Source organism: Achromobacter sp. ACRQX, from assembly GCF_022346505.1.
Classification (GTDB): Bacteria; Pseudomonadota; Gammaproteobacteria; order Burkholderiales; family Burkholderiaceae_B; genus Achromobacter; species Achromobacter animicus.
On the sequence record NZ_JAKRML010000043.1, the window covers coordinates 1 to 45,537 of the forward strand.

The window sequence follows — 45,537 nt, forward strand, 5'->3', positions numbered from 1 at the left end:
TCGGGCGGCAACGGCGGGCCTGGCAGCTACGTCGAGGGCGGCCCCGCGGGCGGCGCCGGGGGCACGAGCGGTCACGGCGTCTACGTCACGGGCGCCAACTCCGTAATCATCAATACGGGCACGATATCGCAGGGCCCGGAGAACCAGGACACCGCCATCAAATATGCCGCGACCGCCCGCGATTCCACGCTGGTGCTCAAGGCGCAGGGCGGCTGGGACAACCCGGACAGCCAGATCATCGGCCTGGTCGATGCCACGGAATCGGGCGGCACGACTACGCTCGTTCTTGATGGTGGCTGGGACGCCCGCCTGGACTACGACAACAACGTCTTTGATGTCAGCCTGATCGGAACCGGTGCGACCGGACCGGCCCAATATCTGGGCTTCAATGCCTTCGAGAAAGCGTCGGCCGGAACATGGAAGCTGATAGGCGGGACCGGCCAGGTCGGAACGCCGTGGACGCTGTCGGGCGGGTGGCTCGCGATAGACCACGACAACAATCTGGGTGATCGGTCAGGCACGCTTACCTTCAACGGCGGCGGGCTGCAGGTGGAGGCCGCGACGGTGATGGACCGTGACATGCATTTCGCCCGAGACGGCGTGATCCGGACAGGAAATCCAGAGCTGGCGACGCAAGGGCAGGCGGCGGACGTACACCTGTTCGGAAACATCACCGGATCGGGCGCGCTTATCAAGACCGGCGCGGGAACCTTGTCCATCGGTCGTGACAATGACGCCTTTTCCGGCGCGGTCGTCATCGAAGAGGGGGTGCTTCAGCTTGGCGCCGGCGGAACGCAATACGGTGGATCTCTGGGCGCAGGTGCGATCGAAAACAATGCCGTCCTGGCGATGTCTCAGTACCGGGGCGCGTTCTCCAATGCCATATCGGGTAGCGGCGAGCTGCATCAGTTGGAAGGCATGACGACGCTGACGGGCCCGCTGACGTACACCGGCATCACGCGGCTATTCGACGGCGCGCTTGAGATCCGGGGGGCGTCGCTGGGCCAGGCCGATCATGCGGTCGCCCGGGTCGTGGGTGCGGTTGGCGCCGATTTGCGTCTGGCAGGCGGCGCCACGCTCGACGGCTGGGTGGATGGACCCAGTCTCGCCATCGACGCGACCAGCAAATGGAACGTGCTGACCGATGCCTCCAACCCCGCGCAAGCAAACAACCTCAGCACCGTCGGTGAACTTCGGCTTGAAGGCAGCGTCGCATTTGCACCGCCCGCGGACTGGGCCCACGATGAGATCGGCCGAACGTTCACCGCCAACAATCTGGTGGGCAGTGGCGGCGAAGTGCAACTGCACTTGGGCCCCCCCGCCAACGGCGCAGCGGATTACCTCACCTTGAACGCGGGCGCCACGGGGCTGACCAATCTGACGATCAACACCGACGGCGGCTTCGGCGATGCCTTCAGCGGAAACGGCTATCTGCTGGTCAAGGCCGGCGCCAGCACGGACAACGCATTCCAGCAAACGCCTGGACAAGCTTCGCGGAGCGGCGCGTTCCACTACGTGCTGACGCATGGCGCGCTGGATGGCTCACCGGAACTTGCCAACAACTGGTATTTGATCAGCGAGACCCGCCCCGAGGTCTCGCTGTACTCGCAGCTGGGCGGCCAAGCCTTGAGGCAGTCCGAACTGGCGGTCGGCACTTTCAACGAACGCATGGGCGCCACCGAAACGCTGGCTCGGAAGGTTTACCCGTATGCGTGGGCCAGAACGCTGGGCGGATGGGAAAACCGCGATGGCGCTTCGCGCGGCATCCTGCAGTCTCAGGTGGGAAGCCGCACGACGCTGGGCGGCCTGCAGGTGGGCACGGACCTCTTCGTAACCAGCCAGGGCATCCGCCGCAACAGCCTGGGCGTGTTCGGCACCGCGATGGTATCCCGAGCCGACGTGGATCATTTCCAGGCATCCACGCGTTCGACCATCAATGCCGGCCGCAGCGATCAGACGATGTACGGTCTGGGCGCGTACTACACGATGATGGACGGCAAGGGCGGGTATGCCGACTTCGTCACGCAGATCAGCCGCTATGGCGTGAAAACCCAATCGAACGGCGCGGATGGCATGTCGATGCAGACGTCGGGTTGGGGCGTGGCGTTGTCGGCCGAAGCCGGCAAGGCGTTCGACATTGGCGATGCGTCCAGTGGACTTCGACTCGAACCTCAGGCGCAGGTGATGGTCCAGCACGTCAAGCTGCGCGACGGCGATGATGACGTTGGCCAAGTGGCGTTGCCGGCATCGCAGGCGCTGCATTCGCGCGTGAGTCTGAAGCTGTCCAAAGCGTGGGGCGAGCCGGACGGCGCGCAGAACCACGGATGGCTGATGCTGAGCTACCGGCACACGCTGGGGGAATCGTCCAGTTCCTACCAGACGCTGACGCAAGGCGACATTGCCTTTGACAACAAGCTGGACGGATCGCGCGTGGGGCTATCGGCGGGCTACGACCGTCGGGCCGGCAAGAACACGTTCGTCAATGTGCAGTTGAACGCCGAGCAGGGATTGGGCGGCGCTTCGGGCTTGCGCGCGGTGGGTGGCTCGGTGGGGATCAAGTATCTGTTCTAGCGTTCGCAGATCAGGCGTCTGCGAATGACGGATCCCACGGAGGTACTGGCTGCGTGCTGGCATTGCACGCCAAGCCATTGAATCGCCCGCCCCGCGAGCATGCGGGGCGGGCGATTTCCGTTGGCTAGTCGTCCAGTGAAGGCACGGTGCCGATCTGCATCAGGATGCGCGGCGATTCCATGTCGCCGGTTTCCTTGTCGATCATCACTTCATAGGCCGCGACGCCGGCAAATTTGGAGGCCATGGAATTCGCGATGCGGATGGCTCCGAATTCGCTGCTGGCCGGGCGGATTTCCCCGGGGGCGACGCCATTGGCGGCGGCGCGGTAGGGAACGACGATGTACTGAACGAGATGAGCAGCTTCTGACACAGGAATTCTCCCCTGGACGACAGTTTTTCGGGCGAGCGCAATGTATCACGTCGCACTGTGTTTTTGTACAGTATTTTTGCCACGGTCGCCAAGATATTTTTGCGAAGCGACTTCGCCGTTCAAGGAAAACCCCTAGCGTTTCGCCATTGCCCGCCCTCTGGCCCCGCGCTTAGTATTTTCGAAAATCCTCAGCGTTTTATAAAACCAGGGGCACGGAATGGAAGCGAACCGCTACGACGCCTACCGCGAAGACACCGCGGGCCGCGCCAATGTGGCCGACTCGCCGGAGCGGGTGGCCTATTACCAGGAGCTGGCGCGGCTGGAGACCGGCGCGCTGTGGACGGTGGCGAACAAGATCGAGCCGTGGGCGCCGCGGTCGGCGTCCGTGCCCGTGGTCTGGCGCTACCAGGACCTGCGCGGTCACGTGCTGCGGTCCGCCGAACTGGTGTCCCCCGAAGAGGCGGGCCGCCGCGTCATCTACCTGAACAATCCCGGCCGGCGCGACGTGGCGGCCGCGGTGGGCTGGCTGTATTCCGGGCTGCAGGTGATGCGGCCGGGTGAGCTGGCGTCCGCGCACGCGCACACGCATTCGGCGCTGCGCTTCATCATGGAAGGACAGGGCGCGTTCACGGTGGTGGACGGCCACAAGATGACGCTGGGGGCGAATGATTTCGTGCTGACGCCGAACGGCACCTGGCACGAGCACGGCGTGGCCGAGGACGGCACCACCTGCATCTGGCAGGACGGCTTGGACATCCCGCTGGTCAATGCGCTGGAAGCGGGCTTTTATGCCGTGCATCCAGACCTGAACCAGACCGTCACGCACCCGGTGGACGACACCAGCGGCGCGTGGGGCGGCGTGGCGCTGCGGCCGCAGGTTTCCGGATGGACCAAGCCGTATTCCCCGCTCTTCAAGTACGAATGGGAGCCTACGTACGAGGCGTTGCGCCGCTACGCGCGCACCACCGCGGGCAGTCCCTACGACGGCATCCTGCTCGAATACGTCAATCCGGCGACGGGCGGCCCCGTCATGCCGACAATTGGCGCCAGCATGCAGCTGCTGCGTCCCGGCGAGCACACAAAGGCGCACCGGCATACCGGCAGCTTCATTTACCAGGTGGCCAAGGGCAGCGGCTTTTCCGTCATCGACGGCAAGCGTTACGACTGGACCGAGCGCGACATCTTCTGCGTGCCGTCCTGGGCCATCCACGAACACGCCAACCTGTCGTCCAACGACGACGCATGCCTCTTCTGTTTCAACGACCTGCCCGTCATGCGCTCGCTGGCCCTGTATCGCGAGGAAGCGGTGCAGGACAACGGCGGCCATCAGCAGCTGATCTAGTTTCTGAACGCAAACCGCCGCGCCGTGGCGGCCGGTTCCATCAACCTTTGACCTTCTGGAGTTCCCGATGCGCCTGGTGACCTTTCGCGCTCATCCCACCGCCGCCGCCCGCCTGGGCGCGCTTGTCGACGGCTACGTGATCGACCTGTTCCTGCTGGGTCAGGAAGGCGGGGTCGACCTGCCCGACGACATGTTGGAGTTCATCGATCTGGGGCCGGTGGCAGTCGCGCAGGCGACGCGTCTCTTGGACACGTTCCGTGGCAACTGGCCGGTGGGCAGCGCGGTGCCGCAGGAGAACGTGAAGCTGCTGGCGCCCATCCCGCGTCCGCGCAAGAACATCTTCGGCATCGGCTTGAACTACGTGGAACATGTGGCCGAGTCCAGCCGCACGCTGGACACGTCGGCCGACCTGCCCAAGCAGCCCGTCATCTTCTCCAAGCCGCCCACGACGGTGATCGGGCCGGGCGACGCCATCGAGCACAACGCGAAGATCACGCAGCAGCTGGACTGGGAAGTCGAGCTGGCGGTGATCATCGGACGCCGCGCGTCGCGCGTGGCCGAGGCCGATGCGCTGTCGTACGTGTTCGGCTACAGCGTGATGCTGGACATGAGCGCGCGCGATTGCCGCCGTGCGGGGCAATGGATCTATTCCAAGGGGCAGGACACGTATGCGCCGTTCGGCCCGTGCATCGTGACCGCCGACGAAATTCCCGATCCGCAGGTGCTGGACCTGTGGCTGACGGTCAACGGCGAAAAGAAGCAGGGCTCGAACACGCGGCACATGCTGTTCAAGGTGCCGTTCCTGATCTCCGACATCAGCGCGGGCATCACGCTGGAGCCGGGCGACATCATTGCCACCGGCACGCCGGAGGGCGTGGGCGCCGGCCGCAAGCCGCAGGAGTTCCTGTGGCCGGGCGACGTGGTCGTCGCGTGCGTGGAAGGCATCGGCACGCTGCGCCACCCGGTGGTGGCCGTCTAGGAGCGCCGCGCTTGAAACCCAGAATCAAGGCCCCGCGTGAGGATGCGGCAGCAAACGGCGGCGCCGAGATCGAAGACATCACGCTGTCCGAACAGATCTACCGGCAACTGCGCCGCGACATCATGCGCGGCGCGTTTGCGCCGGGCCAGTCGCTGCGGCTGGAATTGCTGCGCCAGCGCTATGGCGGCAGCTTCTCCCCGATCCGCGAGGCGCTGAACCGGTTGCGCAGCGAACGCATGGTGCTCACCACGACGTCGCGCGGGTTTCGCATCGCGCCGCTGTCCGTGGACGAAATGCGCGATGCCTGCGAGACCCGCATCCTGATCGATTGCGACGCGCTGCGCCGGTCGCTGGCCAACGCCGACGACGCCTGGGAGGCGCGGCTGGTCGGGGCGTTTCACGCATTGGCGCTGGCCGCGCGGCGGGCGGACGCCGCGCCGGGACTGGACCCGGACCGCGAGGACGCACTGGAAGCGCGTCACCAGGATTTTCATCAGGCGCTGATCGGCGCCTGCCGCTCGCCCTGGCTGCTGGACCTGTCCGCGCAGTTGTACGCGCAGACCGAACGCTACCGCCGGCCGGCGCGCGCGCAAGCCATGGCGTACGGCTCTGAACGCGATGTTGACGACGAGCACCGCGCGCTGCTGGATGCGGCGGTGTCGCGCGATGCCGATCGCGCGGTGGCGCTGCTGGCGGCGCACTACCGCGAGACGGCGCAGGTCATCGCGCGCATCCTGTCCCTGCCCGAGGGACAAGCGGCGGCCTAGCAGCGAGATGCCGTAAGCTTGTCGTCCATGGCAGACCTGAAACTCCTCGAAGACCTGATTGCGCTGGCGCAGACCGGCAGCTTCGTGCGTGCGGCCGAGCTGCGGCACGTCACGCATCCCGCTTTCGGGCGGCGCATCCGTGCGCTGGAGACGTGGGCCGGCACTCCGCTGGTGGAACGCCAGCGCCTGCCGGTGACGCTGACGCCCGAAGGCGAGACGCTGCTCAAGACGGCGACGCAGGTCGTCGAGCAGATGGGGCTGGTGCGCCATCGCATCCGCAGTTCGGGCGCGGGCGGCGAGGCCGTGCTGCGCATCGCCACGGGCCGCAGCCTGGCGCGCACGCTGGTGGCGGACTGGATTGCGCGGCTGCGGCACCGCACGCCGCGCGTGCTGACGGACGGCACGCAGGTGGAGCTGTCCACCGGCAAGGCGCAGGACCTGGTGGTGCGGCTGGAACAGGGCAAGGTCGACCTGTTGTGCTGCTACGAGCATCCGGCGCTGTCCGTGCCGCTCAGCCCTTCGCGCTACCGGTATATGACGCTGGCGACGGACAAGCTGGTGCCGGTCAGCCAGATGGATACCCGGGGCCGGCCGCGTTTTCTGCTGCAGGAGGGCGGGGCGCCCGTGCCGCTCATCACCTACACCGGCGGGCTGGCAATGGAGCGCATCGTGGGGGATCGGCTTGAGGCCACGCCGTATGCGCTGACGCCGTTTGTGCGCAGCGATTCGCTGGACGCGGCGCATGGCGCGGTCGCCAAGGGTGTGGGGGTGGCTTGGCTGCCGTGGTCCATGGTGGCGGCCGACTGCCGGCGCGGCGCGCTGGCTGAGCTGGGCGGGCGCAGCGACGAGATCGCATTCGAAGTCCGCCTGTACCGTCCGCGCGCGCGGCTGACCGGCTTGGCCGAAGCCGCCTGGGAAGCGACGGCGAATCGCAAGGCGTGAATTCAGGTCTGGCCTCGGGTCCGGATTCCAGCGCCTGAAGTTCAACGCCTGCTGCTTAGCACCTGGAGTTTCAGCGACCATATCTCGCCGCCAGAATCCCGATCAGCACAACGATGTGCCGCTTTGGCACGGACTGGCCCTGGGCCGCGCTCGAAAATAGCTCCCGAAATCAAATGAGACGGCTCCGCCGTCCACCCACAGCACCCCAGGGAGAAAGTCATGAAGTCCATCTTGAAGCCGCTGCGTGCGGCGCTAGTCTCGTTGTGTGCCGCCTCGGCGCTTGCCGCGGCCCCTGCCGCGAGCGCGGCCGATTATCCGTCCCGCAGCATTTCGCTGATCGTCGGTTACCCCGCAGGCGGCAGCCTGGATCTGACCGCGCGCCTCTTGGGCGAAGAACTGGGCAAGCGCCTGGGCCAGACCGTTGTGGTCGAGAACGTGGGTGGCGCCGGCGGCACGATCGGCGCGCAACGCGTGGCGCGCGCCGCGCCGGACGGCTACACCATCTTTTTGGGCTCCACCAACGAAATGGTGATCGCCCGCATGATCAACACCGCCGTCAAATACGACAGCGCCAAGGATTTCACGGCGCTGGGCATCGTGGCCTCGCAGCCGATGCTGCTGGCCGCCAGCAAGAACTCGGGCGTGAAGACCGCCGCCGACTATCTGGAAAAGCTGAAGGGCGCCGCGCCCGGCACGTTCAACTACGGCTCGTCGGGCGTGGGCACGACGCTGCACCTGGCCGGCGAGATGATCAACCAGGCCACCGGCACCCGCGCCGAGCACGTCCCTTACCGCGGCGTGTCGCCTTTGGTGACCGACCTGATGAGCGGTCAGCTGGACTACGGCATGCTGGTGCTGTCCTCCGGGCTGCCGCAGGTGCGCAGCGGCAACATCGTCGCGCTGGGCCTGACCGAGAACAAGCGTTCGCCCGCCGCGCCCGAGATCGCGCCGCTGGCCGCCACCAAGGGCTTTGAGTCCGTGGACATCAACCTGTGGTTCGCGTTGTACGGCCCGGCCGGCCTGCCCGAGCCGGTGGTGACCAAGCTGCGCACCGTGTTGGATGAAACGCTGAAGTCGGACCAGTTCCGCGCCAAGATGCAGGACGCCGGCGGCGAAGTGGCCAAGCCGGGCGTGGACCCGGTGGCGTTCCAGGCTGAAGAAACCAAGAAGTACGGCGCGCTGGTCAAGGCCGCCAAGATCGAAGCGCAATAAGGCTGCGCGCGACGCATCACACCATCGAAAGACCAGGCATCAAGCGGATATCACCATGGAATTCAAGCTCCCCGTTCCCGACATCGCCGCCGAGCGCGCGGGCAATACCGACACGCCGGGCGTGTGGCACTTCGATTCGGGCGTGCCGGGACGGGCGCTCATGGTGAGCGCGCTGGTGCATGGCAACGAGTTGTGCGGCGCCTGGGCGCTGAAGGACCTGCTGGCCTCGGGTCTGCGCCCGCGCCGCGGCAGCCTGACGCTGGCCTTCTGCAACCTGGACGCGTTCGACCGCTTCGATCACGCAAACCACGATGCGTCGCGTTTCGTGCAGGAAGACATGAACCGCGTCTGGAGCGCCGAGCGCCTGGACAATCCCACGTCGCCGGACCGCCAGCGCGGCGCGGCGCTGCGCCCGTGGGTGCGGCGTGCCGACTGGCTGCTGGACCTGCATTCGATGCACGAGCCGGGGGCGCCGCTGCTGCTGACGGGCGTGCTGCCGCGAAATATCGCGCTGGCGCGCCGCCTGAAGGCGCCGCAGCACGTCATCGTGGACGCCGGCCACAAGGACGGCGTGCGCATGCGCGACTTTGAACACTTTGGCGACCCGGCGCGCGACGACGCCTGCGCCCTGCTGATCGAATGCGGCTTTCATGGCGACCTGTCGTCGCGTGATGTGGCGCGCGACATGGTGGCGCGGATGCTGGTGGAATCGCGCGTGATTGACGCGCCGGACCTGCCCGAAGGCTGGCTGCTGCCGGATCCGGCGGCGCAACGCGTGCTGGAAGTGACGGATGCCGTGGTGGCGCCGTCGATGAATGTGCGGTTTGCCGGCCCCTGGTCGGGGCTGGAAACGTTTGAAAAGGCCGGATCGCTCATCGGCTGGGCCGACGAGCAGCCGGTGGTGACGCCCTACGACAACTGCACGCTGATCATGCCGTCGCTGCGGCAGTTGAAGCCCGGCGTGACGGTGGTCAGGCTGGCCCGCGACTACGCCGCGGGCTGAGGGGGGCGCTTACTTCTGCGGCGTGTAGCGCAGCTCGTCGAGCTGATAGCCCTGCGCCGTGGCGGCGGCCAGCGCCTTGTCCAGTTCTTCCTTGGGCAGCTTGGGTGAGCGCGACAGGATCCACAGGTACTTGCGGTCGGGCGTGCCGACGACGGACCAGCGGTATTCGGGATCCAGGCCGATCACCCAGTAATCGCCCTTGAATGGCTTGAAGAACGTGACTTCGAGCTTGGCGTTGTTGCTGCCTTCGACCACCGTGGCGGTGCCCGAGGCCGAATCGATATCCCCGTCCTTGGTGCGGCAGCGGTTGTTCACGCCGATGGTGCCGTCCGGATGCGCGGTGTATTCGGCCGTGGTGTCTCCCACGCAATTGCGCTGGAAGAACATGGGGAAGTTGGCGATTTCGTACCACATCCCCACGTAGCGTTTCAGGTCGACGGATTCCACGGTCTGCATGGGCGGCGGCGCGGCGTGGGCAATGCCCGCCACGCTGACCGCCAGGGCCAGCAGAAATTTTGCGGTGCGGCGCATGGATAAAACCTCCTGATGTGACTGGTAAGGCCCGCGCGCGCACCCCGCAGGGGCGCGGCGCGGACCGATCCCTAACGATACGCCTTATTTGCGCGGCGCCTTGAGCGCGGCGTGATAGCGGCTCACGTAGGTATCGAAGTCTTCAGTGTCCGACTGTTCCAGGCGGAGCTGTTCGGCGGCGGACGCTTCGGCGGCTTGCTGATACGCCGTGGCCACGTCGGCCGGCAGCGGCTGCGCGCGCAGCGCATCCGCATGCTTGCGGCTCAGCGCCAGCGAGTAATCGTGGAACGACAGGCCGCTGTCCTTCAGTTCGGCCAAGAGGCGCGCCGAGGGCGTGGTGTCGGGCTGGTCAAGCTTGGCGCGTTGCGCCGCCAGCGCATCCGCGTAGGCGGTGCCGCCCATGGCGCTGTCGTACAGCGCCGCGTACGGCGCGATCTGATCCAGCAGCTCGTGGCCCCATTGCGCCAGGCCGATGGTCTGGCCGTCGCGGTCCAGCGTGAGGCCCGGTTTGCGGCCTTCCTTGACCACGACCGAGAAGTTGTCGGCACTGCGCTGACAGTAACCGTTGGCGGGGAAGAACGGGCTGTCCGAGGCCGTGCAGAACAGCAGGAAGGCGTCGACGAAACGGGCGGTGGTGGCGTCGATGCCGACCGGCGAATACGGATCGATGTCCAGGCAGCGCACTTCAACGTACTGCACGCCGCGTTCAGCGAGCGCCGTGATGGGGCGTTCGCAGCGGCCCGTGGCGCGCTTGGGGCGGATGCTGGAGTAGTACTCGTTTTCGATCTGCAGCACGTTGGTGTTGAGCTGGATCCATTCGCCGTCGCGGTGGGTGCCGATCTTTTGATAGTCGGGCCAGGGCTGCGTCACGGCGCCGTACAGGCGGCCGAGGAACGTGTCCAGGTCGTTGTAGCAGAGCTTGAGCTGCGACTGCGCCTTGTTCTGGTAGCCCAGGTCGCTCATGCGCAGGCTGGTGGCGTAGGGCAGGTAAAGGGTGTGGTCGCCCAGCTTGTCCAGCGCGTGGTCCTGGCCTTGCAGGAAGCCGCTGGCCAGCGCGGGCGCCGAGCCGAACAGGTACATCAGCAGCCACGAATACCGCGTGAAGTTGCGGATCAGGCCGATGTACCCGCGCGAGCGGCGGTCCTGGTCGGAGCCGGGCTGCGTGTCGAGCACGGACCACAGGGCTTCGGGCAGGGAAAAGTTGTAGTGCACGCCGGCGATGCATTGCATCGTCTTGCCGTAGCGTTCGGCCAGACCGCGGCGGTAGACGTGCTTGAGCATGCCCGTGTTGGACGTGCCGTACCAGGCGATGGGGATTTCAGGTTCGGGCGGCAGCGTGGCCGGCATGGACTGATTCCAGATCAGTTCATGGTCCAGCACGGTGTAGACGTGGCGGTGCGTGTCGGCAAGCTCGGCCAACAGCGCGTCCACGTTGTCGTGCGTGCCCGTGATGAGCTCGAGCAGCGACTCGGAATAATCGGTGGTGACGTGTTCGTTGGTCAGCGCCGAGCCCAGCCCGGCGGGGTGCGGCGTGCGGGCCAGGATGCCCTGTTCGTCCACGCGCAGGCCTTCTTTCTCGATGCCCCGCAGGGTCTGGGTCAGCATCGAGCGGTTGGCCTCTAGGCGGGCGAGGCGGTTGGCGGCAGTATCGGTCACGGATTGTTCTCGTTGGGGGCTGTCGCGGGATTTTACGGGGTGCTGGCCTCCTGTGCTGAGGGAACCAGTACTGGGGACAGGGACAATGCCTGGGCGGTGCGCGCCAGCCATTCGTCCAGGTCAGCATAGACGGGATCGGCAATGGGGGCGGTTTCGTTGAAGATCTCGTGCCACGCGGTGTCGTACCAGCGCAGCGTGAGCAATTCAGCAGGCGCCCGCTGGGCGAACTGGCGGCTGCCTTCGGCCGCCACGATGGAGTCGTCGCCGGCCACCATCAGCAGCGTGCGGCAGGGCAGCAGGCTGGCTTCGCGCAGCGCCTGCTGGCCGGCTTCGTCCACAAAGCGCGCCAGCCGCCCGGTCATGCGGCGCCGCACCAGGGGATCGGCGCGGTAGGCCTTTACGACGGCCCGGTCGTGGGAAATGCGGGCGGGCGCCAGGCCGTGCGGGACGCGCAGGTCGGGGGCATGCAGAGACATCCATGTCAGGGTGCGGCGCACCCATTGCGGAACATTGACGGCAAAGGGCGGGGAGCTGAGCACCAGCCCGTCCAGGTCGGCCAGCCGGCGCTGGGCGATGCGCACGGCGACCAGGGCGCCCAGGCTGTGACCCAGCAGAATGGGCGGACGACCGCAGGCCTGTGTCCAGTCCTGCAGCCGGTCCACGGCATCGGTGACCAGGTCTTCCTGGTCACGCAGGGTGGCCGGGTGTCCGCCGGAGCGGCCGTGACCGCGGTGGTCGTGCGCGCCCACCGTCCAGCCCCGGGCGGTCAGCCAGCGCGCCAGCCGGTCATAGCGTCCGGCGTGCTCGCTCAGGCCGTGCAGCAGATAGATGCTGGGCCGGGCTGCCGGCTGCCCGTCATCGGATAGCCGGCCTCCGGATACCCCGTCGCCCGCTATCGGAGGAGGGACGTTTGGCGCGGCGGGCCAGCAATAATTGGCGAGCAACGTGCCATCGGGCGCGGGTGCCATGGAAATCGGCGACAATTTCTGGATTCCTCGAAATGACGGGACCCTGGAGTCCTCGGGTAATGACGATTTCATCGCTGTTTCGTTTCATGTTCAAGAAAGCGGGCGTTTTTTTGACGCTGACGTTGGCGTTGGCGGCTTGCTCGCCCAGTTACAACTGGCGCGAGATGGATGTGGCGGACGGCCACGTCCGCGCCGCGTTCCCCGCCCGGGTATCGACCGAAACCCGCGAGTTGAAGCTGGACACGCACGCGTTGAAGTTCACCATGGCCAGCGCAACCGTCGGCGAAGCGGTGTTTGCCGTGGGATCGGCGCCCCTGCCGCCGGAGATCGCGGCCAGCCCCGCGGCCCGGCAGGCGCTGGGCGTGGCGCTGATGCGGTCGCTCTACACCAACATGCAGGCACCGCCGCCCAACGAATGGCCGCCTTATGGCCAGGAAATCGAGGTGCGCGGCAAGGCGGTGGGCAAGCCCGGATGGCTGCAGGCCAAGGTGTGGGTGACGGACACGATGCTGATCGAGGCCGTGGCCGCCGGCACCGAGGAAAGCCTGCCCGCCGAGCGCGCGCGCGAATTCCTGCGGTCCGTCGTTATCAAGCCTTGAACTCGAGCAGGCCCAGCCGCAGCGCCGCCACCACGGCCGCGCGCCGGCCCCGTACGCCAAGGCGGCTGCAGGCGTTGCGCAGGTGGAAATTCACGGTGCTTTCGCTGACGCCCAATATGCGGGCGGTTTCCCAGCTGGTTTTGCCCGCGGCGGACCACCGCAGGCACGCGGCCTGTCTGTCCGATAACGGCAGGCAAGCTGCCTGCCGGTCTGCCAGATGCAGGCCGGCGGGTGGAATGGCGCTGCGGACGGCGCAACGCGATGAGTGGGCAGGAATGCGCATCGGTGTGGCGGACATGGCGGCGAGGACGGGATGGTCCATTTGTGAACAATGTCCCCATGCTGCGGCGACCGCCCCGGCCGGGGCAAGCAATGATGCCGTGACGCATCAATCTTTTTATCTCTGACGGAATAGTCCATGTTGGCCATCGCGCAGTTCTACCTATCAGCCATTGTGCTGATGCTGCCCCTGCTTTCCTGCGTGGGAATCGGGCTCTACTGGGGCAAGCGCGATCTTCCCTTCGGCGGCAACTTCATCACCACGCTGGTTACCTCCGTCACCACGCCCGCGCTGGTGTTCCACACCTTCGTCACCACCCACCTGGACAACCGCGCGCTGGCCGACGTGGCTGCAGCAACCCTTATCGCCCTGCTGCTGTGCGCGCTGATTTGCGCGGCGCTGCTCAAGGCCTGGAAGCTGCCTGTGCTGAGCCTTCTACCCACGGCGTTCCAGCCCAATGCCGGCAACCTGGGCCTGCCGATTTCGCAACTGGCGTTCGGCGACGCGGGCCTGTCGGTGGCGGTGGCTTTTTTTGCGGTGAGTTCCTTCGTGATGCACACCATCGCGGTGCGCATGCTGCCGGGCGTCAACACCAAGGGAAGCTGGAAGAGCCCGATCCTGCTGGCGTCCGTGGTGGCGGTGGCGCTGCGTCTGCTGGACGTGCCGGTGCCCGCGTGGATCATCGAGACGGCGCGCATGCTGGGCGCGGTGACGGTGCCGCTGATGCTGCTGAGCCTGGGCCATGCGCTGGCGCTGATTCCGTCGAACGGCATGCGCGACGGCGCCAAGGTCGGTGCGATCCGCCTGGTGGCGGGTCTGTTGACCGGGCTGGCCGTGGCGTGGGCGATGGACCTGGAGCCGGTGCTGGCCGGTGCGCTGACGCTGCAGATGGCCATGCCGTGCGCGGTGGTCAGCTACATGTACGCGCGGCGCTATACGCCGCTGGGAGACACCGCGGCGGGCGCCGTGCTGGTGTCCACCGTCGTGTTTCTGCTGCTGGCGCCGCTGATGCTGTGGTTCTCCCACGGGCAGTAGGGGCGCCGGGCGGCGGGGTCAAGTCCCGCAGTCAAACGCGGCAGTCAAACCCTGCAGTCAAATCGCGCGGTCAGGCCGCGTGGTTCAGCCTGCACCCGCCAGCGTGCGCAACTGCGTCATCAACGCATCCGGCAGATCCAGGCCGTGCTTGACCGCCTCGTCGCGCAGCTTACGGCGGCGGTCGCCCGGCAGGCGCACGCCCTCGTCTTCGAGCATGGCGTCTACCAGCGTTTCCACGCGTTCCAGGTAGACATCGTTACCCGTTAGCGCGTTGGGATCGATCGCCATGAAGGCCTGCCCCAGCCGCGCCGGGCCGCCTTCATCCACAAAGAACGACTCGTTCTCGTAGCCGAAGCGCGCGCCGGTCAGCGCGCATGCCATGAGTTCGACAATGAGCGCCAGCATGGCGCCCTTGACGCCGCCCGCGGGCAGCATGCTGCCGGCCAGTCCCGCCTTGGGATCGGTGGTGGGCTGGCCCTCGGCGTCCAGCGCCCAGCCCAGCGGAATGGGCTGGTTGTCGCGCGCGGCGATCATGAGCTTGCCGCGCGCCACCTGCGACAGCGACAGGTCGATGACCAGGCGCGCGCCGCCGCGGCGCGGGAAGATCGCCGCGATGGGGTTGGTGCCGAACAGCGGACGCTTGCCGCCCCAGGCGGGCATGGCGGCAGGCGAGTTGCTCAGCGCCAGCCCCACCATGCCGGCGTCCGCCAGGGCTTCCAGGTGGTAGGCCGCTTCGCCAAAGTGATGGCTGTTGGCAACGCCCACGAACGCAACGCCATGCTCGCGGGCGCGGGCCGTGGCCTGTTCGACCGCCATCGCGCAGGCGGGAAACGCCAGGCCCGAACCGGCATCGATCAGCGCTGCGCCGCCGCGTTCGTTCACAAGGCGCGGCACGGCCGAGCCGATGGCGCGACCGGTGCGCAGATGACCGGCGTAGAACGGCACGCGCGACAGGCCATGAGAGCTGAGCCCCTGGCTTTCCGCGAAGACCAGTGCGCGGGCGGTGCTGTCGGCCATGACCGGGTTGGCGCCGGCGGCGGCAAGACCGGCCGCGGCCAGGTGTTGAAGTTCGTCCAGATAGATGTGAGCCATATCCTTCCTGTCGTGTAAGGCGCGCCGCGCCTCGTCAGCGTGCGCGGGCGTCAAGCGCCATTGTCACACCGGCGGCCACCATGTCGGAAACGCGCGTGTTGGCCTCCTGCGTGAGCCCCGCGATGTGCGGTGTCAGGATCAGGTTCGGCGCGTCGGCCAGCGCACTGCCCGCGGGCAGCGGTTCCTGCTCGAAGACATCCAGCGCCGCGCCGCGCAGGCGTCCGGCCCGCAACGCCGCCGCCAGCGCGGCTTCGTCCACGATGCCGCCGCGCGAGGTGTTGATGAGGATGGCGCCGGCGCGCATGCGTTCGATGCGCGCGGCGTCCAGCAGATGCCGGGTCTGGGGCGTGAGCGGCAGGTGCAGCGTCACGACGTCCGCCCGGGCAAGCAGATCGTCCAGTGACAGCGATTCTGCACCTGCTTCCTGCCACGCGGGATGGTCGGGCGGCAGGGCGGCATCGCTGCCCACGATGCGCATGCCCAGCCCGCGCGCAAGCTGGGCGGCCAGGCGGCCGATGCCGCCGAATCCCACCACGCCCAACGTGCGGCCGTGCGCTTCCAGCCCCTGCGACAGCGCATTGCGGGGCCACACGCCGGCCGCCACATCCGCGGTGGACCCATAGGCGCCGCGCAATAGCGACAGCATCGTGCCGACGACGTATTCGGCCACGGCGCGGGCGTTGGCGCCCGTGGCGGGAATGACCTTGATGCCGCGCGTCTCGCATCCCGCCAGGTCGATGTTGTCGAGCCCGACGCCCAGCCGGCCCACCGCAACCAGGCGCGGCGCGGCGGCCAGCAGCTCCGCGTTCACCTGAGTGCGGTTGCGCACGATGAGGGCGTCGGCATCCGCGACGGCGGCGAGCAGCGCGCCGCGCTGCTCGACCAGTTCGGGAGCGTACTGCACGTCGAACCGCTGCTGCAGGGCCTGGACGGCAGGCGCGTCCATGAACTCCGATATCAAAACTCGCATCTGCCGGGCTCCTTTTCGTGGTGGCAGGTTGGCCGCGTCAGGCGACCTGGATGTTGGCGTCGCGGATGATCTTGGCCCAGCGGTCGACCTCGGACTTCAGGTACGCGCCGAACTCTTTGGGGCCGCGCGGCTGCGGCACGAAGCCCAGTTGCAACAATGACTGCTGCATGGCGGGTTGCGAGACCTGCTTGACGATGGCGTCGCCGATGCGCTGGACCAGTTCAGGTGGCGTGCCGGCCGGCGCGAGCACGCCCGTGAAGTTCTCGACGATCAGGTCCGGCAGGCCGGCTTCGGCCGTGGTGGGCAGGTCGGGCAGGTCCTTGCTGCGCTCGCGTGTGGTGATGGCCAGCGCGCGAAGCGAGCCGTTCTTCACGTGCGCCAGCGATTCCGGGTAGTTGGAGAACACCACGTCCAGATGCCCGCCGATCAGGTCCGTGAGCGACGGCGCGCCGCCCTTGTACGGCACGTGCATCAGCGGCACACCCGTCAGCTTCTGATACAGCGCCAGCGTCAGGTGCGGCGGGGTGCCGTTGCCGCTGGAACCGGCCGACAGCGGCTTGGCCTTGGCCGCGCGCGCCAGGTCGTCCATGGTCTTGATGTTGCTCTTGGCGTTGACGACCACCATGATCGGCGACGACGCCAGCCCGGCGAGCGGGGTCAGGTCGCGCGTCAGGTCATATCCGGCCTTGCCCGCGAACAGCGTGGCGTTGGCCGCGTGCGACAGCGTGATGGCCAGCCAGGTGTAGCCGTCGGGCGCCGCGTTCGACACATGCGCCGCGCCGATGTTGGCGCTGCCCCCGGGTTTGTTTTCAACCACGACGTTCCAGCGTTCGGCGTCCGCCAACGCCTTGCCCACCTGGCGCGCGGCCACGTCGGTCAGGCCGCCCGGCGGAAATGGCACCACGTAGTTGATGGGACGCTCGGGCCACGCGCCTTTTTGCGCCAGCGCGCGTTCCCACGGGGCCAGCGCACAGAGGCCGGCGGCGCCCAGGGCGCCCAGCAGGCGACGGCGCTGCGCATCGTGCAGGGGGTAATGCGGTTCGCTACTCATCTGTCTTCCTCCTTGGGGATAACGCCCGGGTAGGAATGCGTACGCCTTTGCTGCCGCGGACTGCGCCCGGGTCTGCAGGTTCTTGTCGTTGATGTTGCGAGGATGCCGCTAAGGCGGCCGGCGCGTTCTCCTGGTCGCGCCGGCGCCGGAAAGGCGCTATCAGGCGCTTTCGAAAATCCGCGTGAGCACGAACTCGCGGTGGCCCAGGGCCTCGGCCGCGGTCCACCGGCCGTTGGCGGTGGCCAGCATGCATTCCAGCAGCTTGTCGCCGGCCTGGTTCAGGTCGATCTCGCGCTGCAAGAGGGCGCTGGTGTCCACGTCGATGTGCTCGGACATCGTGCGCACCGTGCGCGGATTGGCGCAGATCTTGATGACCGGCAGGATCGGGTTGCCGATGACGTTGCCTTGGCCGGTGGGGAAAAAGTGCACGGCGTAGCCCGAGGCGGCGCACAGCGTGACCATTTCCGCCGCGGCCGAGGACGAGTCCATGAACCACAGCCCGGGGCCGTCGGGGATTTCGGCCTTGTCGATGACGCCATCCACCCGGCATTGCTTGCCGATCTTCTGGATGTTGCCCATCGCCTTTTCCTCGATGGTGGTCAGGCCGCCGGCGATGTTGCCCTTGGTGGGCTGGGATTCGGACAGGTCGCTGGTCTTCCAGCGGTCGATCATGGCCTGGTAGCGGTCGAACATGAACATGAAGCGCTCGCGCACGGCGTCGTTGGCGCAGCGTTCGGCGACGATGTGTTCGCCGCCGGTCAGCTCCGACGTTTCGCCGAACACCAGGGTGGAGCCCAGCGCATACAGCTTGTCGAACGCGTTGCCCACCGTGGGATTGGCGCCGCAACCGGACGTGGTGTCGGATTCGCCGCACTTCGTGGAGACCCACAGGTCGGCGATGGGGCATTCGCTGCGCGTGAGTGCGGTGGCGTAATGCACGTATTCCTTGGCGCAGCGCGATGCGCGCATGATCGTGTCGTGGTCGCCGTGCAGTTCGATGGAAAAGCCCATGACGGGCTTGCCGGTGGCGGCGATGCCGTCGACGACGCGTTTGGTCCAGCCTTCCTCGATGCCGATCACGACCACGGCGGCGACGTTGGGGTTACAGCCGGTGCCGATCAGCGTGCGAAAGTGCAGTTCAAGATCCTCGCCGAATTGCAGGCGGCCATAAGGATGAGGCAGGGCCAGGGTGCCCTTGATATTGTTGGCGACGGCTTCGGCCGCGGCGTTGGAGATATCGTCCACGGGCAGGACGATGACGTGGTTGCGCACGCCGACGCGGCCATTGTCGCGGCGATAGCCTTGGAAGGTGGTCTGGGCAGTGATGATGGACATGGTGGGTTCCTGTGCGATGGACGGGCGCTTACCAGCGCTTGGTCTTGATGTTGTGCACGTGGGCGTGCTGGCCTGCCTTGATGGGCGCCACCACGCGGCCGATGTCGACGCCGTACTTGAAGACGGTGTCGCCCACGGCCATGTCCTTCATCGCCACCTTGTGTCCGATGGGAATGTCCTGCGACGCGCGCACATGGATGATCTTGTCCTCATCCATGATCCAGGCGTTCAGTTCCGTTCCGGCGGTCAGGCCTTCCACCACGGCGACCGCCACCGTGTCCTTCGCATCGTGCAATACGGCGTGAATCATTGTCTTCCTCTCTGAGTCAGGGGCGCCGCCCGGGTGCTGCACGCGGCGCGGATCACAACGGCCAGGAAATCTTAGGCCCGGCTTTTTTCAAAGTCAACTAAATCATATAGATGACTTACATGACTTGAGCGAATGACGGACGCGCCGCTACACTGGAGGTCCCTGATTTTTGCGATGCACCCATGAACACCAGCCTGTCACCGACTGTGCCCCTGGGCAGTCCCTTGTACGAACAGGTCAAGCAGGCCGTGCTTGCCGCGCTGGCGCAAGGCGAGTGGAAGCAGGGCGACGCGATTCCTCCGGAAAAGCATCTGGCTGAACGGTTCGGCGTATCGATCGGCACCTTGCGCAAGGCCATCGACGAACTGGCCGCCGAGAACATCCTGGTGCGCCATCAGGGGCGCGGCACCTACGTCGCGGTGCACACGCGCAACCATCACTTCTTCAAGTTTTTCCGCATCGTCGGGCAGGACGGCAGCAAGTCCTATCCGACCACCGAGCTGTTGCGCTTCCGGCGCGTGAAGGCCTCGGCGGTCGCACGCGAAAAGCTGGAACTGCCCGCGGGCGCCCATGTGTTCGAGTTCCTGAATGTGCTGTCGCTCAACGGCGACGTGGTCATGGCCGACGAGGTGTGCCTGCCCGAATCCCGCTTTCCGGGGCTGACTGAAGCGCATCTGCGCGAGCGCACCAGCACGCTGTACGCGCTGTACCAGGACCTGTTCGGCGTCAACGTCATCGCCACCGATGAGCGGCTGCGGACCTGCCTGGCCGAACGCACGCAGGCGCGCTGCCTGGGCGTGGCCGAGGGCAGTGCGCTGCTGGAGATCCGCCGCATCGCGTTCTCCTACAACCGCCAGCCGGTGGAATGGCGCGTGTCCCGCGTGAACACCGAACGCTACGAGTATCTGGGACAGGAGCCCTGGGAAGCCGGCACGTAGCAGTGCTAGAATTCCTGCCGCACTACCCAATTTTCGGCGCCGATTTGCCTGATCCGCTTGCGGGCGCCTTCCAATAAATCCAGCTAAAGAGGTCCGTATGACCACTCCTGCCCAACATTTGGCCGGTGATTCGGCCAGCGGGTTCGTCCCCGCAACCGTCACGACTTCCGATACCGTTGATCCCGGTTCGGTCGGCCTTGTCTCTCCCACGTTCATTCGTTTCGACGAACCGCTGCCCCTGCTGAGCGGCCAATCGCTCGCGTCCTACGAACTGGCCGTCGAAACCTACGGCACGCTCAATGCGCAGCGCACGAACGCCGTGCTGATCTGCCACGCGCTCAATGCCTCGCACCACGTGGCTGGGCAAGCCGCGGACAACCCCAACGACTTGGGCTGGTGGGACAACATGGTGGGCCCCGGCAAGCCGGTGGACACCAATCTCTTCTTCGTGATCGGCGTGAACAACCTGGGCTCGTGCTTCGGCTCGACCGGGCCGGCCAGCATCAACCCCGAGACCGGCAAGCCCTGGGGCGCCGCGTTCCCGGTGCTGACGGTGGAAGACTGGGTGCGGGCGCAGGCGCGGGTGGCGGACCACTTCGGCATCGAGCGCTTTGCGGCGGTGATGGGCGGATCGCTGGGCGGCATGCAAGCGCTCAGCTGGTCGATCACCTTGCCCGAACGCGTGGCCAACTGCATCGTCATCGCCAGCACGCCGCGCCTGTCCGCGCAGAACATCGGCTTTAACGAAGTGGCCCGCCGCGCCATCATCACCGACCCGGATTTCCACGGCGGCGACTACTACGCGCAGGACACCGTGCCGCGCCGCGGCCTGTCGGTCGCGCGCATGATCGGCCACATCACGTACCTGTCCGACGACGACATGGCCGAAAAATTCGGCCGCGCCCAACGCGCACCCGCCGAGAACGGTGCGTACCGCTACGGCTACGACGTCGAGTTCGAGGTCGAGTCGTACCTGCGTTACCAGGGCGAGAAGTTCACGCGCTATTTCGACGCCAACACCTACCTGCTGATCACGCGCGCGCTGGACTACTTTGATCCGGCCCGCACCACGGGCGGCGATCTGGCGCGCGCCCTGGCGCCTGCCAAGTCGAACTTCCTGCTGGTGTCGTTTTCGACCGACTGGCGATTCCCGCCGGAGCGGTCGCGCGAGATCGTGCGGGCGCTGCTGAAAAACGCCAGCCCCGTCACGTACGCCGAGATCGACGCGCCGCACGGCCACGACGCCTTCCTGCTGGAAGACGCGCGCTATCACGCGGTGGTGCGCGGCTACTACGAACGCATCGCGCGCGAGCTGGGCCTGCAAGCCGCCGCCCCGATTGAAGGATGCTCCGAATGACTTCCGTGACTCCCCGCTATGCTCACAGCGCGCTGCGGCCTGACCTGGCGCGCATTGCCGGCTGGATCGAGCCGGGCAGCCGCGTCCTGGACTTGGGTTGCGGCGACGGCGCGCTGCTGGCGCACCTGCGCGACCATCGCCAGGTCAAGGGAGCCGGCGTCGAACTCGACGACACCTGCGTGATCGCCTGCGTGCGCCGCGGCGTCGAGGTCATCCAGCAGAACCTGGAAGACGGCCTGGCGCTCTTTGACGACAAGCAGTTCGACACCGTCGTGCTGTCGCAGACGCTGCAGTCCATGCACCGCACGGAGCACATCCTGCGCGAAATGGCCCGCGTGGCGCGCTACGGCGTGGTGTCGTTTCCCAACTTCGGCTACTGGCCGCACGGCTGGGCCATTTTGCGCGGCCGCATGCCCGTGACGGGGCAGATGCCGTACCAGTGGTACAACACGCCGAACATCCATCTGTGCACGTTGCGCGACTTCGAACAGCTTGCGGGGGAAGTGGGCCTGCGCATCCTGGAACGCGCCACGTTCAACGAAGGCAAGGAAGTAAAGGCGTTCCCCAGCTGGCGCAGCACGCTGGCCGTGTACCGCTTTGCTTCGCCCTGACAATCATCCCCCTGACATTCCGACACGCATCCTCCTGACGGCGCGGGGCAACAGGCCCTAAAATGCCGCAAGCCCGCGGCCGGCGCCCGTGACGCCGCTGGCCAAGTTTCAGGAGACCGTCATCACCGCTGTATCCAACGTCTACACCAGCCCGCGCGTTGCCCCCTTGCTGGTGCTGGGCTTTGCCAGCGGGCTGCCGCTGGCCCTGACCAGCGGCACCTTGCAGGCCTGGGCCACCGTCGAAGGCGTGCCGCTGCAGGAAATCGGTTTCCTTACCCTGGTAGGCACGGCCTACACCATCAAATTCCTCTGGGCGCCGTTCGTCGACCGGTTTGCGCCGCCCGTGCTGGGCCGGCGCCGTGGCTGGATGCTCGTGACGCAGCTGCTGCTGGCGGTGGCCATCATGGCGATGGGCACGCTTTCGCCGGCGTCCACGCTGATGGCGCTGGCCGTGCTGGCCGTGCTGGTTGCCTTTCTGTCCGCCACGCAGGACATCGCCTTCGACGCCTATTGCACGGACGTGCTGCGCAAGGACGAGCGCGGCGCGGGCGCGGCCATCCGGGTCATGGGATACCGGCTTGCCATGATCGCGTCCGGCGGTCTTGCGCTGATCATGGCGGATCAGTGGATAGGGTGGGGCAACACCTATATGGTGATGGGCGGGCTGATGCTGCTATGCGCACTGGCCACGCTGTGGGCGCCCGAGCCCGAGCACATCGCGCGCCCGCCGCGCACCCTGCGCGAGGCGGTGAATGAGCCGCTCCGCGAGTTCTTCGTGCGCCGTGGCGCGATGGAAGTGCTGCTGCTGATCGTGCTGTACAAACTGGGCGACGCGTTCGCCGGGGCCCTGTCCACCACGTTTCTGATCCGCGGCGCGGGGTTCACGCCAACAGAGGTCGGCACCGTGAACAAGGTGCTGGGGCTGGCGGCCACCATCATCGGCGCGCTGGCGGGCGGGTCGCTGATGGCGCGCTGGGGGCTGTACCGGTCGCTGATGGCGTTCGGCCTCTTGCAGGCAGTGTCGAACCTGGCGTACTGGCTGATTGCGGTCAGCCCGAAAAACCTGTGGCTGATGGCAACCGGCGTGGGCATCGAGAACCTGTGCGGCGGCCTGGGCACGGCGTCTTTCGTGGGTCTGCTGATGGCGCTGTGCCACCAGCGGTTCTCCGCCACGCAATTTGCGCTGCTGTCGGCGCTGTCGGCCGTGGGCCGCACCTATCTGGCCGGCCCGTTGACGCCGCCGCTGGTCGAATACCTGGGATGGCCCGGGTTCTTCCTGTTGACGGTGGCCATTGCCCTGCCGGGACTCGTGCTGCTGCGCAAGCTGCGCGGCACGATCGAGACCATGGAAAAGCAGGGCGAGTCGTAGCCGACCGATCGCAAAAAAAGGCGGCGCACAAGCGCCGCCTTTTTGCTGGCCGAAAACCTACTCTTCGCCGCTTAGCCGGACGATCAGCACGTCGCTGGGCAGGGATTCCAGCAGCCGCTCGGCCACGCTGCCGATGGCGGTGCGCAGGATGCCGGTGCGGCCGTGGGTGCCGGTGACGACCAGATCGGATCGGTGGTTGAACGAGTAGTCGGACAGCACGGTTTCGGGCTGGCCGGCTTCGAGCACGACCTTGGTCGGGCGGCCCTTGGGCAGTTCGGGCGTTTCGGCGATGAAACGCTCGGCGCACTGTTCGGCGGTTCGATACAGGTTGTCGACGACGCCGTCGTCCGGCTTGCTCACGCTCTGGAACGGCACTTCATACGCGTTGAACAAGGTGATGTCCGCATTGGGCACCAATTGCAGCGCGGCGCGCAGCGCCTGGCGCGAGCCATCCGAGAAGTCGGTGGCGACCAGTACGTCGCGGTAGGGCCGGCGGGGGCGGTTCTTGACTACCAGCACGGGCTGACGCGCCTGGCGGGCCAGCTTTTCGACCGTGGTGCCGAGCAGCAGGCGGCCCAGCGTTTCCTGGCGGGCGATGCCGGCCACGATCAGCGAGCAGCCATACGCGTCGGCGGTTTCCATGATGCTGGCGACGGGGTCTCCCTTGGTGACCACGACTTCCGCCGGCACGTTGGCGGCGGCGACGTCTTCGGCGAGTTCGCGTTCGACGAGGGCCTTGTGGTCCGGCGACAGGCGGCGCCAGACGGGGGTGGTGAGCGGCGTGGCATGGGATTCCATGACATGCAGCATGATCAGCTTGGTGTTCAGTTCCTTGGTCAACTGCAGGGCGCGGTCGAGGGCTCTGTCGCCGCGCGCACTCAGGTCGGTGGCCAGAAGGATGGGGCCAATTTGCTGGGTCATACCTAATCTCCCGGTTACGGCCAGAGGGGCGGCTCCCGCGTCCGCGCTGCCTGGCCCAGTAGCGCCCGGTCGGGCACGTCTCCATTGTCTCGCCGCGAAACGAGACCGGAGTTGATCGTTGTCAACGCAGGTTTGAGGGTACGGGATGATGCGCGCGCAGGCAATGGCGCGCCCGCCGGCAAGGCTCAATACAATGGGGCCTGCCCAAGCTACCCCCCCACCTATGTTTACCGATCTGTCGCCCGCCCTGCTGCACACGCTGTACCTGGTCGCCATCGTTGCCGAAGCCATGACGGCGGCACTGTCGGCGGGGCGGCGCGACATGGACTGGATGGGCGTCTGCATCATCGCGTGCGTGACGGCGCTGGGCGGCGGATCGCTGCGCGACGTGCTGCTGGGGCACTATCCGCTGACCTGGGTCGTGCATCCCGAGTACCTGTGGATGACGGGCGGGGCAGCCATCCTGACCGCGCTGATCGCGCCGGTCATGCGCCGCTTGCGCAGCGTGTTCCTGCTGGCTGACGCGCTGGGTCTGGTGGCGTTCACGGTCATCGGCTGCCAGGTGGCGCAGATGATGCAATTGCCGATCACCGTCGTGCTGATCAGCGGCATGATCACCGGGTGCGCCGGCGGGGTGCTGCGCGACGTGCTGTGCAACGAGGTGCCGCTGCTGTTCCGCAAGGAACTCTACGCCAGCGTGTCCCTGGTGACCGGCGCACTGTATCTGGGCTCGATGTCGCTCGGCCTGTCGGCCAACGCGTCGGTGCCCATCGCGCTGGCCGCGGGGCTGACCATGCGCCTCATGGCCCTGCGCTTCAACTGGCAAATGCCCAAATTCGTCTACCGCGACGACTGGGACTGACCGCGCCAGGCGGTCAAATTCGTCCTTCCCGCCCTGCCCGCAGACGGCCATGCGATGCCGTGTCTTTTGTGTGAAACATTATTTCTATTTCTGTTTCAATAGATTTCTAGTATCTTGTCTGGGTCTCATAGCTTGCATACGCAGTAGAAGGGGAGCCGATTGGACGTCAAAGCGCCCGCCACGATTCCGTATTTCCTACAGGAACAGATTCGTGAGTTGATAGTGAACGGCACTATCCGGCCCGGGCAGCCGTTACGGGAACAGGAACTGGAACAGCGCTTCGGCACCAGCCGCAGCCCCATCCGGGAAGCGCTGCGTCTGTTGGAACTGAGCGGGCTGGTGACGCACATCCAGCGCAAGGGGTTCCGGGTCACCCTCTATACCGAAACCCAGATCCGCCATCTGTACATGCTGCGCGCGGAGCTGGAAGCCTATTGCATCCGGCAGGTCGCCGAGATGCCCGATCTGAGCGCGCTGGTGGCCGAACTGACCACGCAGCATGAGGCGATCGTCGCCGCGATGGGCCGCCTCGATGGGCGCGGCTTCATCGCCGCCTCGCGCGATTTTTACCTGGCTGCCGCGCGCTTTACCGGCAATGCGCCGCTGACCAGCATGCTCGGCAAGGTGTACGAACAGATCGAGCCGTTGCGCCACATGCTGGCCAGCCGGTCACTGGAGGCCAACAAGATTCCGATCTATACGGAAGGCGTCATCCAGGCCCTGCGCGTCCGGGATTTCGACCACGCCGCGGCGTTGACGCGCAAGTACGTGGTGCAGGTGCTGCCCGACATCGTGCGGGCGTACCGCGAGGCATCGCTCGAGGACGCCTAGCTATTGCGCCCGCCTTAGCCGCGGGGCGGCGTGCGCACCTCGATGCCCGCCTGCTCCAGCGCGCTGCGGATGCCATTGGCAAAGACCAGCGCGTTGGGCTGGTCGCCATGGATGCAAAGCGTGTCGGCCTGCACCGGCACATCCTTGCCGTCCACCGACCGCACCAACCCTTCCCGCACCATCCGCACGACCTGCGCAACGGCCACATCCACGTCTTCGATCATGGCGCCTGCGCGCGTGCGCGGGGTAAGGGAACCGTCGTCCTGGTAGGAGCGGTCCGCGAAGACTTCATTGGCGGCCGACAGCCCAACGGCGCGCGCCGCATCGATCAGTTTGCTGCCCGCCAGCCCATACAGGATCAGCGAGGCGTCCACGTCCTTGACCGCCTGGCAGATGGCTTTTGCCAGCGGCTCGTCCTTGGCTGCCATGTTGTAGAGGGCGCCGTGCGCCTTCACGTGATGCAGCCGCGCGCCCTGCGAGGCCGCCACGCCGGCCAGTGCGCCGATCTGGTACACGACGATGTCATAGGCCTCGTCCGGACTGATCTGGATGACGCGGCGGCCAAATCCCGCCAGGTCCTGCAGGCTGGGGTGGGCGCCCAGCGCCACCCCTCGCGCCAATGCCGCGGCCACGGTCTTGCGCATGGTGGCCGGGTCGCCGCCGTGAAAGCCACAGGCAATGTTGGCAGAGCTGACGAACTGCAGCACTGCCGCGTCGTTGCCCATGGTCCAGGCGCCATAGCTTTCGCCCATGTCGCAATTGAGGTCGATGCGGGTGGTCATAACGGGTTCCTTTCTAGGCCAGCAGCGCGCGCAGCGGTTCAAGCGCGGCGTGCAGTTGGGCAAACGCGCGCTCGCGCTCGCCGTCCAGGCGCTGCGCTTCTTCTAGCTCGATCCGCTGGAAACGCAGCGTCTGGCCGGGCGCGGACTGCGCCAGGGCGGGCAGATCCACGGTGGCGATCTGCGCAATCTTGGGATAGCCGCCGGTGGTCTGCCGGTCGGCCATGAGGATGATGGCCTCGCCGCCCGAAGGCACCTGCACGGTGCCGAAACAGGCCGCTTCGGACAGCATCTGCCGCGGCTGGTTCATGGCGAGCGGGCGGCCGAGCAGTCGGTAACCCATGCGGTCCGACTGCGGACTGATGCGGAAATCCGACTCCGCAAACGCGCGGCGGCTGCTTTGCGAGAACTCCGGCCAGTGCACGCCGGGCAGAAAGCGAATGAATTCGCGCTGCTTGTTGCCCAGCGTCGCGGGCAGATAGACGCGCACGTCCCACAGCGCCTTCTGCAAGGCGGCGGCATCGCGGTCCGGCGGCAGCGGCCGGCGCAGGGGGACGACGTCGCCCTTGGCGAGCGCGCGTCCTTCAAAGCCACCGAATCCGCTGCGCAGGTACGTGGTTTCGCTGCCCATGACGGGCGTCAGCGTGAACCCGCCGTGCACGGCCAGATAGGCGCGCACGCCGGCGGCGGGCCTCGCGCCGAAGGCCAGCACGTCGCCCGCGCGCGCGATCAGCGGACGCAGCAGGGGAATGTCCTGGCCATTCAGCGTGGCGCCAAGGTCGGCGCCCGCCAGCGCGAAACAGGCCGGCACGTCGAAACGCAGCGTAGGGCCGGTCAGCGTGATTTCCAGCGTGGCCGGGTCGCCTTCGTTGCCCGCCAAGGCATTGGCAAGCCGGTGGGCGCGCTCGTCCATGGCGCCCGCCGCCGGAATGCCCTGATGCTGGAAGCCTTCGCGCCCGCGGTCCTGGAAACTGGACAGCATGCCCGGCTTGATCACCGTTACGCTCATGGCCGGCTCCCCCGGATGCGGTCGAACTCTTCGGGCGCGATCGGCACGAAGCGCACGGTGTCACCGGGCTGCAGCAGGGCGGCGGGTTCGCGCGCCGGGTCGAACATGACGAGCGGCGTGGCGCCGATGATGTTCCAGCCGCCCGGCAACCGGTTTGGGTAGATCACGGTCTGGCGGTTGGCGATGGCCACGGCGCCCGGCGGTACGGCGGTACGCGGCGAGGGGCGGCGGGGAATGTTCAGTTTTTCGTCGTGCACGCCCAGATAGGCATGTCCGGGGGCAAATCCCAGCATGAAAACCATGCTGCGCGGTTCGCTGTGCAACTGGATGACGGCGTCGGGCGAAATGCGCGCCGCGCGGGCGACCTCGGCCAGGTCGGGACCGTGTTCACCGCCATAGCAGACGGGGATGTCGACCTCGCGTCCGCCCGCATCGCCGGTCGGAATGCCGCCGGCCAGCAAAGCCTGGATGTGTTCGGAGAGTGAGGCGTAGGTGGGGCCTTCGCCCTGTCCGCCGGGCCGGTAATGCACGGCCACGGCGACGAAGGAGGGCACCACATCGGTGACGCCCGGCAGCCGTGCGTCGCGCAGCATGCGAGCCGCCGCCAGGCACGTGCGGCCGATGGCGGCGTCGATGTGTTCGCCGAAGGAAATGATCAGGCAGCGGTCACCCTGGGGCAGGATGCGCCAGCGGGTTTCGGCCGGAGAAAGCGGGTCTGAATTTACGTTCAACGGCACGAAACCTGTAGTGACGGGTTACTTGGCGAACAACGAATCCATGTTCTTGAACGCCTTGAATTCCAGCGCGTTGCCCGACGGATCCAGGAAGAACATGGTGGCCTGTTCGCCGACCTCGCCCTTGAAGCGGATGTAGGGTTCGATCACGAACTCGGTCTTGGCGTCGGTCAGGCGCTTGGCCATGGCTTCCCATTGTTCCATGGAAAGCACGGCGCCGAAATGGCGCACGGGCACATTGTGCGAATCGACCGCGCTGGTGGCTTTGTGGCCACACTCGCTGGGCGCCAGGTGAGCCACGATCTGGTGGCCGTAGAAATTGAAGTCGATCCATTCGGAGGAGCTGCGCCCCTCCGGACAGCCCAGCTTTTCGCCGTAGAAGGCGCGGGCTTCGGCCAGGTCCCGCACGGGGAAGGCCAGGTGGAACGGCGGCAGGTTGGTTTGAGCGGACATGCAAGGCTCCGGGTCAGGCAAGGAAAGATGAGCGTTCGGGGTGGGCGGCCGCCGCAGTCGCGTCGGCTTTAGCACCAGGACGTAGTTTAAGTATTGTTTTTTTTATAGCAAAACGATATTTTTCGAGTCTTAGCATCGAAAAAATTGATTGTGCTCAAAGAATTCAAGACCTTCATTGCCGTGGCGCGGGACGGCACCTTCACCGGGGCGGGGGCGCAACTGGGACTCACGCAGTCCGCCGTCAGCGCCCAGATCCGGCGCCTGGAAGAGTATCTGGGCGTCGCGCTCTTTGACCGCAGTCCGCGCGCGGCCCTGATGAACGCGCAGGGCCGCGAGATGCTGCCCCAGGCCGAAGAGCTGGTCGCCATGGCCGATCGCATGGCGGCCTCTGCCGGCGGCGCCCATGTCAGCGGGCTGCTGCGCATTGGCGCGATTGCGTCCGTGCAGCAGGATCTGCTGGTCCACGCGGTGGGCGAGTTCCGCGCGGTCTATCCCGATGTGCGCGTGCGCATCGTGCCCGGTGTGTCGCTGTCGCTGCTGGGTCAGGTGGACGCGGGCGAAGTGGATCTGGCCGTGCTGATCCGCCCGCCGTTCGCCTTGCCGCCCGAACTGGGATGGCAGCCGTTGATGAGCGAGCCGGTGATGCTGGCCATACCGGAATCCATGCCGGTCGCGCCTTGGCGGGAACTGCTGGCGACCCAGCCCTTCATCCGCTACGACCGCGCTTCGTTCGGCGGGCGGGTGGTGGATGTATTCCTGAAGAAGCACCGGATCACCGTGCATGAGGCCGTGGAGCTCGACGAGATCGAGGCCATCGCGGGGATGGTCCGTCACGGGCTGGGCGTGGCGCTGCTGCCCCGGCTGCGGCGTCTGGACATGACGGGGCTGCGGCTGCTGCCCCTGGACGAACACGCGTTTCACCGCGAAATAGGCATCATCGGCCGCCTGCCGTTCGACCCGGGCAGCGTCCGCGAAAAGATCGCGCAATGCCTGCATCGGGCGGCGGGTGATTCGGCAGGGGTTTGACGCCATTCCACGCCAGCCGGTCGCTCAACAAAAAAGCCCCCGAAGGGGCTTTTGCTTTTACAGCCGGTCGCAGCGGACCGTGATCGGATGATCGCGCAAGGCGGTCATGACGATGTCGTCGACCTGGCCCTCCACGTCGGTGATCACGTAGCCGATCTGGCCGCGCGTCTGCAGGGTCTGGCTGACGATGTTCAGGCCGTGTTGCGCCATCAGGTTGTCCAGCGCGCCCAGCGCCCCGGGCGCGTTGCGGTGCACGTGCAGGATGCGCGTGCCGCCGGCCTGTTCCAGGAACGGCAGCTCGGGGAAGTTGACCGCGCCCTTGGTGGTGCCGGCCTGCAGGAAGCGCACGAGCTTTTCGGCGACTTCGCGGCCGATGTTCTCTTGGGATTCCTGCGTGCTGCCGCCGATGTGCGGGGTGAGGATGACGTTGGGCATGCCGATCAGCGGGCTGGCCAGCGGTTCGTCGGCGCTCTTGGGCTCGGTGGGGAACACGTCCAGCGCGGCCCCGGCCAGGTGGCCGGATTTCAGCGCCGCGTGCAGCGCGTCGATGTCGACAACCGCGCCGCGCGAGGCGTTGATCAGGATGGCGCCGCGGCGCATGCGGCCGATGGTCTCGGCGTTCATGATGTTTTCGGTGGACTTGCCGCCGGGGACGTGCAGCGTCACGACATCGGCCTGTTCCAGCAGATCGTTCAGCGTGCCGGCGGGGCGGGCGTTGCCCAGCGGCAGCTTGGCCTCGACGTCGTGATAGATGACGCGCATGCCCAGGCTTTCGGCCAGGGTGCTGATCTGCGAGCCGATGTTGCCGTAGCCGACGATGCCCAGCGTCTTGCCGCGCGTCTCAAACGCGCCCGCGGCGCTCTTGTCCCAATGGCCCTGATGGACCCGGGCGTTCTTTTCGGGAATCCGGCGCAGCAGCAGGATGGCCTCGCCCAGCACCAGTTCGGCGACCGAGCGCGTGTTGGAGAACGGCGCATTGAAGACCGGGATGCCGCGCTGCATGGCGGTGTCCAGATCGACCTGGTTCGTGCCGATGCAGAAGCACCCGACGACGCGCAGGTCGGGGTTGCCGGACAGCAGGGCGGCGTCCAGGTGCGTGCGAGAACGGATCCCCGCCACTTGCACGCCGCGCAGGGCGTCGTGCAATTGCGCCGGCGGCAGGGCCGCGGCATGCGTGACGATATCGGTGTAGCCGGCGGCCTCGAAGACGGCGCGGGCGCTCGGGTGGATGTTCTCGAACAGGACGATTTGTGCCATGACTGCCAAGGGTTGGTGAGAAACGCAATTATTTATTGTGGACCATTTTTGCTGCAGTGCAAGGAGTAGCCATTGAGGCGGTGTGGGTGAATTGTTTCAGGCGCGGCTCAGCGATAAGCCTGGAAAACCTTGGCGCCGCCGCGCTTGTCGACCAGCACCACGTCGTGCGGCGTCTTGCGCCCGCCGTATTCCGGACCGTCCATGCCCGGGGACCCCAGCGGCATGCCGGGGGCCGAAATACCCGCCGCGTCCGGCTTTTCGAGCAGCAGCCGGCGCACGTCGCTGGCCGGCACGTGGCCTTCGACCGCGTAGCCATCCACCATCGCGGTGTGGCAGGAACCGTAGTTGGCCATGCCCGCGTTGCGGCGGATGGGGCCGGTGTCGTCGACGTCGTGCGTGACGACCTCAAAGCCGTTGTCGCGCATGTGCTTGACCCAGTCTTCACAGCAGCCGCAGGTGGGCGTTTTCCAGACTTCGACTTTGACGGGCGCCTGCGCGGCGGCAATCGCGGGGATGCTGAGGGCCGCGGCAAGGACGAGGCGGCGCGTAAGACGGGAAACGTTCATGATGCTCCGGGGGATAAAGGGGATGTTCTGGCGCGGGCCGGTCAGAACCAGAACCGCACGCCCGCGATAACGGCTGCCTGCGACCGGCTCTCGCCGGCGTCCGAGGCATAGCTTGCCGTCTGGCCGAACTTCCGTTCAAAGGATACGCCAACGTAGGGGGCGAATTCGCGCGTCACCTCGTAACGCAGGCGCAGGGACAGGGATCCCTGCGACAGACCGGAACCGATGCCGCGTTGCGGGTCGTTCTTGCCGTAGGCGCTGGCTTGCAGTTCGGGCGTGAATATCAGGCGCTGGGTCAGCAGCAGATCGTACTCGGCCTTCAGCGCCAGGGCGCTGCGGCCTGACGGGCCTGCATAGGCAGTGGCCGTCAGTTCCATGTTGTAGGGCAGCAAGCCCTCGACGCCGACCGCGGCCCAGTTGCGCTTGGGGCCTGCGCCGATGTCCCGGCGCGCACCCAGTTGCAGATCCCAGAATGGCGAGATGGCGTGGCTCCAGAAGGCCTCGACCTTGCCGTCCGACCCGCCGCCGCTTTCGCGCTCGCCCTCGCTCTTGACGAGCAGGCGGTCCGTGGCGGTGCCGAACCAGAAGCGGCCATCCCATTCGAGCGCGTTCTGCCCATCGCGATTGCGCGATCTGCCGAATTTGTCGAACAGCACCTGCCACGTGGGCGCGTTGTCCATCATGTGCGGATGGATGCCGTAGCTGTCGTAGCCGCGCGGGCCTTCGCCATCACTTGCGGGCAGGCTGCCGACGGGCGGGGCGTCTGCGGCGGGCGCGTCATGGTTCGTATCTGCATGGTCCATACCCTGGTGGCTTTCCGGGCTGTCCGGTGACCGCGCCTGGCCGTGGTCCATCGAGCCGTGGTCCATCCCGGTCATGCCGGCATGATCCATTTGCGCCGCTTGAGCCGCGGCCAGGGGGGGCGCCAGCGCAAGGGCGATTGCGCAAAGGGCCGGCGCGTGTTTCTGGAAACTGATCGGCTTCATCGTTTACTCCACCACGACCGCCCTGAACATGCCGGCCTCCATGTGATACAGCAGATGGCAGTGGTAGGCCCAGTTTCCACGCGTGTCGGCGCTGACGCGATAGCTGATGCGCTGCGCCGGGTTCAGCGAGATCGTGTGCTTGCGGACCTGGAACGCGCCATCCGGGGACTCCAGGTCGCTCCACAGGCCGTGCAGGTGGATGGGATGCGTCATCATCGTGTCGTTGACCAGCACGAAGCGCACGCGCTCGCCGTGGCGCAGCACGATGGGCCGCGCGTCCGAGAACTTCACGCCGTTGAACGACCACATGTAGCGCTCCATGTTGCCCGTCAGGTGCAGCTCGATCTCGCGCGAGGGCGCGCGGTCGTCGTCGGGCTCCCGCACCGACCGCAAGTCCGCATAGGTCAGCACGCGGCGGCCGTTGTCGCGCAGTCCGGGGCCGGGATCGTCCAGGCGGGTCGACACCACGTCAGGCAGCATGGAATTGCCCACGCCGCGCTCGGCGGGGTAGGGGTGCCTGACCTCGACCATGCCGCCCTGGTCCGCGCCGGCGCCATGATCGCCGTGCCGGGCCTGCATGGCCTGCGATCCGCCCATGTCATGCGCCATGCCCATGTCCATCATGCCCAGCACCTGCACGCGATCCATCTCGGGCACGTCGCCCTCTATGCCCGGACGTGGCGCAAGCGTGGCCCGCGCGAAGCCGGAGCGGTCCATCGCCTGCGAAAAGATCGTGTAGGCGCGGTCTTCCAGAGGTTCGACGATGACGTCATAGGTTTCCGCGACGCCGATGCGGAATTCCTCGACGTCCACGGGCCGCACGTCCAGTCCGTCGGCGGCCACGACGGTCATCTTCAGGCCCGGGATTCGAACGTCGAAGTACGTCATCGCCGAGCCGTTGATGAATCGCAGCCGCACTCGCTCGCCTGGCGTGAAAAGCCCGGTCCAATTGGCGGCCGGCGTGGCGCCATTGGTGAGGTAGGTGTAGGTCGCGCCCGACACGTCCGCCAGGTCCGTCGGGTTCATGCGCATGCGTTCCCACATCAGGCGCTCGCCCAGCGCCGCATGCCAGCCGCGGTCGCGGGCATCTTGCGACAAGCCCTGCACGCTGGGCTGGATGCGGTTGTAGTAGTCGGGCATCACCTTCAGCTTGTTGAACACGTGCATCGGGTCTTCGTCTGTCCAGTCCGACAACAGCACCGTGTAGTCGCGATCGGATGCGATGGGATCGCGGCGCCGCGGCTCGATGACGATGGCGCCGTACAGGCCCGTCTGCTCCTGGAAACCCGAGTGGCTGTGATACCAGTAGGTCCCGCTCTGGCGAACATCGAACCGGTACGTGAAGGTCTGGCCGGGATCGATGCCGGCAAAGCTCAGGCCCGGCACGCCGTCCATGTTGCTGGGCAACAGGATGCCGTGCCAGTGGATCGACGTCTGCTCGCGCAGGCGGTTGGTGACATGCAGCGTGACCGTATCGCCCTCGCGCCAGCGCAGCAGAGGCGCGGGGAGGCTGCCGTTGATCGTGGTGGCCACGCGCGCGGCCCCCGTGAAGTTCACCGGCGTCTCGCCGATCTCCAGATGGAATTCATTGCCGCGCAATTCGGCCGTTGGCACGGTGGCGGGCCGGGCCAGCGCATGGCGCCAGCCGCCCAGAGCGGCCAGTGCGCCGCCCGTGGCCAGGCCCTGCACGAAGCGGCGGCGGGTCGTGAATGAGGGCGCCGTCATGTCACAGCACCGAGACGGAACCCTTCATCCCCGCCGCATAGTGGCCGGGCTCCAGGCAACCAAACGACACCGTGCCCGCCTTGTCGAAGCGCCACACGATCTGGCCGCTTTTGCCGGCTTCCAGCGACACGGCATTGGGTTCCTCGTGCCGCATGCCGGGATCTTTCAGCATCATGGCGTAGTGCGCCTGCAGGTCGGCATCGGTGCCCAGTACGAGCTCATGCCGGATCTTGCCGGAGTTGTGCACGTTCAGGCGGACGGTTTCGCCGGCCTTCACGTCGATGGTGGCGGGCGAAAAGCGCATGGCGTCGTTCATGTCGATCTCGACCGTGCGCGTGACGCGGGCCGGATCGCCCGGCGTGCCGATGGGCGCTGCGGCGGCGGGCTGCGCGTGGCTGCCATGCGCGTGGTCGCCTGCGGCCAACGCCGCGCCGGATAGCATGAGCGCCAGGGCGGCGAACGAAGTGCGTAGCAGAGTGCCTTTCACGAGAATCCTTGCAGAGGGAATGAGCGTGATGGCACTTTAAGAATCCGGGGGTGACCCGATCCTGTCGCGCAGATTACGTTTTTGTAATGTTCGGCCCTGCCGCCGGATCCATCAGCGTGATGCCGACGACAGTGCCGGTGGTGTCTGACACTGCATCGGCCTCGCCGCCGTGCATGAGCGCAATGGCGCGCACGATGGCAAGACCCAGGCCGTGGCCTTCGCTGCGCGGGGCGCGCGTCGGGCCGGCGCGGAAAAAGCGGTCGAAGATGCGGGGCAGGTCGGCGGGCGGGATGGGCGGCCCGGGGTTGCGGACCGCGATGCGCGCGCCGCCGGGGATGCGCGCGCAGGCCACCACGATCCCGCCGCCGGGTGGTGTGGCCTTGATGGCATTGGAAATCAGGTTGGCCAGCGCGCGTCGCGCGAGACCCCGGTTGGCGGCCACGGTGGCGTCGCCCTCGCAGCGCAGCTGCACGCCGTGTTCTTCCAGCGTGGCTTCGTAGTATTCGGCAACGCGCCGCGCTTCCGCGGCCAGTGACACCGGAGCCAGATCGGCCGCACGTTCGCCACGGTCGGCCCGGGCAAGGAACAGCATGTCGTTGACCAGCGTCTTCAGGTCTTCCAGCTCTTCCAGATTGGATTCCAGCGCGTCGCGCAGCTCGGCGGCGTCGCGCGGCGCGGACAGCATGACCTGCGTGCCATTGATGAGCGTCGCCAGCGGCGTGCGCAGTTCGTGCGCCACGTCGGCGTTGAATCCCTCCATCTGCTGGTAGGCCGCCTGCAGCCGGTCCAGCGTGCGGTTGAAGGAGCGCACCAGGTCATGCAGTTCGCGGTCGGTGTCTTCCAGCGGGAGGCGGCGCGCCAGGTTATCGGGCTGGATGCCCGCGGCCTGTTCGGACAGCCGGCGCGCCGGCGCCATGCTGCGCCGCACGGCCCAGGCCGCCAGCACGACGGTGGCGCCCACCCACAACGCGCAGATCAGCGCGAGGGCCGTGCCGTAGGCGTAAAGAAATTGCGAACTGGTCCGGGTGCTGACCGCCACCGTCAACTGCGCGCCAGGCAGAATGCGATCGTTCATGGCGACGCGCAGGCCGCGCATGCGGCCGCCATCGGGCGTTTCCAGCAGGACCTGGCGACCGTCCGGCGACGCCAGCGTCTCGGGCGGCGTGCCGCCATAGACGGCCTTGCCTTGCGCGTCGACGATCCAGATGCCGAGCTGGCCCTGCCCCGCGCGCATCTGGTCGAAGGTGGCTGCCAGATCGTGCAGGCCGCTGGCGCTGTTCTGCATGTCGATCAGGTGATCGATGAGTTCGAGCTTGCCGCTGACTTCGGTGATCTCCTGGCGTTCGACCTCGCGCTTGAGCGCCCAGAAGAGGGTCGCCCCGGCAAGGCTCGAGACCAGCAGCGCGATGGCGCCCAACAGCAGCGTCAGCCTCGCCTGCATGGACCGCACGCGCGGGCGGCTCATCGGGGGCTGCCACCCGGGGCGACGCGCGATTCCAGCACATATCCCATGCCACGCACGGTGTGCAGCAGTTTCGAGTCGAAGGGATCGTCCAGCTTGCCGCGCAGGCGCCGCACGGCGACGTCGATCACGTTGGTGTCGCTGTCGAAGTTCATGTCCCACACCTGTTCGGCCAGGGTCGTGCGCGACAGCACCTGTCCCTGGCGGCGCAGCAGCAGGGCCAGCAGGCTGAATTCCTTGGCGGTCAGGTCCAGGCGGTGGCCGCCGCGCTGGGCACGCCGGCTGGCAAGATCCAGCTCCAGGTCTGCCAGGCGCAGCAGCGTGGGCTCCTGCGAGCGGCCGCGGCGCAGCAACGCCTGCACGCGGGCCAGCAGTTCGGAGAAAGCGAAGGGTTTGACGAGGTAGTCGTCGGCGCCGCCCTCCAGGCCTCGGACCCGGTCTTCTACCGCATCGCGGGCGGTCAGCATCAGGATGGGCGTGTCCTTGTGCGTGCGCACCGAGGCCAGGACCTCGAAGCCATCCACGCCGGGCAGCATGACGTCCAGCACGATGAGGTCGTACGCGCCTTCCAGCGCCAGATGGCGGCCATCGACGCCGTCGCGCGCCACGTCCACGACGTGGCTTTGTTCCGACAGTCCCTTCTTCAGGTAGTCGGCCAGTTTGGGTTCGTCTTCAATGACCAGGATGCGCATGGCCAAAAATTTACCACCGGCGGGGCGCACTCAGGCGCCCGCGCGGGCGGAATTCAGGCCGTTTCGGCGATGGCAATGCGGTCGGCGGGAAAGCGCAGCGAGAAGACGCTGCCTTTGCCGGGTTCGCTGGTAATCAGCAGTTCGGCGTCGTGCCGCATGGCGATGTGCTTGGTGATCGCCAGGCCCAGCCCCGTGCCGCCAACGGCGCGCGACCGGCCCCGGTCCACGCGGTAGAAGCGTTCGGTCAGGCGCGGCAGATGGCGCGCCGGGATGCCTATGCCCGTGTCCTGCACGCTGTAGCACGCGCCGCCTTCGGGTTCGCGTTCCCAACGCACGGTGATGGTGCCGCCGTCCGGCGTGTAGCGCACGGCATTGGTCAGCAGGTTGGACAGGGCCGAGGTCAGCTCGTTTTCGGCGCCCAGCACGTCCAGGGTTTCGTCGATGTGCCAGACCAGCTGGTGCCGGCCGCCCGACAGCGCTTCGATCTGCTGGCGCGCCTTTTGCAGCAGCGCGCCCATGTTGACCGCGCGCGGATCGCTGCCCGGCGACGATTCCAGCGTGGACAGCGTCAGCAGGTCTTCCACGATGGCCTGCATGCGGTGCGCCTGCTCGTGCATCATGTCGATGTACTGCTCGCGCTGCTCCTGCGGCAGCGCGTCGTCGGGCATGTCGCGCAGCGTTTCCAGAAAACCCGCCAGCACCGTCAGCGGGGTGCGCAGTTCGTGCGAGACGTTGGCCACGAAATCGCGGCGCGTGGTTTCCAGGCGCTCTATCTGGGTGACGTCGCGGGTGATGAGCAGACGCTGGTTGCTGGCGTAGGCCGTCAGCTGCATCATCATCAGCCGTTCCTGGCCTTGCTGGCCCAGCCGCACCAGGATGGGTTCGGGCCAGGACGGGCGATGCGCATATTCCACGAATTCCGGCGCGCGCAGCAGGTTCAGAAGGTTGTGTCCGCGATCGGCCGGCAAGCGCAGACCCAGATGCTGGCGCGCCATGCGGTTGCACCAGTCGATCTGAAAGTCTTCGTTCAGCGTGACGGCGCCGTCGGGCAGGGCCTGGGCGGCAGCCAGCATTCCTTGCATGGTGTCGCGGGTTTCAGTCAGTTCACGTGCGCGGGCGCGGGTGTACCGATAGAGCGGAGCAAGAATGTCGTCCCAGGGGCCGACAGAGGCGGGCGGGGCGGAGTCGGGTTGATTGGCCCAGCGGGAAACCAGCGTCAGCCGCCAGCTGCGCCACAACAGCATGGCGGTCAGCGAAGCGGAAAACACGACCCAGCCCGCGGGGTCTCCAATAAGCCATTGCGCCAGTAAGGCAACCACCGCCCACAGGGCGACAAATATAAGCGTGCGCAGCCAGATCATCGTGCGCCAGTTTTACCGCGTCGGGAGCTGTGCCGTAAACCGATAGCCGCTGCCGCGGACCGTTTCCACGTGCGCGTCATGACCGCTGGGTTCCAGGGCCTTGCGCAGGCGGCGGATGTGCACGTCGACCGTGCGTTCTTCCACGAAGACGTGGTCGCCCCACACCTGATCCAGCAGCTGCGAGCGCGAGAACACGCGCTCCGGGTGCGTCATGAAGAAGTGGAGCAGACGGAATTCGGTGGGGCCGATCTGCAGGGACTGGCTGTTGCCCGACAGGCGATGCGTCACCGGATCGAGCTTAAGGCCGCCGACGTCGATGACGTCGTCCGTCAGCTGCGGCGCGCGGCGGCGCAGCACGGCCTTGATGCGGGCCATCAGCTCCTTGGGCGAGAAGGGCTTGGTGATGTAGTCGTCGGCGCCGGCCTCCAGGCCGTCCACCTTGTCCTGCTCGGAGCCCTTGGCGGTCAGCATGATGACCGGGACGGCGCGGGTGCGCTCGTCGTTGCGCAGCTTGCGCGCCATGGCCAGGCCGGAGGTTCCCGGGAGCATCCAATCCAGCAGGATCAGATCGGGAAGCTCGGCGCGGATCAGCGTCTGGGCCTGGTCGGCGTCGAAGGCGCGCAGCACCTTGTGGCCAGCGAAGGACAGGTTGACGGCGATCAGTTCCTGGATGGCGGGTTCGTCTTCGACGACGAGGATGGTGCTGGACATATCGAATTGGGCACACTTCTGAGCGCCGGCGCGGCGCGAACATTGCGATAGTATGGCCGCAATATTTCAGGTATGTGACCGCAGCGCGTCATTCGGCGGGTCCGGCACGCCGCAGGCGCGCGCCCGATAGGCTACCATTGACCGATATATCGGGAATTCACCATGCAAAACCCCTCCGAATCGCAACAATCCGCCGGTTCCGGCTCGACCTCCACGCACTTTGGCTTCCAGTCGGTCCCCGAAGGCGAAAAGGCCCGCAAGGTCGCCGAAGTCTTCCATTCAGTCGCCCAGCGCTACGACGTCATGAACGATTTCATGTCGGCGGGCCTGCATCGCGTCTGGAAGGCCTTCACCATCGGCCGCGCCGCCATCCGCCCCGGCATGAAGGTGCTGGACATCGCCGGCGGCACGGGCGATCTGGCGCGCGCGTTCGCCAAGCGTGCCGGCCCCACGGGTGAGGTCTGGCTGACCGACATCAACGATTCCATGCTGCGCGTGGGCCGCGACCGTCTCACTGACGCCGGCCTGCTGGTGCCCACCGCCGTCTGCGACGCCGAGCGCCTGCCGTTCCCCACCGGTTACTTCGACCGCGTCAGTGTGGCCTTCGGTCTGCGCAACATGACCCACAAGGACCGCGCCCTGGCCGAAATGACCCGCGTGCTCAAGCCGGGCGGCAAGCTGCTCGTCCTGGAGTTCTCGCGCATCGCCAAGCCGCTGTCGCCCGCGTACGACTGGTATTCGTTCAACGTCCTGCCGTGGCTGGGGAAGAAGATCGCCAAGGACGAGGCCAGCTATCGCTACCTGGCCGAATCCATCCGCATGCACCCCGACCAGGAGACGCTGGCCGACATGCTGCGCACCGCCGGCCTGGAGCGGGTGCAATATTTCAACCTGACAGCGGGCATCGCCGCGTTGCACGAAGGCGTCCGCCTGGGCTGACGCCCGGCGACCACGGCGGATTTCGCCGCCCCGCGGGGAACTTGTGGGGCGGCGGCTTGTCCGTTATTCTTACGTCATTCAGATTACTGTAAGAAAAGTCGCGCAGATGGTCTCGCGTATTGCGAGGCCCTCCCGTTGCTCGGGGCAGCGGGGGCGCGAGTACGAGGGAGCAAATCTATGTCCAAATTCTGTCTTTCGCGCTTTGTCGCGGCAGCGCTCATCGCCGTTTCGGGCGCTGCGCTGGTGACGGCGTCGTTTGACGCCGAAGCCCGTCGCGCCGGCGGCGGCGCCAGCGTGGGCCGTCAATCCTCCAATGTAACGACGCAGCGCCAGGCCACCACGCCGCCGGCTGCCAACAGCAACACCGCGGGCGCCACCGCCGCGCCGGCAGCCGCCGGTGCCGCAACGGCCGGCGCAGCGGGCGCCGCCGCCAAGAGCGGCGCTTCTCGTTGGTTGGGCCCCATCGCCGGCATCGCCGCCGGTCTGGGTATCGCCGCGCTGCTCTCCAGCATGGGCCTGTCGGGCGCATTCCTGGAATTCCTGTCGTCCGCGCTGCTGATCGCCGCTGTCGTCTTTGCCGTCATGTTCATCATCCGCCGCCTGCGTGGCGCCGGTCCGCGCACTGCCACGCAGGGCGCATTTGGCGGCAACAACAACGCCTCGGGCCAGCAGCAACAGCAGCCGATGTGGCGTGAAGCGCTGAAGCCGGGCGCCGCCGCGCCCGCAGCCGCCGCACCGGTGGCCGCCGCTCCCATCGAGCCGCCGGCTGTCCTGCCCAAGGCGGGCGATGACAACAACTGGTTCGTGCCGGGCGATTTCGACACGCCGGCCTTCCTGAAGCAAGCCAAGGAACAGTTCGTCCGCATCCAGGCCGTCTGGGACAGCGGCAGCACCGACGGTCTGCGTGAATTCCTGACCGACGACCTGATCACCGAACTCAAGCCGCAACTGGCCGAGCGCGGCGCGGCGCCCAACAAGACCGAAGTGGTCCTGCTGAACGCCGAGATGCTGGGCATCGAAACCGTCTCGGACGGCCACCTGGCCAGCGTGCGCTTCTCCGGCATGCTGCGCGAGGCCCCGGGCGCCGAGGCTTTCCGCTTCGAAGAAGTCTGGAACCTGTTCAAGCCGGCCAATGGCGGCTGGTTGCTGGCCGGCATCCAGCAGATCCCGGTGGAACACGCCAGCTAAACCCTGGCGGTCCGGCTCGACCGGCTCTCTGCCGCGGACGCCGTCACGGCGTCCGCATGAACCGGCCCCCAAAGGGCCGGTTTTTCCATGTGCCTTCCGCAAAACAGGCTCCCATCTAACCCGTTACACTCCCGATTTACCCATCAACTTCGGCAAGCCCTCCCGGGTCCTTGCAACCGCCCATGCTGCCTTTTTCGTTCCTGCCCACCCCCAAGCGCCTGGCCGTCAGCGCCCTCAACGCCCTGTTGCGGCGCGAGGACTGGGCGCGCGAACGCCTGGCGCGGCATGCCGGCAAGACGGTGCGTTTCGTCATGGGCGGCTTCACGCTGGGCCTGTCGATTGACAGCGACGGGCTGGCCGACCAGGCCGACCCGGCCGTGGTGCCCGATGTCACGCTCACCGTGTCGCCAGACAAGCTGCCGTTGCCGCGTCTGGGCGCGGGGCACGACAAGCCCGATTTCGCCGAGGCTACGCATATTTCGGGCGACGCGGCGCTGGCCCAGGTGGTCGCAGATCTGTCCAAGCAATTGCGGTTCGACCCCGAAGACGCGCTTGCCCGTGTGGTGGGCGACATCGCTGCGCTGCGCATCGTGGGCGGCGCGCGCGCGGTGGCCGGCGGGGCTCGCAATGCGGGTCAGCGGCTGGCCGAGAATGTCTCTGAATACCTGTCCGAAGAAAGCGGTGTTCTGGCGGGCCGCCCGGCCCTGGAGCAATGGCGCCTGGACCTGGCCGAACTTAACGCGCGCGCGGATGCGCTGGCGCGGTCGGCGGCCGCGCTGCAAACCCGCCTGGCCTCGGCCGGCGCAAAGCGGGGCGCCTGATCCATGTTCCCTTTGCTGCGCCTCTTTCGCATCATCGTCGTATCGCTGCGCTACGGCCTGGACGAACTTGTCCTATCCAGCCTGAATCATCCGCTGGCCACGTGCCTGCTCCGCGTCATGCGCCTGGGCACGCGTCCGCGCTCGCCGCGCGGGCAGCGGCTGCGTCTGGCGTTGGAATCGCTGGGTCCCATCTTTGTGAAGTTCGGGCAGGTGCTGTCCACCCGCCGGGACCTGATCCCCGCCGACATCGCCAACGAACTGGCGTTGCTGCAGGACCGTGTGCCCCCGTTCCCGTCCGCCCAGGCGGCTGCCTGCATCGAGGCGGCGCTGGGTGCACCGCCCGAAAAGCTGTTCGCGCAGTTCGACGTGGACCCGGTGGCGTCGGCGTCCATTGCGCAGGTCCACTTCGCGGTGCTGCACGATGGCCGCGAGGTCGCCGTGAAGGTGCTGCGTCCGGGCATGCTCAGCATTATCGAAAAGGACATGTCGCTCTTGAAGGTCGTGGCGCGCATCATCGAGCGCCTGGGCGCCGATGGCCGCCGCCTGAAGCCGCGCGAGGTAGTCGCGGAGTTCGACAAGTACCTGCACGACGAGCTGGACTTGGTGCGCGAGGCCTCCAATTGCAGCCAGCTGCGACGCAATTTCGGCCCGGAATCCGGCCGTGGAGACATGCTGATCGTGCCCGAGGTGATCTGGGAATACACGGCTTCCACCGTGTTCACGATGCAGCGCATGTACGGCATGCCCGTGGGCCAGGTCGAGCGCATGCGCGAAGCCGGCATCGACATTCCGACGTTGGCGCGCACGGGTGTGGAGATCTTCTTTACGCAGGTGTTCACCGACGGCTTCTTCCATGCGGACATGCACCCGGGCAACATCTACGTGTCGGACCGCCCCGGCACGCTGGGCAGCTATATCGCGCTGGACTTCGGCATCGTGGGCTCGCTGTCCGAGTTCGACAAGAATTACCTGGCGCAGAATTTCCTGGCCTTCTTCCATCGTGACTATCGCCGCGTGGCGCAACTGCATATCGAATCGGGCTGGGTGCCGCCGGATACACGCGAGGAAGAGCTGGAGGGCGCGGTGCGCGCCGTCTGCGAACCGTATTTTGACCGGCCGCTGTCGGAAATCTCGCTGGGGCAGGTGCTGCTGCGGCTCTTCCAGACCTCCCGCCGTTTCAACGTTGAAATCCAGCCGCAGCTGGTCCTGTTGCAGAAGACCCTGCTGAACGTCGAGGGACTGGGCCGTCAGCTCGATCCCAACCTCGACCTCTGGAAGACCGCAAAACCCTATCTGGAACGCTGGATGCGTCAGCGTGTCGGATTCCAGGGATTGCGGAAAAGCCTGGAAAAAGAGGCCGTGCAGTGGTCGCAAATGCTGCCCGCCCTGCCCAGGCTGGTCCATGACCATCTGAGCCGACCCAATGTCTCGCCCGCGATGCTGGCCGAGATGATGCAGTTACGCCGCGCACAAGAGCAGAACAACCGGCTGGTTGCAGCGCTGGTTGGCGTGCTGGCGCTGGCAGTCGGGGTCGCGATATGGGCGTTGACCCGATAGGCGGCGCGATGATCTAGACCTTACTGTCATGTTTCATTCATGAAACGGTCATCATAGCTTCGCGGGAGACGGCGAAAAATAGCGCTGCGCAATTGGCCAGCAGCGCCCACGCCTATAAGAACGCGCGCGCCATTCATCAATTTTCATAGCCCCACTAGCGGGACGAATACAAGGGCAGAATATGCTTTATCCAGAACTCTTCAAGACCATGGAAGCCGTGCGATGGAACATGGCGCACGATATTCCGTGGGGCGATTTCGACCGCAGCAAGCTCTCGGACGAACAAGCCCACACGATCAAGATGAACGCCATCACGGAGTGGGCGGCGCTGCCGGCCACCGAGATGTTCCTGCGCGACAACCGCGGCGACAGTGATTTCTGCGCGTTCATGTCGGTCTGGTTCTTTGAAGAGCAAAAGCATTCGCTGGTGCTGATCGAGTATCTGCGCCGCTTCTGCCCGGACCTGGTGCCGACCGAGGAAGAGCTGCACAACGTGCGCTTTGAATTCGACAAGGCCCCTGAACTTGAAACGCTGATGCTGCACTTCTGCGGCGAGGTCCGCCTGAACCACTGGTACCGCCGCGCGGCCGAATGGCACACGGAACCGGTGATCAAGGCGATCTACAAGACGGTGGCGCAGGACGAAGCGCGCCACGCGGGCGCCTACCTGCAATACATGCGCCGCGCATTGCATGACCGCGGGCAGGACACGAGCGCAGAGGCGCGTCTGGCGTTCTCGAAGATCGGGGTGCTGATGGCGTCGGCGGGCCGCACGCAGCAGGCGCTGCATCCGACCAATCTGCACGTGAACAAGGATCTGTTCCCGAACGATACGGTGCAGTCGCGCCTGCCGGAGCCGGGCTGGCTGGAGCACTGGCTTGATACGCAGATCCGTTTTGACGGGGTGTGGGAGCAAAAGGTGGCGACGCGGATTCTGCACATTCTGTCGAAGCTGATGGACCGCAGCTTCGAGACGGTGAAGGATCTGAACCGCTACCGGAAGGAAGTGTCGGCGCTGATCGTGCCGAAGGACAAAGAGATCATCCTGGGCGGCGCCTGATCCCTCCTATAATCGCCACATGCCTGCCGCCCGCTTCGAATCCAAGGTCCTGTCCCGCGACGAACTCGTCGCTGCCGTTGCCGCTGGCCGCTATCCGCGGCCGCTGGTGTTTACAAACGGGGTGTTCGACATTCTGCATCGCGGACATGCGACGTATCTGGATCAGGCGGCGCAGTTGGGGGCGACGTTGATTGTCGCCGTGAATACGGATGAGTCGGTGCGGCGGCTGGGTAAGGGTTCGGAGCGTCCGCTGAATCGCATGGAAGATCGGGCGGCGTTGCTGGCGGCGTTGGGTTTCGTGACCGTAGTCACGTCCTTCCATGAAGACACGCCTGAGGCCCTGATCGGAGAGATCAAGCCCGATCTGATCGTCAAGGGTGGCGATTACGATATGGAGACGTTGCCGGAGACTGCGCTGGTGAAGACCTGGGGCGGACGTGCCGTTGCGATTCCTTTTGAGTTTGAGCGGTCTACTACGGCGTTGGTGAAGAAGATTCAGGGCGGGTGATTAGCTTGGATTGGTCTATCGGATGAATGGAAGGCGGCCTTGATGGCCGTCTTTTCTTTTGCGCTCGGGGTTTTGGTGGTTTTGCCGGACGGCTTTTTGAGTTGTGCCGCGGGTCTTCGTAGGTCGCCCGACGCCGCGGTCACCGGGGAGGCGATCGCCCACGATTGCGGTCCGGAGCCTTCGCTCCGGACTGCCCCGTCGTCATCTTCGTTGTCGCCTTCGGCGACTGCCTCTCAAGAAACTCCTCCTAAGCTGTTGATATTTCATTGGCTTTTTCTGGGGTGGCCAACGGTACCAAGCTGTAGCCCATGGTC

General features: G+C 66.6%; 46 protein-coding genes and 1 riboswitch. Of the genes, 22 read left to right on the top strand and 24 right to left on the bottom strand.

All coding sequences use genetic code 11. The annotated features are described in order from the left end of the window. On the top strand, positions 1 to 2,571 hold a 2,571-nt coding region (locus MHZ91_RS26490; protein WP_239216406.1), incomplete at its 5' end, for an autotransporter outer membrane beta-barrel domain-containing protein. A 124-nt stretch (positions 2,572 to 2,695) separates the two neighbouring features. Here the strand turns inward: MHZ91_RS26490 and MHZ91_RS26495 are convergent. Further along, complete coding sequence (locus MHZ91_RS26495; RefSeq protein ID WP_056327580.1) at positions 2,696 to 2,941, bottom strand: hypothetical protein; 246 nt, start codon at positions 2,939 to 2,941, stop codon at positions 2,696 to 2,698. Between the two features lie 217 nt (positions 2,942 to 3,158). Here MHZ91_RS26495 and MHZ91_RS26500 point away from each other — a divergent pair, with 217 nt between their 5' ends. The 6 genes from MHZ91_RS26500 to MHZ91_RS26525 all read left to right on the top strand — a co-directional run bounded on the left by MHZ91_RS26500 (position 3,159) and on the right by MHZ91_RS26525 (position 9,186). Continuing rightward, complete coding sequence (locus tag MHZ91_RS26500; protein ID WP_105237147.1) at positions 3,159 to 4,283, top strand: cupin domain-containing protein; 1,125 nt, start codon at positions 3,159 to 3,161, stop codon at positions 4,281 to 4,283. A gap of 67 nt (positions 4,284 to 4,350) precedes the next feature. Next, on the top strand, positions 4,351 to 5,262 hold the full coding sequence (locus tag MHZ91_RS26505) for a fumarylacetoacetate hydrolase family protein (protein WP_175125130.1): 912 nt from the start codon (positions 4,351 to 4,353) through the stop codon (positions 5,260 to 5,262). Positions 5,263 to 5,273: 11 nt separating this feature from the next. Beyond that, positions 5,274 to 6,029, top strand: coding sequence for a GntR family transcriptional regulator (locus MHZ91_RS26510; protein ID WP_239216407.1), 756 nt, complete (start codon positions 5,274 to 5,276; stop codon positions 6,027 to 6,029). 27 nt (positions 6,030 to 6,056) lie between these two features. Further along, on the top strand, positions 6,057 to 6,971 hold the full coding sequence (locus MHZ91_RS26515) for a LysR family transcriptional regulator (protein ID WP_239216408.1): 915 nt from the start codon (positions 6,057 to 6,059) through the stop codon (positions 6,969 to 6,971). 219 nt (positions 6,972 to 7,190) lie between these two features. Further along, positions 7,191 to 8,183 carry a tripartite tricarboxylate transporter substrate binding protein gene (locus tag MHZ91_RS26520; RefSeq protein ID WP_175125133.1) on the top strand — a complete coding sequence of 331 codons (993 nt, stop codon included), beginning with the start codon at positions 7,191 to 7,193 and terminating at the stop codon, positions 8,181 to 8,183. A gap of 55 nt (positions 8,184 to 8,238) precedes the next feature. After that, positions 8,239 to 9,186, top strand: a complete 948-nt coding sequence (locus MHZ91_RS26525; protein WP_239216409.1) for a succinylglutamate desuccinylase/aspartoacylase family protein — start codon at positions 8,239 to 8,241, stop codon at positions 9,184 to 9,186. Between the two features lie 9 nt (positions 9,187 to 9,195). Here the strand turns inward: MHZ91_RS26525 and MHZ91_RS26530 are convergent, their stop codons facing one another. The 3 genes from MHZ91_RS26530 to MHZ91_RS26540 all read right to left on the bottom strand — a co-directional run bounded on the left by MHZ91_RS26530 (position 9,196) and on the right by MHZ91_RS26540 (position 12,341). Beyond that, positions 9,196 to 9,717, bottom strand: coding sequence for a lipocalin family protein (locus MHZ91_RS26530; RefSeq protein ID WP_175125135.1), 522 nt, complete (start codon positions 9,715 to 9,717; stop codon positions 9,196 to 9,198). Between the two features lie 84 nt (positions 9,718 to 9,801). Then, entirely contained in the window at positions 9,802 to 11,373 is a 1,572-nt protein-coding gene (gshA, locus tag MHZ91_RS26535) for a glutamate--cysteine ligase (protein WP_175139442.1), read from the bottom strand. A 32-nt stretch (positions 11,374 to 11,405) separates the two neighbouring features. After that, positions 11,406 to 12,341, bottom strand: a complete 936-nt coding sequence (locus MHZ91_RS26540) for an alpha/beta hydrolase (RefSeq protein ID WP_239216410.1) — start codon at positions 12,339 to 12,341, stop codon at positions 11,406 to 11,408. A 59-nt stretch (positions 12,342 to 12,400) separates the two neighbouring features. Here MHZ91_RS26540 and MHZ91_RS26545 point away from each other — a divergent pair, with 59 nt between their 5' ends. Further along, complete coding sequence (locus tag MHZ91_RS26545; RefSeq protein ID WP_175125138.1) at positions 12,401 to 12,940, top strand: hypothetical protein; 540 nt, start codon at positions 12,401 to 12,403, stop codon at positions 12,938 to 12,940. On the opposite strand, the gene MHZ91_RS26550 is transcribed toward MHZ91_RS26545, so the two are convergent. Next, positions 12,930 to 13,262 (bottom strand): helix-turn-helix domain-containing protein, encoded by a 333-nt coding sequence (locus tag MHZ91_RS26550; protein ID WP_239216411.1) that lies wholly within the window; start codon positions 13,260 to 13,262, stop codon positions 12,930 to 12,932. The genes MHZ91_RS26545 and MHZ91_RS26550 overlap by 11 nt on opposite strands. A 96-nt stretch (positions 13,263 to 13,358) precedes the next feature. Between MHZ91_RS26550 and MHZ91_RS26555 the strand changes: the two genes are divergently transcribed. Beyond that, on the top strand, positions 13,359 to 14,255 hold the full coding sequence (locus tag MHZ91_RS26555; RefSeq protein WP_239216412.1) for an AEC family transporter: 897 nt from the start codon (positions 13,359 to 13,361) through the stop codon (positions 14,253 to 14,255). 84 nt (positions 14,256 to 14,339) lie between these two features. Here MHZ91_RS26555 and MHZ91_RS26560 read toward each other — a convergent pair whose 3' ends face one another. The 5 genes from MHZ91_RS26560 to MHZ91_RS26580 form a co-directional block, all read right to left on the bottom strand. After that, positions 14,340 to 15,347: an Ldh family oxidoreductase gene (locus MHZ91_RS26560; protein WP_239216414.1), complete on the bottom strand. Its 1,008-nt coding sequence runs from the start codon at positions 15,345 to 15,347 to the stop codon at positions 14,340 to 14,342. A 34-nt stretch (positions 15,348 to 15,381) separates the two neighbouring features. Beyond that, positions 15,382 to 16,317: a hydroxyacid dehydrogenase gene (locus MHZ91_RS26565; protein ID WP_175139437.1), complete on the bottom strand. Its 936-nt coding sequence runs from the start codon at positions 16,315 to 16,317 to the stop codon at positions 15,382 to 15,384. A 37-nt stretch (positions 16,318 to 16,354) separates the two neighbouring features. Then, on the bottom strand, positions 16,355 to 17,368 hold the full coding sequence (locus tag MHZ91_RS26570; protein ID WP_175186047.1) for a tripartite tricarboxylate transporter substrate binding protein: 1,014 nt from the start codon (positions 17,366 to 17,368) through the stop codon (positions 16,355 to 16,357). A 159-nt stretch (positions 17,369 to 17,527) separates the two neighbouring features. Next, positions 17,528 to 18,703 carry a UxaA family hydrolase gene (locus MHZ91_RS26575; RefSeq protein ID WP_175125143.1) on the bottom strand — a complete coding sequence of 392 codons (1,176 nt, stop codon included), beginning with the start codon at positions 18,701 to 18,703 and terminating at the stop codon, positions 17,528 to 17,530. Positions 18,704 to 18,731: 28 nt separating this feature from the next. Beyond that, positions 18,732 to 19,013, bottom strand: a complete 282-nt coding sequence (locus tag MHZ91_RS26580) for a UxaA family hydrolase (protein ID WP_056327564.1) — start codon at positions 19,011 to 19,013, stop codon at positions 18,732 to 18,734. Between the two features lie 182 nt (positions 19,014 to 19,195). Here MHZ91_RS26580 and MHZ91_RS26585 point away from each other — a divergent pair, with 182 nt between their 5' ends. From MHZ91_RS26585 to MHZ91_RS26600, 4 genes are all read left to right on the top strand, one after another. Next, complete coding sequence (locus MHZ91_RS26585) at positions 19,196 to 19,951, top strand: GntR family transcriptional regulator (protein ID WP_175125144.1); 756 nt, start codon at positions 19,196 to 19,198, stop codon at positions 19,949 to 19,951. 26 nt (positions 19,952 to 19,977) lie between these two features. Further along, positions 19,978 to 20,059, top strand: a riboswitch (SAM riboswitch). Beyond that, a complete protein-coding gene (locus tag MHZ91_RS26590) occupies positions 20,049 to 21,308 on the top strand; it encodes a homoserine O-acetyltransferase (protein WP_175139434.1) in 1,260 nt (419 codons plus the stop codon). Its footprint overlaps the riboswitch before it by 11 nt. Beyond that, on the top strand, positions 21,305 to 21,919 hold the full coding sequence (gene metW, locus MHZ91_RS26595; protein WP_175125146.1) for a methionine biosynthesis protein MetW: 615 nt from the start codon (positions 21,305 to 21,307) through the stop codon (positions 21,917 to 21,919). The genes MHZ91_RS26590 and metW overlap by 4 nt, the downstream gene beginning before the upstream one ends. A gap of 97 nt (positions 21,920 to 22,016) precedes the next feature. Then, positions 22,017 to 23,288: a muropeptide transporter gene (locus MHZ91_RS26600; protein ID WP_239216422.1), complete on the top strand. Its 1,272-nt coding sequence runs from the start codon at positions 22,017 to 22,019 to the stop codon at positions 23,286 to 23,288. Positions 23,289 to 23,345: 57 nt separating this feature from the next. Here the strand turns inward: MHZ91_RS26600 and MHZ91_RS26605 are convergent, their stop codons facing one another. Next, positions 23,346 to 24,209, bottom strand: coding sequence for a universal stress protein (locus tag MHZ91_RS26605; protein WP_105237166.1), 864 nt, complete (start codon positions 24,207 to 24,209; stop codon positions 23,346 to 23,348). 223 nt (positions 24,210 to 24,432) lie between these two features. Here MHZ91_RS26605 and MHZ91_RS26610 point away from each other — a divergent pair, with 223 nt between their 5' ends. Next, positions 24,433 to 25,071 (top strand): trimeric intracellular cation channel family protein, encoded by a 639-nt coding sequence (locus MHZ91_RS26610; RefSeq protein WP_056564767.1) that lies wholly within the window; start codon positions 24,433 to 24,435, stop codon positions 25,069 to 25,071. A 159-nt stretch (positions 25,072 to 25,230) separates the two neighbouring features. Next, a complete protein-coding gene (locus MHZ91_RS26615; RefSeq protein WP_255810796.1) occupies positions 25,231 to 25,902 on the top strand; it encodes a GntR family transcriptional regulator in 672 nt (223 codons plus the stop codon). A 14-nt stretch (positions 25,903 to 25,916) separates the two neighbouring features. On the opposite strand, the gene MHZ91_RS26620 is transcribed toward MHZ91_RS26615, so the two are convergent. The 4 genes from MHZ91_RS26620 to MHZ91_RS26635 are packed head-to-tail and all read right to left on the bottom strand — an operon-like array spanning position 25,917 to position 28,877. Continuing rightward, complete coding sequence (locus MHZ91_RS26620) at positions 25,917 to 26,684, bottom strand: LamB/YcsF family protein (RefSeq protein ID WP_175125149.1); 768 nt, start codon at positions 26,682 to 26,684, stop codon at positions 25,917 to 25,919. 13 nt (positions 26,685 to 26,697) lie between these two features. Further along, positions 26,698 to 27,690 (bottom strand): biotin-dependent carboxyltransferase family protein, encoded by a 993-nt coding sequence (locus MHZ91_RS26625; RefSeq protein ID WP_239216416.1) that lies wholly within the window; start codon positions 27,688 to 27,690, stop codon positions 26,698 to 26,700. Then, entirely contained in the window at positions 27,687 to 28,421 is a 735-nt protein-coding gene (gene pxpB / locus MHZ91_RS26630) for a 5-oxoprolinase subunit PxpB (RefSeq protein WP_255810798.1), read from the bottom strand. Before pxpB ends, MHZ91_RS26625 begins: the two co-directional genes overlap by 4 nt. 24 nt (positions 28,422 to 28,445) lie before the next feature. Further along, on the bottom strand, positions 28,446 to 28,877 hold the full coding sequence (locus MHZ91_RS26635; RefSeq protein WP_105237171.1) for a VOC family protein: 432 nt from the start codon (positions 28,875 to 28,877) through the stop codon (positions 28,446 to 28,448). 150 nt (positions 28,878 to 29,027) lie between these two features. Between MHZ91_RS26635 and MHZ91_RS26640 the strand changes: the two genes are divergently transcribed. Further along, positions 29,028 to 29,903 (top strand): LysR family transcriptional regulator, encoded by an 876-nt coding sequence (locus MHZ91_RS26640; RefSeq protein ID WP_239216424.1) that lies wholly within the window; start codon positions 29,028 to 29,030, stop codon positions 29,901 to 29,903. Between the two features lie 57 nt (positions 29,904 to 29,960). Here MHZ91_RS26640 and serA read toward each other — a convergent pair whose 3' ends face one another. The 9 genes from serA to phoB all read right to left on the bottom strand — a co-directional run bounded on the left by serA (position 29,961) and on the right by phoB (position 39,150). Continuing rightward, entirely contained in the window at positions 29,961 to 31,160 is a 1,200-nt protein-coding gene (serA, locus tag MHZ91_RS26645) for a phosphoglycerate dehydrogenase (RefSeq protein ID WP_175125153.1), read from the bottom strand. Positions 31,161 to 31,267: 107 nt separating this feature from the next. Beyond that, positions 31,268 to 31,726 (bottom strand): DUF411 domain-containing protein, encoded by a 459-nt coding sequence (locus MHZ91_RS26650; protein WP_175125154.1) that lies wholly within the window; start codon positions 31,724 to 31,726, stop codon positions 31,268 to 31,270. A 41-nt stretch (positions 31,727 to 31,767) separates the two neighbouring features. Continuing rightward, positions 31,768 to 32,712 carry a copper resistance protein B gene (locus MHZ91_RS26655; RefSeq protein ID WP_239216418.1) on the bottom strand — a complete coding sequence of 315 codons (945 nt, stop codon included), beginning with the start codon at positions 32,710 to 32,712 and terminating at the stop codon, positions 31,768 to 31,770. 3 nt (positions 32,713 to 32,715) lie between these two features. Beyond that, complete coding sequence (locus MHZ91_RS26660; RefSeq protein ID WP_239216419.1) at positions 32,716 to 34,437, bottom strand: copper resistance system multicopper oxidase; 1,722 nt, start codon at positions 34,435 to 34,437, stop codon at positions 32,716 to 32,718. Between the two features lies 1 nt (position 34,438). Beyond that, positions 34,439 to 34,879 (bottom strand): plastocyanin/azurin family copper-binding protein, encoded by a 441-nt coding sequence (locus MHZ91_RS26665; protein ID WP_239216425.1) that lies wholly within the window; start codon positions 34,877 to 34,879, stop codon positions 34,439 to 34,441. A 118-nt stretch (positions 34,880 to 34,997) separates the two neighbouring features. Continuing rightward, positions 34,998 to 36,389, bottom strand: a complete 1,392-nt coding sequence (locus tag MHZ91_RS26670) for a heavy metal sensor histidine kinase (RefSeq protein ID WP_239216420.1) — start codon at positions 36,387 to 36,389, stop codon at positions 34,998 to 35,000. Beyond that, entirely contained in the window at positions 36,386 to 37,078 is a 693-nt protein-coding gene (locus MHZ91_RS26675) for a heavy metal response regulator transcription factor (RefSeq protein ID WP_239216421.1), read from the bottom strand. Before MHZ91_RS26675 ends, MHZ91_RS26670 begins: the two co-directional genes overlap by 4 nt. Positions 37,079 to 37,131: 53 nt before the next feature. Next, a complete protein-coding gene (gene phoR / locus MHZ91_RS26680; RefSeq protein ID WP_175139426.1) occupies positions 37,132 to 38,439 on the bottom strand; it encodes a phosphate regulon sensor histidine kinase PhoR in 1,308 nt (435 codons plus the stop codon). Between the two features lie 12 nt (positions 38,440 to 38,451). After that, positions 38,452 to 39,150: a phosphate regulon transcriptional regulator PhoB gene (gene phoB / locus MHZ91_RS26685; RefSeq protein ID WP_006227196.1), complete on the bottom strand. Its 699-nt coding sequence runs from the start codon at positions 39,148 to 39,150 to the stop codon at positions 38,452 to 38,454. Between the two features lie 162 nt (positions 39,151 to 39,312). Between phoB and ubiE the strand changes: the two genes are divergently transcribed. The 6 genes from ubiE (at position 39,313) to rfaE2 (ending at position 45,223) form a co-directional block, all read left to right on the top strand. Further along, positions 39,313 to 40,089 (top strand): bifunctional demethylmenaquinone methyltransferase/2-methoxy-6-polyprenyl-1,4-benzoquinol methylase UbiE, encoded by a 777-nt coding sequence (gene ubiE / locus MHZ91_RS26690; protein ID WP_056564732.1) that lies wholly within the window; start codon positions 39,313 to 39,315, stop codon positions 40,087 to 40,089. Positions 40,090 to 40,266: 177 nt separating this feature from the next. Further along, positions 40,267 to 41,277 carry a Tim44 domain-containing protein gene (locus MHZ91_RS26695; protein ID WP_175125160.1) on the top strand — a complete coding sequence of 337 codons (1,011 nt, stop codon included), beginning with the start codon at positions 40,267 to 40,269 and terminating at the stop codon, positions 41,275 to 41,277. A 182-nt stretch (positions 41,278 to 41,459) separates the two neighbouring features. Beyond that, positions 41,460 to 42,098, top strand: a complete 639-nt coding sequence (locus MHZ91_RS26700) for an SCP2 domain-containing protein (RefSeq protein ID WP_175125161.1) — start codon at positions 41,460 to 41,462, stop codon at positions 42,096 to 42,098. Positions 42,099 to 42,101: 3 nt separating this feature from the next. Continuing rightward, positions 42,102 to 43,655, top strand: a complete 1,554-nt coding sequence (gene ubiB / locus MHZ91_RS26705; protein WP_175125162.1) for a ubiquinone biosynthesis regulatory protein kinase UbiB — start codon at positions 42,102 to 42,104, stop codon at positions 43,653 to 43,655. A gap of 181 nt (positions 43,656 to 43,836) precedes the next feature. Continuing rightward, positions 43,837 to 44,715, top strand: a complete 879-nt coding sequence (locus MHZ91_RS26710; RefSeq protein WP_175125163.1) for a ferritin-like domain-containing protein — start codon at positions 43,837 to 43,839, stop codon at positions 44,713 to 44,715. 19 nt (positions 44,716 to 44,734) lie between these two features. Further along, complete coding sequence (gene rfaE2, locus MHZ91_RS26715; protein ID WP_175125164.1) at positions 44,735 to 45,223, top strand: D-glycero-beta-D-manno-heptose 1-phosphate adenylyltransferase; 489 nt, start codon at positions 44,735 to 44,737, stop codon at positions 45,221 to 45,223. Positions 45,224 to 45,537 lie beyond the last annotated feature (314 nt).

Bases quoted from the DNA above. Each gene is read 5' to 3' on its own strand.
- MHZ91_RS26660 (WP_239216419.1), bottom strand. From the start codon at position 34,437: ATGACGGCGCCCTCATTCACGACCCGCCGCCGCTTCGTGCAGGGCCTG.
- MHZ91_RS26675 (WP_239216421.1), bottom strand. From the start codon at position 37,078: ATGCGCATCCTGGTCATTGAAGACGAACCCAAACTGGCCGACTACCTG.
- MHZ91_RS26580 (WP_056327564.1), bottom strand. From the start codon at position 19,013: ATGATTCACGCCGTATTGCACGATGCGAAGGACACGGTGGCGGTCGCC.
- MHZ91_RS26635 (WP_105237171.1), bottom strand. From the start codon at position 28,877: ATGTCCGCTCAAACCAACCTGCCGCCGTTCCACCTGGCCTTCCCCGTG.
- MHZ91_RS26605 (WP_105237166.1), bottom strand. From the start codon at position 24,209: ATGACCCAGCAAATTGGCCCCATCCTTCTGGCCACCGACCTGAGTGCG.
- MHZ91_RS26710 (WP_175125163.1), top strand. From the start codon at position 43,837: ATGCTTTATCCAGAACTCTTCAAGACCATGGAAGCCGTGCGATGGAAC.
- MHZ91_RS26650 (WP_175125154.1), bottom strand. From the start codon at position 31,726: ATGAACGTTTCCCGTCTTACGCGCCGCCTCGTCCTTGCCGCGGCCCTC.
- MHZ91_RS26565 (WP_175139437.1), bottom strand. From the start codon at position 16,317: ATGCGAGTTTTGATATCGGAGTTCATGGACGCGCCTGCCGTCCAGGCC.
- MHZ91_RS26570 (WP_175186047.1), bottom strand. From the start codon at position 17,368: ATGAGTAGCGAACCGCATTACCCCCTGCACGATGCGCAGCGCCGTCGC.
- rfaE2 (WP_175125164.1), top strand. From the start codon at position 44,735: ATGCCTGCCGCCCGCTTCGAATCCAAGGTCCTGTCCCGCGACGAACTC.
- MHZ91_RS26555 (WP_239216412.1), top strand. From the start codon at position 13,359: ATGTTGGCCATCGCGCAGTTCTACCTATCAGCCATTGTGCTGATGCTG.
- MHZ91_RS26585 (WP_175125144.1), top strand. From the start codon at position 19,196: ATGAACACCAGCCTGTCACCGACTGTGCCCCTGGGCAGTCCCTTGTAC.
- MHZ91_RS26575 (WP_175125143.1), bottom strand. From the start codon at position 18,703: ATGTCCATCATCACTGCCCAGACCACCTTCCAAGGCTATCGCCGCGAC.
- MHZ91_RS26610 (WP_056564767.1), top strand. From the start codon at position 24,433: ATGTTTACCGATCTGTCGCCCGCCCTGCTGCACACGCTGTACCTGGTC.
- MHZ91_RS26620 (WP_175125149.1), bottom strand. From the start codon at position 26,684: ATGACCACCCGCATCGACCTCAATTGCGACATGGGCGAAAGCTATGGC.
- metW (WP_175125146.1), top strand. From the start codon at position 21,305: ATGACTTCCGTGACTCCCCGCTATGCTCACAGCGCGCTGCGGCCTGAC.
- phoR (WP_175139426.1), bottom strand. From the start codon at position 38,439: ATGATCTGGCTGCGCACGCTTATATTTGTCGCCCTGTGGGCGGTGGTT.
- MHZ91_RS26695 (WP_175125160.1), top strand. From the start codon at position 40,267: ATGTCCAAATTCTGTCTTTCGCGCTTTGTCGCGGCAGCGCTCATCGCC.
- MHZ91_RS26520 (WP_175125133.1), top strand. From the start codon at position 7,191: ATGAAGTCCATCTTGAAGCCGCTGCGTGCGGCGCTAGTCTCGTTGTGT.
- MHZ91_RS26540 (WP_239216410.1), bottom strand. From the start codon at position 12,341: ATGGCACCCGCGCCCGATGGCACGTTGCTCGCCAATTATTGCTGGCCC.
- MHZ91_RS26505 (WP_175125130.1), top strand. From the start codon at position 4,351: ATGCGCCTGGTGACCTTTCGCGCTCATCCCACCGCCGCCGCCCGCCTG.
- MHZ91_RS26560 (WP_239216414.1), bottom strand. From the start codon at position 15,347: ATGGCTCACATCTATCTGGACGAACTTCAACACCTGGCCGCGGCCGGT.
- ubiE (WP_056564732.1), top strand. From the start codon at position 39,313: ATGCAAAACCCCTCCGAATCGCAACAATCCGCCGGTTCCGGCTCGACC.
- MHZ91_RS26530 (WP_175125135.1), bottom strand. From the start codon at position 9,717: ATGCGCCGCACCGCAAAATTTCTGCTGGCCCTGGCGGTCAGCGTGGCG.
- MHZ91_RS26625 (WP_239216416.1), bottom strand. From the start codon at position 27,690: ATGAGCGTAACGGTGATCAAGCCGGGCATGCTGTCCAGTTTCCAGGAC.
- phoB (WP_006227196.1), bottom strand. From the start codon at position 39,150: ATGTCCAGCACCATCCTCGTCGTCGAAGACGAACCCGCCATCCAGGAA.
- MHZ91_RS26550 (WP_239216411.1), bottom strand. From the start codon at position 13,262: ATGGACCATCCCGTCCTCGCCGCCATGTCCGCCACACCGATGCGCATT.
- MHZ91_RS26500 (WP_105237147.1), top strand. From the start codon at position 3,159: ATGGAAGCGAACCGCTACGACGCCTACCGCGAAGACACCGCGGGCCGC.
- MHZ91_RS26700 (WP_175125161.1), top strand. From the start codon at position 41,460: ATGCTGCCTTTTTCGTTCCTGCCCACCCCCAAGCGCCTGGCCGTCAGC.
- MHZ91_RS26525 (WP_239216409.1), top strand. From the start codon at position 8,239: ATGGAATTCAAGCTCCCCGTTCCCGACATCGCCGCCGAGCGCGCGGGC.
- MHZ91_RS26590 (WP_175139434.1), top strand. From the start codon at position 20,049: ATGACCACTCCTGCCCAACATTTGGCCGGTGATTCGGCCAGCGGGTTC.
- MHZ91_RS26515 (WP_239216408.1), top strand. From the start codon at position 6,057: ATGGCAGACCTGAAACTCCTCGAAGACCTGATTGCGCTGGCGCAGACC.
- MHZ91_RS26665 (WP_239216425.1), bottom strand. From the start codon at position 34,879: ATGCTATCCGGCGCGGCGTTGGCCGCAGGCGACCACGCGCATGGCAGC.
- MHZ91_RS26670 (WP_239216420.1), bottom strand. From the start codon at position 36,389: ATGAGCCGCCCGCGCGTGCGGTCCATGCAGGCGAGGCTGACGCTGCTG.
- ubiB (WP_175125162.1), top strand. From the start codon at position 42,102: ATGTTCCCTTTGCTGCGCCTCTTTCGCATCATCGTCGTATCGCTGCGC.
- serA (WP_175125153.1), bottom strand. From the start codon at position 31,160: ATGGCACAAATCGTCCTGTTCGAGAACATCCACCCGAGCGCCCGCGCC.
- MHZ91_RS26655 (WP_239216418.1), bottom strand. From the start codon at position 32,712: ATGAAGCCGATCAGTTTCCAGAAACACGCGCCGGCCCTTTGCGCAATC.
- MHZ91_RS26545 (WP_175125138.1), top strand. From the start codon at position 12,401: ATGACGATTTCATCGCTGTTTCGTTTCATGTTCAAGAAAGCGGGCGTT.